The sequence below is a fragment of the Fusibacter ferrireducens genome, from assembly GCF_015352425.1.
In the GTDB taxonomy this organism is placed as follows: Bacteria; Bacillota; Clostridia; order Peptostreptococcales; family Acidaminobacteraceae; genus Fusibacter_A; species Fusibacter_A ferrireducens.
The window spans coordinates 1-57,671 of record NZ_JADKNH010000013.1 but is presented as its reverse complement, the minus strand read 5'-3'; the positions used below and the strand labels follow the sequence as shown (position 1 = coordinate 57,671).

39 protein-coding genes and 1 pseudogene (1 of these 40 running past the window's edge) are annotated in these 57,671 nt (G+C 35.1%); 33 read left to right on the top strand and 7 right to left on the bottom strand.

All coding sequences use genetic code 11. The features are described 5' to 3' along the window. The 25 genes from ISU02_RS18750 to ISU02_RS18630 all read left to right on the top strand — a co-directional run. On the top strand, positions 1-723 hold the 3' portion of the coding sequence (locus ISU02_RS18750) for a capsular polysaccharide biosynthesis protein CapF (protein ID WP_194703384.1). 402 nt of this gene lie to the left of the window's left edge; only the last 723 of its 1,125 coding nucleotides appear in the window; the start codon falls outside the window, past its left edge; its stop codon occupies positions 721-723. Between the two features lie 72 nt (positions 724-795). Continuing rightward, the gene (locus tag ISU02_RS18745) at positions 796-1,986 is read left to right on the top strand and encodes a hypothetical protein (RefSeq protein ID WP_194703383.1); all 1,191 of its coding nucleotides are present in this window, start codon (positions 796-798) and stop codon (positions 1,984-1,986) included. Positions 1,987-3,170: 1,184 nt separating this feature from the next. Beyond that, positions 3,171-4,475, top strand: coding sequence for a hypothetical protein (locus ISU02_RS18740; protein ID WP_194703382.1), 1,305 nt, complete (start codon positions 3,171-3,173; stop codon positions 4,473-4,475). A 456-nt stretch (positions 4,476-4,931) separates the two neighbouring features. Beyond that, entirely contained in the window at positions 4,932-5,912 is a 981-nt protein-coding gene (locus ISU02_RS18735) for an NAD-dependent 4,6-dehydratase LegB (protein ID WP_194703381.1), read from the top strand. Positions 5,913-5,927: 15 nt separating this feature from the next. Beyond that, positions 5,928-7,100 carry a LegC family aminotransferase gene (locus ISU02_RS18730; protein ID WP_194703380.1) on the top strand — a complete coding sequence of 391 codons (1,173 nt, stop codon included), beginning with the start codon at positions 5,928-5,930 and terminating at the stop codon, positions 7,098-7,100. 24 nt (positions 7,101-7,124) lie between these two features. After that, positions 7,125-8,171, top strand: a complete 1,047-nt coding sequence (locus tag ISU02_RS18725) for a sugar phosphate nucleotidyltransferase (protein WP_194703379.1) — start codon at positions 7,125-7,127, stop codon at positions 8,169-8,171. Next, positions 8,164-8,808, top strand: a complete 645-nt coding sequence (locus ISU02_RS18720; RefSeq protein ID WP_194703378.1) for an acetyltransferase — start codon at positions 8,164-8,166, stop codon at positions 8,806-8,808. The genes ISU02_RS18725 and ISU02_RS18720 overlap by 8 nt, the downstream gene beginning before the upstream one ends. Further along, on the top strand, positions 8,805-9,800 hold the full coding sequence (neuB, locus tag ISU02_RS18715) for an N-acetylneuraminate synthase (RefSeq protein WP_194703377.1): 996 nt from the start codon (positions 8,805-8,807) through the stop codon (positions 9,798-9,800). The genes ISU02_RS18720 and neuB overlap by 4 nt, the downstream gene beginning before the upstream one ends. Continuing rightward, positions 9,797-10,966 carry a UDP-N-acetylglucosamine 2-epimerase gene (neuC, locus tag ISU02_RS18710; RefSeq protein WP_194703376.1) on the top strand — a complete coding sequence of 390 codons (1,170 nt, stop codon included), beginning with the start codon at positions 9,797-9,799 and terminating at the stop codon, positions 10,964-10,966. The genes neuB and neuC overlap by 4 nt, the downstream gene beginning before the upstream one ends. After that, a complete protein-coding gene (locus tag ISU02_RS18705) occupies positions 10,967-11,944 on the top strand; it encodes a Gfo/Idh/MocA family protein (protein WP_194703375.1) in 978 nt (325 codons plus the stop codon). A 2-nt stretch (positions 11,945-11,946) separates the two neighbouring features. Continuing rightward, complete coding sequence (locus ISU02_RS18700; protein WP_194703374.1) at positions 11,947-12,897, top strand: Gfo/Idh/MocA family protein; 951 nt, start codon at positions 11,947-11,949, stop codon at positions 12,895-12,897. Further along, positions 12,897-13,664, top strand: a complete 768-nt coding sequence (locus tag ISU02_RS18695) for an acylneuraminate cytidylyltransferase family protein (protein WP_194703373.1) — start codon at positions 12,897-12,899, stop codon at positions 13,662-13,664. The genes ISU02_RS18700 and ISU02_RS18695 overlap by 1 nt, the downstream gene beginning before the upstream one ends. 65 nt (positions 13,665-13,729) lie before the next feature. Continuing rightward, positions 13,730-15,253 carry a murein biosynthesis integral membrane protein MurJ gene (gene murJ, locus ISU02_RS18690; protein ID WP_194703372.1) on the top strand — a complete coding sequence of 508 codons (1,524 nt, stop codon included), beginning with the start codon at positions 13,730-13,732 and terminating at the stop codon, positions 15,251-15,253. A gap of 244 nt (positions 15,254-15,497) precedes the next feature. Next, the gene (locus ISU02_RS18685) at positions 15,498-17,381 is read left to right on the top strand and encodes a polysaccharide biosynthesis protein (RefSeq protein WP_194703371.1); all 1,884 of its coding nucleotides are present in this window, start codon (positions 15,498-15,500) and stop codon (positions 17,379-17,381) included. A 93-nt stretch (positions 17,382-17,474) separates the two neighbouring features. Further along, positions 17,475-18,809 (top strand): GumC domain-containing protein, encoded by a 1,335-nt coding sequence (locus ISU02_RS18680; protein ID WP_194703370.1) that lies wholly within the window; start codon positions 17,475-17,477, stop codon positions 18,807-18,809. A gap of 5 nt (positions 18,810-18,814) precedes the next feature. After that, positions 18,815-20,143, top strand: a complete 1,329-nt coding sequence (locus tag ISU02_RS18675) for a hypothetical protein (RefSeq protein ID WP_194703369.1) — start codon at positions 18,815-18,817, stop codon at positions 20,141-20,143. Positions 20,144-20,263: 120 nt separating this feature from the next. Beyond that, entirely contained in the window at positions 20,264-21,031 is a 768-nt protein-coding gene (locus ISU02_RS18670) for a hypothetical protein (protein WP_194703368.1), read from the top strand. Between the two features lie 137 nt (positions 21,032-21,168). After that, entirely contained in the window at positions 21,169-24,003 is a 2,835-nt protein-coding gene (locus ISU02_RS18665; RefSeq protein WP_194703367.1) for an S-layer homology domain-containing protein, read from the top strand. A gap of 88 nt (positions 24,004-24,091) precedes the next feature. Beyond that, complete coding sequence (locus ISU02_RS18660) at positions 24,092-25,675, top strand: S-layer homology domain-containing protein (protein WP_194703366.1); 1,584 nt, start codon at positions 24,092-24,094, stop codon at positions 25,673-25,675. 116 nt (positions 25,676-25,791) lie between these two features. Next, positions 25,792-26,304 carry a VanZ family protein gene (locus tag ISU02_RS18655; protein WP_194703365.1) on the top strand — a complete coding sequence of 171 codons (513 nt, stop codon included), beginning with the start codon at positions 25,792-25,794 and terminating at the stop codon, positions 26,302-26,304. Then, positions 26,294-27,448, top strand: a complete 1,155-nt coding sequence (locus ISU02_RS18650) for a glycosyltransferase family 4 protein (RefSeq protein WP_194703364.1) — start codon at positions 26,294-26,296, stop codon at positions 27,446-27,448. Before ISU02_RS18655 ends, ISU02_RS18650 begins: the two co-directional genes overlap by 11 nt. Before the next feature lie 95 nt (positions 27,449-27,543). Further along, positions 27,544-29,319, top strand: coding sequence for an O-antigen ligase family protein (locus ISU02_RS18645; RefSeq protein ID WP_194703363.1), 1,776 nt, complete (start codon positions 27,544-27,546; stop codon positions 29,317-29,319). 87 nt (positions 29,320-29,406) lie between these two features. Next, positions 29,407-32,247: an S-layer homology domain-containing protein gene (locus ISU02_RS18640; RefSeq protein ID WP_194703362.1), complete on the top strand. Its 2,841-nt coding sequence runs from the start codon at positions 29,407-29,409 to the stop codon at positions 32,245-32,247. Positions 32,248-32,447: 200 nt separating this feature from the next. After that, a complete protein-coding gene (locus tag ISU02_RS18635) occupies positions 32,448-33,605 on the top strand; it encodes a TolC family protein (protein WP_194703361.1) in 1,158 nt (385 codons plus the stop codon). A gap of 10 nt (positions 33,606-33,615) precedes the next feature. Further along, positions 33,616-34,731, top strand: coding sequence for a TolC family protein (locus ISU02_RS18630; protein WP_194703360.1), 1,116 nt, complete (start codon positions 33,616-33,618; stop codon positions 34,729-34,731). Between the two features lie 83 nt (positions 34,732-34,814). Here ISU02_RS18630 and ISU02_RS18625 read toward each other — a convergent pair whose 3' ends face one another. The 7 genes from ISU02_RS18625 to ISU02_RS18595 all read right to left on the bottom strand — a co-directional run bounded on the left by ISU02_RS18625 (position 34,815) and on the right by ISU02_RS18595 (position 44,582). Further along, entirely contained in the window at positions 34,815-36,368 is a 1,554-nt protein-coding gene (locus ISU02_RS18625; protein WP_194703359.1) for an S-layer homology domain-containing protein, read from the bottom strand. A gap of 101 nt (positions 36,369-36,469) precedes the next feature. Next, positions 36,470-37,609: an ABC transporter permease gene (locus tag ISU02_RS18620; protein ID WP_194703358.1), complete on the bottom strand. Its 1,140-nt coding sequence runs from the start codon at positions 37,607-37,609 to the stop codon at positions 36,470-36,472. Continuing rightward, positions 37,563-38,759 carry an ABC transporter permease gene (locus ISU02_RS18615; RefSeq protein ID WP_194703357.1) on the bottom strand — a complete coding sequence of 399 codons (1,197 nt, stop codon included), beginning with the start codon at positions 38,757-38,759 and terminating at the stop codon, positions 37,563-37,565. Before ISU02_RS18615 ends, ISU02_RS18620 begins: the two co-directional genes overlap by 47 nt. Then, on the bottom strand, positions 38,759-40,165 hold the full coding sequence (locus ISU02_RS18610; RefSeq protein ID WP_194703356.1) for an HlyD family secretion protein: 1,407 nt from the start codon (positions 40,163-40,165) through the stop codon (positions 38,759-38,761). Before ISU02_RS18610 ends, ISU02_RS18615 begins: the two co-directional genes overlap by 1 nt. A 54-nt stretch (positions 40,166-40,219) precedes the next feature. Beyond that, positions 40,220-41,917 (bottom strand): TolC family protein, encoded by a 1,698-nt coding sequence (locus ISU02_RS18605; protein WP_194703355.1) that lies wholly within the window; start codon positions 41,915-41,917, stop codon positions 40,220-40,222. Positions 41,918-42,132: 215 nt separating this feature from the next. After that, a complete protein-coding gene (locus ISU02_RS18600; RefSeq protein WP_194703354.1) occupies positions 42,133-43,890 on the bottom strand; it encodes a sensor histidine kinase in 1,758 nt (585 codons plus the stop codon). Continuing rightward, positions 43,887-44,582 (bottom strand): response regulator transcription factor, encoded by a 696-nt coding sequence (locus tag ISU02_RS18595; protein WP_194703353.1) that lies wholly within the window; start codon positions 44,580-44,582, stop codon positions 43,887-43,889. The genes ISU02_RS18600 and ISU02_RS18595 overlap by 4 nt, the downstream gene beginning before the upstream one ends. Positions 44,583-44,774: 192 nt before the next feature. On the opposite strand from ISU02_RS18595, the gene ISU02_RS18590 reads away from it, so the two are divergent. The 8 genes and pseudogenes from ISU02_RS18590 to ISU02_RS18555 all read left to right on the top strand — a co-directional run. Further along, on the top strand, positions 44,775-46,262 hold the full coding sequence (locus ISU02_RS18590) for an oligosaccharide flippase family protein (RefSeq protein ID WP_194703352.1): 1,488 nt from the start codon (positions 44,775-44,777) through the stop codon (positions 46,260-46,262). 18 nt (positions 46,263-46,280) lie between these two features. Beyond that, the gene (locus ISU02_RS18585; RefSeq protein ID WP_194703351.1) at positions 46,281-46,760 is read left to right on the top strand and encodes a COG2426 family protein; all 480 of its coding nucleotides are present in this window, start codon (positions 46,281-46,283) and stop codon (positions 46,758-46,760) included. An 88-nt stretch (positions 46,761-46,848) separates the two neighbouring features. Beyond that, a complete protein-coding gene (locus tag ISU02_RS18580; RefSeq protein WP_194703350.1) occupies positions 46,849-48,666 on the top strand; it encodes an O-antigen ligase family protein in 1,818 nt (605 codons plus the stop codon). A gap of 301 nt (positions 48,667-48,967) precedes the next feature. Beyond that, complete coding sequence (locus tag ISU02_RS18575) at positions 48,968-50,338, top strand: MATE family efflux transporter (RefSeq protein ID WP_194703349.1); 1,371 nt, start codon at positions 48,968-48,970, stop codon at positions 50,336-50,338. Between the two features lie 348 nt (positions 50,339-50,686). After that, a complete protein-coding gene (locus ISU02_RS18570; protein WP_194702166.1) occupies positions 50,687-50,833 on the top strand; it encodes a hypothetical protein in 147 nt (48 codons plus the stop codon). A 338-nt stretch (positions 50,834-51,171) separates the two neighbouring features. Continuing rightward, positions 51,172-51,318 carry a hypothetical protein gene (locus ISU02_RS18565; protein ID WP_194703348.1) on the top strand — a complete coding sequence of 49 codons (147 nt, stop codon included), beginning with the start codon at positions 51,172-51,174 and terminating at the stop codon, positions 51,316-51,318. A gap of 114 nt (positions 51,319-51,432) precedes the next feature. Beyond that, a complete protein-coding gene (locus ISU02_RS18560; protein WP_194703347.1) occupies positions 51,433-52,884 on the top strand; it encodes an S-layer homology domain-containing protein in 1,452 nt (483 codons plus the stop codon). A gap of 14 nt (positions 52,885-52,898) precedes the next feature. Beyond that, positions 52,899-57,671 (top strand): annotated as a pseudogene (locus tag ISU02_RS18555) (hypothetical protein); the annotation flags it as partial.

The following is a 57,671-nucleotide window of genomic DNA, read 5'->3' as shown; positions in this document are numbered from 1 at the left end:
GGTAAATGGTGTAGACCTAACTACAATAGTGTTGTAGCTACATTTTGTCATAATATAGCTCACAATTTGCCTATTAAAGTGAATGATTCAAGTGTAATAATGAGTCTTGTTTATATAGATGATGTAGTAGATGAACTTATTTGTGCTTTAGAAGGAAAAGAAAATAGAGTTGGAGATTTTTGCGAAGTACCTATTAGGTACACAGTTACTCTGGGTGAGATAACAGATCTAATTTACTCATTTAAGAAAAGTAGAGAAGATAGAACAGTGCCTAATATGTCAGACGCTTTTACAAAAAATCTTTACAGCACATATCTTAGCTATTTACCTGAAGATAAATTTAATTATGAGTTAAAAATGAATATAGATCAAAGAGGATCTTTTACAGAGTTTCTCAAAACACCAGATAGAGGACAAGTGTCAGTTAATGTTTCAAAACCAGGAATTACAAAGGGAAATCACTGGCATCATACAAAAAATGAAAAATTTTTAGTTGTAAGCGGCAAAGGTGTCATTCGGTTTAAGAAAGTTCATACTAAAAAAATTATAGAATACTATGTGGATTGTAATAAGCTGGAGGTTGTAGATATTCCTGCAGGCTACATACACAATATTGAAAATTTAGGAAATTCAGATATGGTGACTATAATGTGGGCAAATGAGTGTTTCGATCCCGAACGTACAGACACATATTATTCAGAAGTTAATTCTAAAGAGGCTTAAAACTTGTTGAATTCAGAAAAAATTAGAATAGTAATATTATCAATTGTCTGTTATCTGGAGAGAGGAAAGTATATGAAAAATGCTGATGCTATTAATGACGCTATTAAGATTTATTATTTAGGAATTGAAAATGAATTTAAATTAGACAATCATGCAATGATAAAAGATGATGTTGATATGAATGGGTATGTTATAGCAAGGTATCTAAAAGCAAGAAATTATATTAAAAATAATAGAATGGTTCCTCATATACTAAAGGTAATAATAAAATTGTGGTGGGCTATTCATTTGATAGTGACAATGATTAATTTTACTAAAACCTTTGTAAGAAGTGTTCTGAATCAAAATAAGAAGGTACTAAAACATGAGGAAATTTTTGTTTTAGGGAATAATAGAGCATATAGTATCTTTGAAAGATTAAAAGGCGATCATTCAGTACTTTATCTTTCTGTTCCGTGGGTAAAAATTCCCCATGGTAATAACATAGCAAAAACTATCTCTATATTTGATATTTTAGAAAATAACGATATAATTTGGGCATTGCGAAGATCCTTGAATATTAGAAAGACGCACAAAAAAAAGTTTGCAAGTATCAATCAATCAATTACATTGCAAACATATGATTCTTTTAATTGGTTTTTACTTTATAGAGTTCTTGAAAAGATAGAACCAAGTTGTATTTGGTTTATTAATCATTATGATAGATGGGCTATAATGTATGATAGTATCCATGGTAAAAGTAGTAAAAAACAAATTCAACATGGTATAATTGATAAAGAAATATTAATACCAAACAAACTAAAAAATGTTGAAGAATGTTATTGTTTAGATGCAGAATCTATAGAGATATTCAAAACAAATTATCATGATAACACGAATAAAAAAACTATTTATAAAATAGTAAACAACTGCTTGAAATTATTGGATACAGGGATATCGAAGTCTATTCTATTTATAGGGGGGCCGTTTGATTCTGAACACGAAAAATCAATTATCAATAAAATATCAAAAGAATTAAAAGAATATACAATATTCATAAAACCGCATCCGTCGTATCCTATAAAATTTTATTCAAATCTAGAAAAGGATAATATTGTAATAATAAAAGAAAAAGATTTCTATCCAATTGTAAAATTTGCAGTTTCATACAGATCAACACTAGCATATGATTATGAGAAGCATAGAATACCTGTCGTTTATCATGAAGGAAAAACACAAGAAGCAATTATTATAGAGATTAACGGAATTGATAAGAATCAATAGTGATGTTTTTTCTACAATTTATCTGTCTAAAAGTGTATTATTAAAGATAATGGATCTAACTGATACTTACAATATGCTATTGAGTATGAATGACTTATTGTAAGTTGAGTACATCAATACAAATTTATAGTGGGGGAATTTATCTTCTTGAAATATATTTCTACAAGATTGAATAAACTGATTTGCAAAGCATTTCAAAATTAGAAGCGAGAAAATTGAGAGTTGGAAGAAACAAACTAAAAAAAAATCAATTTAGGTGTTTTTCTTTCCAATGTATCCGTAAAAAAAGAGATGCAAATAAATCTTTCTAATAAACTTTAAGAAAACTTAATGGAGATCGATCTTCTAGAAATTTGAATCTTCAATTCGGTAGGATAATCAAGTATCGATATGTTGGTGCATCATAATAGAATAAGTATGATGTACTATATCTTAGTAGAATATCTACATTAGAATTTTTTTTTTACAAGAATTTTTAATTCTAGAAGCATGAGAATAGTGCTATTTAGAACAGTTTTGAGAATTATTAAATCTAATTTTTCTATAGTGAGACCAATAGGATAAACATGTTGTAAGAAAACTAAATATTGCTTTTAGAATGAAGTTTTCTCAGTACATACTTTCATATTGAAAAAGGGTTCAATATAGTAATGATCTAAAAGCTTATAAATAGCCACAGCATCAAGTCATATTTTATCAATCGTGTTCGAGGAGAATCCTTAGGAAAATTCAATCAAACTTATAACTAAGTTAATGGAGCGTCCTATTCGTCTTTTTATAAGTTCTATTCCTACTATTTTAAAAAACAAATACACTAAAAAAAATTAGATGTGGCAATATATAAATATCAAAAGTTATGATTATTAGATTAAGAAAAAGAAGAAGGCTGGCTTCTATGATTTCAGCTGTTATGAATCAACTGAAACTGGTTAAAAGCGGATAATTTTCAAAGGGAAATTTAAACCATGCTTGATAGGAGGCTAATCTTTCTTTAAAATAAGCAGAATTTAGATTAAATAGTGTGAATTTAGTTGAACCAATAAAAATCTTGGTGAGTCTAAACTGGAATAAGGTTTAGTTCGAAACGATTATTTTAATTGGAAACACTCAGGTTAATTTTCTTATGCTATACCGTCAATATTGTGGTGAATTTGAAAAGTCAAGAGACATTTTTTATAAGGAGTGTGATTAATATTAGTAATTTTCTCAAAACATCGCTAGTTTATTTAATATTGCAAAGTTTTATAGTAATTCTATATTTTATGAGTTATATTCCACCATGGATATTTGTTATATTTATAACTATTCTATTTATAAGTTCAAAACCCAAATTATTATTTTCACCCAAAAATATTGTCTTTGCATATTATTTAATATGGTATGGCATTGCTCCTCAATTTGCTACAAGATTCAGTGGTTATCTTTTTAATACGAAAGAAGAAAATCTTGCATATTTAATGTTTTTTGGGACTTATGGGATTTTAATTGTTTTATTAACATTGTTCGAGACTTTATTTTCAAAAAAAACAATAAACCATTATTTAAATAGTAATGAGTCAAGTAATAATGCCAACAAAAGAATGAGTATTATAGCAAAATTTAGTTTTGTATCTACATTTATATTTCTTATTGCTTTTATTGAAAAAACTGGAGGTATACAATATTGGTTAGTAGATTCTACAATGGCGTATATAGGACGTAGAGGCGCGGGGATATATTATTTGCTATTCACCCATTCATTTATGATATATTGTGTTGCAATAGGATATTTTATTTATATAAAAAAAAATGTAAAACTATTTTTTTTTCAAATGTTAACAATTTTAATTTTATTTCCCTTTATAGGATCTAAGGCAAAGGTTATTCTTATGGTTTTAATAACAATTAGTTATTTTATTATTAATAATAGAACCTTTAGTAAATTAACGATTGGAATTGGATTAGCATCATTTATAATATTTGGATTAGGAATTTATCAAAGAAATATTACCTGGATGAAACTAAATGATTTTATTCCATATACATTAAATTACTTTAATACATTGGAAATGTTTATGATTACACTCAGAGATTTTGAACCTAGTTTTATGGTAACATTTTTATTGCCTTTCAATAAAATTTTACTGCATTTTGGTGAATATATAAGTGTTCCATTTTCTGATATTAGTGTTTGGTTAAGTTCTATATATTACCCAAAAGCACATGCTCTTGGAGCGACTGAACAATGGCCTATTGAAGCAGATATGTATATGAGTTTCTATTATATATTTGCGCTACCTGTATTAGCTGTTTATTCATATTGGCTAGGATTTGCGTTTAATAAGGCTCAAGAGGGATATGTATCTTGGTTATTGATATATTCTCTAGAATTTGTTTTAATATTGTCGCATTTAAGAGGAGGTTTGTTAAGCTGGGGCTACATTTATTTTATATTTTTTTATATATTTGCATTAATTATTTTTGGTAATATTAGAGTAAATAGAAGATAAATATTATGGTAGACTTTTATAGGAATAGAGTGTAAATTTTTCATTTTTTTAGGATCAACAAAAATTGAAGTAGCTTTTTATGTCATAAAAGCTTTTTGATGCCTTGACGGTCTTTGTTCTATTTGATTAGAGGCACGCTATTAAAAATCAATGTAGAATAAATATCAGCCTATGAAATTTGAGTTGCTACTTTCTCTTGTGAGATTTCTGAGTTTTTTGTATAGGCTTATTTTGAAACGTTTCTAGCAAAAAAAATATTTTTAGAACTGATTAATTTGCAAGACTCATAAGAGTCTCCCGATGGATACTTCATTTGAGAATACTTATATTTTGATTGAGTATGAGTATTTTCGTCCATTAATATTTGTTTTTATTACATCACACGTACTTTATCAAGTGATTATTATTAAAACAAACAAATCAGATTAAATTTGATATTAAAAAGGAGGAGAAAGAATGAAAAAAATCTTAGTAACTGGAGCAGATGGATTCATTGGAAGTCATTTAATAGAAGAATTAGTTAAACAAGGACATAAAGTAAAAGCATTTGCATATTATAATTCATTTAATTCTTGGGGTTGGTTAGATTCACTTCCTAAAGATATATTGAAAGAAGTGGAAGTATTTACTGGTGACATTAGAGATCCTAATGGTGTAAGAGAAGCTATGAAAGGCATAGATGAGGTTTTTCACCTTGCAGCTTTGATCGCTATTCCTTTCAGTTATCATTCGCCAGATACTTATGTGGACACAAATATAAAAGGTACACTCAATGTGCTTCAAGCAGCTAGGGACCTAGATACATCTAGATTGCTCATTACATCTACCTCTGAAGTATATGGAACGGCTCAATATGTGCCAATAGATGAAAAACATCCATTTCAAGGACAATCTCCTTATTCAGCGACTAAGATAGGTGCGGATCGATTAGCAGAATCATTTTATAGAAGTTTTAATATGCCTATAACGATTGTTCGTCCGTTCAACACTTATGGTCCTAGACAGTCGGCAAGAGCTGTTATTCCAACAATTATTACTCAGCTGCTTGCAGGAAAAACAGAGATTAAACTGGGCTCGTTAACACCAACAAGAGATTTCAACTATGTTAAAGATACAGCAAATGGGTTTGTTGAAATTGCTAAATCCGACAAGACTATCGGTGAAGAAATCAATATTGCCACACAACAAGAGATTTCAATTGGTCAATTAGCTGAAGAATTAATTAAACAGATTAACCCTAATGCAAAGATTGTATGTGACGATCAAAGATTAAGACCTGAAAAGAGTGAAGTAAATAGGCTTTTAGGTTCCAATGAAAAGATCATGAGACTAACAAATTGGAAACCAAATTATACTTTTGAGCAAGGTTTGGCAGAGACTATTGAATTTTTCAAAAAGAATTTAGATCAATATAAGACTGATATTTACAACATTTAATTCGGAGGTGATCAAATGAGTCAAAAATTCATACCTTTATCAGTACCTAATTTAAAAGGAAAAGAACTTGAATATGTGACACATGCAGTGGAAACAGAATGGGTATCAACAGGTGGACCTTATGTAAGTGAATTTGAAGAAAAGATAGCGGCATATGCTAAATGTAAAGGTGCAGTTTCATGTCAGAATGGTACAGCTGGACTTCACATTGCTCTTGAAGTGTGTGGCGTTACAAGAGATGATGAAGTCATTGTGCCAACACTTACTTTTATTGCTGCGGTAAATCCAGTGAAGTACATCGGTGCAGAACCTATTTTTATGGATTGTGATGATTCGCTTACGATGAGCGTTGAGAAACTAAAGGCTTTCTGTGAAATGAACTGTAGTTTCACAGACGGTAAACTTATCCATAATTTAACTAATAAACATATTAAAGCATTGCTTGTGGTCCATGTCTTTGGTAATATGGCTGATATGGAAGGTATTATAGAGGTTGCGAATCAATATAATCTTAAAGTGATTGAGGATGCAACGGAAGCCATCGGCACATATTATCTTGAAGGAAAATATAAAGGAAAACATGCAGGAACTATTGGGAATATTGGTGTATATTCATTTAATGGAAACAAGATTATAACTACCGGAGGCGGTGGCATGATTGTTTCAAATGATGAGGCATTACTTGAGAAAGCGAAACATCTTACCACTCAAGCCAAAAGCAATGAACTCTACTATACTCATGATGAAATTGGCTATAACTATCGAATGACAAATCTTCAGGCTGCATTAGGTTTAGCACAGTTAGAGCAATTAGAAGATTTTATTAATATTAAAAAAGTCAATTATGATTTCTATAAAAATGAAATTAAAGAAATAGCTGGGCTAAAAATTTTAGATTTCAAAGAGAATATTCGACCGAATTACTGGTTTTATGCTTTGTATGTCGAATCTGAATATGCACTAAACAGGGATCAAATCATTAAATTTCTAGCTACAAAAAAAGTTCAAGCAAGACCAATATGGGGACTCATAAGTGATCAAAAACCATATGAAGGAAGCCAATCATATAAGATTGAAAAAGCGAGATGGTACTTACAAAAAATTGTAAACATTCCATGCAGTTCTAATCTTGCGAGGGAAGATGCTGCATATGTTATAGAGTGTTTAAAAAGACCAGAAGTGATGTAAATCACTTTTGAAAGAGGTGTCGGCATGGAAGTTATAGAATTTCTAATAGATGAAGAAGAAGCAATGATTGAAGCGATGCAGCAATTAGACAGAGTTGCAAAGAAAGTGCTCTTTGTTGTGAGAGAAGGACGGTTTGTTGCTGCGATTACCGATGGTGATATCAGGCGATGGATTCTTAAGAAAGGGAATCTGGATGCTAAAATTAAAGATATTGCTAACTACAGCCCAAAATCTCTTTTAGAAGAAGATAAATCCAAGGCAAAAGATGTTATGAAGAAACATTCTATTGAAGCTCTTCCTATACTTGATAAAGAGAGTAATATTGTCTCAGTTGTATTATGGAATGATGAAGCCGTTGAACCAAAGAAAAATTTAGATGTTTCTGTTGTTATTATGGCTGGTGGACTTGGTACTAGATTATATCCTTACACCAAAATACTGCCTAAACCATTGATTCCAATAGGAGAAATCCCCATTGTAGAACATATAATGAATCGTTTTAGTCGATACGGTAGCGATCAATTTTATCTTGTTGTGAACCATAAAAAAAATATGATCAAAGCGTACTTTAATGAAATTGAAAAAGCGTATAAGGTCGATTATGTAGATGAGGATAAGCCGTTAGGGACAGGTGGTGGATTGAGTCTCCTAAAGGGGAGGATCAAATCAACCTTTATTTTGTCTAACTGTGATATTTTAATCGAAGAAGATTACGAAAAAATATATAATTATCATAAGAAGGAAAATAATTTGATCACAATGGTATGTTCTTTAAAGAAAATAAAGATTCCTTATGGTGTTATAGAAATTAGTGAAACCGGCGAAATAGAAAGCATGAAAGAAAAACCAGAATTATCATTTTTCTCAAATACAGGTATGTATATAGTAGAACCAAAAGTAATAGAAGAACTTGAAGAGGATAAGGCTATTGGTTTTCCTGATATAATCGAACAGTACAAGGCTCAGGGTGAGAAAATTGGCATCTATCCGATAAGCGAAAATAGCTGGATGGATATGGGACAGTTAGATGAACTGGAAGAAATGCGAAGAAGGTTAGAGAGAGATGAATAGAAAGATACTTTTAATTGGTGGCGGTGGTCACTGTAAATCAGTACTAGATAGTCTTCTTGAACTGAATGAATTTGCTGAGATAGGGATTGTTGATAAAAAAGAGTATATAGGTAGCATCGTTATGGGAATTCCTGTAATAGGTTGTGATGAAGACCTTTTGACTTTATTCAATAGTGGATATAAGTATGCCTTTGTTACAGTTGGCAGTATAGGGAATCCCTTTCTTCGGATAAAACTTTTTAATTTGCTTATTGAAGTGGGATATGAGATACCATTCATCATTGATTCTTCAGCTAAAGTTAGTAATGATACCCAAATTGAACAAGGTGTGTTTATTGGCAAACAGAGCATAGTCAATGCAGGTGCTTTGATTCAAAAGGGTGCTATTATTAATTCTGGCTCTATAATCGAGCATGATTGTCAGATTGGTGCATTTTCTCATATAGCTCCAGGAGCTGTTTTAGGTGGAGGCGTATTTATTGGAGAAAATGCTCACATTGGATCAAATGCTACGGTTAAGCAACAAGTGCACATTGGCTCTAATTCAGTAATTGGTATGGGAAGCGTAGTTCTAAAAGATATTCAAGATAGTATGTTGGCCTATGGTAATCCCTGTAAGGAGGTGAGAAAATTTTGAGTGTATTTATAATTGCAGAAGCGGGTGTCAATCATAATGGCAGTTTAGACTTAGCTAAAAAATTAGTAGATAAAGCTAAAGAAGCGGGTGCAGACTGTGTCAAGTTTCAGACTTTTATCTCAAAAAACATTGTATCAAAGAATGCAGTAAAAGCTGAATATCAAAAAAAGCAGACAGAAGCTGAAGAATCTCAACATGATATGCTTAAAAAGCTCGAACTTTCTTTTGATGAATTTGTGGCACTGAATGCATATTGTAAAAGTAAAGAGATTGAATTTATGTCTACTGCTTTTGATTTTGATAGTGTCGATTTTTTAGATAGCTTAGGGATGGACACCTGGAAGATCCCTTCAGGAGATATTACAAATTTGCCTTATCTGATGAAAATAGCTAAATTAAATAAGCCTGTGATACTTTCCACTGGGATGAGCACAATGGCTGATATAAGAAATGCCATTAGAGTATTAAAAGATAACGGCGTTGGGGAATTGATTGTACTTCATTGCACAACTGAGTACCCGACACCATTTAATGATGTAAACTTAAAAGCAATGCTTACAATAAAAGATGAGTTTAGAGTAAAGGTGGGCTATTCTGATCATACAAATGGAATTGAAGTCCCCATTGCGGCTGTTGCTTTAGGTGCGACGGTTATAGAAAAACACTTTACATTGGATCAAAATATGGAAGGGCCCGATCATAAAGCAAGTTTAGAGCCTAAAGAGCTCAAGGCTATGGTTAATGCCATCAGAAACATTGAATTAGCATTAGGGGATGGTATGAAAAAGCCCGCTGAATCTGAAAAAAAGAATATGGCTGTTGCACGAAAGAGCATTATAGCGAAGAAAGATATTAAACTTGGTGAAGCTTTCACCGAGGAGAATCTTACAGTAAAGAGACCTGGTGATGGGATAAGCCCTATGAAATGGTTTGATGTTATCGGAACAATTGCATCAAGAGATTTCGAAGAAGATGAGTTGATAGAATTATGAAAAAGATAATCAGTATACTAACAGCTACAAGAGCAGAATATGGTTTATTAAAGCCAATTATAAATAAATTAAATTCAGTTGAAGAATTTGATGTGAGAATTGTGGCGACGGGTGCACATTTATCACCAGAGTTTGGTTTGACATATCAAGAAATTGAAAAGGATGGGTTTAACATTGATGAGAAAATTGAGATCTTATTGAGCTCAGATACACCATCCTCTATTTCTAAATCAATGGGACTTGCAATGATTAGCTTTGCAGATTATTTTGAGAAACTACATCCAGATTTATTAATTGTTCTTGGAGATCGTTATGAAACCCTTGCAGTGGCAACTACTGCGATGAATCAAAGAGTTCCTATTGCACATCTATATGGCGGAGAAACTACAGAGGGCGCCATAGACGAGTCAATTCGGCATGCAATAACTAAATTAAGTTATCTTCATTTTACAAGTACTGAAGAATATCGTAAAAGAGTAATACAATTAGGTGAACATCCGGATCGGGTATACAATGTGGGTGCAATAGGAATTGAAAATATATTAAATGAAAAGCTTTATTCAAAAGAAAAATTAGAAGAATCATTAAAAATTAACTTGTCAAAACCATATGCTATGGTCACGTTTCATCCAGTAACACTTGAAAACAATAGCTCTCAGGAGCAAATTAAATCCCTACTTGAAGTCTGCAGAGAAAATGAAAATTTAAGTTTTATTTTCACTAAGGCTAATGCCGATGCTGAGGGTCGAATTATTAATCAGTTTATTGATCAATATGCTCAAGAAAATGATAATATTAATGCATTTACTTCACTGGGTATGGTGGGGTATTTGAGTGCGCTTAAATATGCAGCGATTGTTATTGGAAATTCATCAAGTGGACTTTTAGAAGCGCCTAGTTTTGGAATTCCGACAATAAACATTGGAGATCGACAAAAAGGAAGGTTACAAGCAAGTAGTGTTATAAATTGTGAGCCATTGAAGCAAACTATAAGACAAGCAATAGAACAAGCAATGACTGTTTCTTTTATTGAGAAAGCAAAAGAAACTACGAATCCTTATGGAACTGGAAATACTTCTGAAAAAGTAGTTGAGGTCATAAAAGAACAGGTTCTGTATAAGAAAATCAATCTTAAGAAAAAGTTTTATGATTGTGGGGTGAAATAGATGAAAATTGTTGTTATCGGATTAGGTTCAATGGGAAGAAGACGAGTAAGATTAATTAAGAAATATAATGATTCTTATAAGATTATCGGAGTTGATTTAAGTGAAGAGCGAAGAACTTTATCAGAGAATGAATTTGGAATTGAAACAAATGAAAGTTTAGAAAGTGTTATCAAAAATAATGAAATTAATTGTGCAATGATTTGTACATCACCATTATCTCACAGCAAACTTATTAGTTTATGTTTGAAGAATGATATGCATGTTTTTACAGAGTTAAACCTAGTAACTGATGGATATGATGAGAACATACAATTGGCAAAAGAAAAAAACAAAATTTTATTTTTGTCATCTACCTTCTTGCATAGAGCGGAGATTAAAAAAATCAATTCTCTGGTAAAAGAACAAGACAAAATGTTAAACTATACGTATCATATTGGACAATATTTACCAGATTGGCATCCATGGGAGAATTATAAGGATTTTTTTGTTGGAGATAAGAGAACAAATGGATGTAGAGAAATTTTTGCAATTGAATTACCGTGGCTTATTGAAGTGTTTGGAGATATAAAGGATTTCATTGTGAGAAAAAGTAAGATCAGTTCATTAAACATTGATTATGACGATAATTATATGGTCATTTTTGAACATGAATCGGGTCACAAAGGAATGGTTTCGATTGATGTAGTGTCTAGAAAATCAGTAAGAAACCTTGAAATTTACGGTGAAAATCTATATTTGTCTTGGGATGGCTCTGCTAAAGGGCTTAAAATGATGGATATAAAGAATAAGAGGGAAGATCATATTCTTTTGTATGAGAAGGTAGATCAACTGAATCAATATAGTAGCTTTGTAGTAGAAAATGCCTACTATGATGAAATTGAATCTTTCTTTGATGTGATAGAGAAAGATATTGTGCTTATCTATAATTTTGAAAAAGATAAAAAAATACTTAAGTTGATCGACAGAATTGAGGCCTAGTTATGCAGAAAAAATATAAGATTGCAATGATTGGTTTAGGTTCAATAGGGAAAAGGCATCTTAGAAATATTAGTATGGTGCTTGGTAGCAGGGGCATAAAATATTCTATTGATTTAATTAGAAGAAAAAATAGTGTTGATTTAGAGGAAGATTTAAAACAATCGGTTTCTAATATTTATATAGAATGTGAAAATATTCCCAATGATTACGATGTTATCTTTATTACCAATCCAACGCATTTGCATTATGATACTATCAGGAAATATAGTGATAAAGCGAAGAATATGTTTATTGAAAAACCAGTTTTTGATAAGATTTCTGTAAGCATATCGAAATTATCGCTAAATACTGATAGTATTTATTATGTTGCATGTCCATTAAGATACACCCGTGTTATTCAGTATGTAAAAAACGAGATTGATTTAGACAGCGTATATAGTTCAAGGGCGATTTGTTCAAGTTATTTACCAGATTGGAGACCAGGGTTAGATTATCGAAAAACTTATAGTGCACACTTGAACCAAGGTGGTGGCGCTTCAATAGATCTTATACATGAGTGGGATTACATGATGTATTTATTTGGAAATCCTAAGAAAGTGATGAATTATCGAGGGAAATTCTCAAAATTAGAAATAGATAGTGATGACTTGTCAATTTACATTGCTGAATATGAGAATATGTTATCAGAAATGCATCTGGATTATTTTGGAAGAAAAATTGTGAGAGAACTACAGCTTTTTACGGAAGAAGAAACTATAATAGCCGATATTGCAAATAGTGAAATCCGATTTTTGAAGGAAGGTAGAGTTATTAAGTTTGATGAGGACAGAAATTCATACCAACTTAAGGAGATAGAAAATTTTTTTGATATTATTGAGGGTAAAAAGAATAATGAAAATAATATTATAATTGCTTTAAATACGCTTAAAATTGCAAAAGAGGGGATTCTATAATGAAAATTCTATTTACAATATGTGGAAGATCAGGCTCGAAAGGAATAAAGAATAAGAACTTAAAAGAGTTTTTAGGATTTCCGTTACCGTTTTATACCGTTTCAATAATAGATCTGTTTATGAAAAGTAATGAGCAACATGGATGTGATATTGTTTTAAATACAGATAGTGATGAATTGATTGCTCTTTTCAAAAAAAAATTGAGAATACCCATTGAAATCGTAGAAAGAGCCCCTGAACTAGGCAAAGACAATACACCTAAAGTTCATGTAATTCAAAACAGCTATTTGGTTATCAAAGAACGCTTAAAGAAAAAATATGATTTAATTATTGATTTAGATATTACATCTCCTTTAAGAACGTTAAAGGATCTTGAGACTTTGGTAGAAAAAAAATTTGATTCAGATGCTGACGTTGTTTTTTCTGTTACAGACTCACGCAGGAACCCCTATTTTAATATGGTAATGAAAACAGATAGAGGATATGTTCGTGTTATTAAGTCTAATTTTAATGCACGGCAAGAAGCACCAGAAATATACGATATGAATGCTTCAATGTACGCTTATTCTCCTGAATTTCTTCTAAGTGGCAAAGGAATTTTTGAAGGAAAATGCGATATTATTAAAATGATGGATACGGCGGTACTGGACATAGATCATGAGAACGATTTTGAACTTATGGAAGTAATTGCAAAGTATTTATTTGATAAAGATCAAAATATGAGTATTATTAAAAATAACATTGATGGATTAATAAGAAATAATTGATTATAAATAGGGTGAAGGATTAATGGATACAAGCATTTCTCTTTCGGAAGAGGAGAATTGATCAAATGAAAAAAACAGCATTACTTATTATGATTATAACTCTTTTTTCAAAAATTATTGGGTTTGGAAGGGATATTGTCCTGTCATATTATTTTGGTGCGTCCAGTATTAGTGATGCATACTTAATTTCTTTAACTGTGCCAAGTGTAATTTTTGGATTAATTGGTGTCGGGATTGTTACAGCATATATTCCGATGCAAAGTAGAGTTATTGACGAATCAGGTGAAACAGCCGGATCACAATTCACAAGTAATTTTATTAATATAATCTTAATTATGACTACAATAATTCTGATTATAGGCATGATTTTTACTGAACCTATTGTTAAAATGTTTGCTATTGGATTTACAGATGAAACACTAAGTCTAACAATTGGGTTTACAAAAATCAGCTTATTTGGAATGTACTTCACGGCACTTATTTCAATATTTGGTGGATTCCTTCAAATAAAGAAAAATTATATTGTTCCTGCATTGGTAGGGATACCTTTTAATACAATAGTAATTTTCTCTACTTTAATGGCATCGAAAGGGAATAGTAATATACTTGCACTGGGGACATTGATTGCTACAGCTTCTCAGCTATTATTGATGTTACCGTTCATAAAAAAAACTAAGTTCAAGTATTTTCTATTTGTTAATATTAAAGATAGTAGGATTATTAAGACTATATATATAGCAGCCCCTGTAATAATAGGAACTTCAGTAAATCAGATTAACATTTTAGTTGACAGAACTATAGCTTCTTCACTAGCAATAGGTGGAATTTCTGCACTAAACTATGCTAGTAGGTTAAATAATTTTATACAAGGTCTATTTGTCACATCTATTATAACCGCAATGTATCCTATGATTTCATCATATGCTAGTAAGCAAAATTTTGATGGAATAAAAAGGGTGCTGGGTGAATCAATTAATATAATTACATTTTTTGTATTACCAATAACAATAGGAGCCATGAATTTCAATAATCAGGTTATCAATTTTCTGTTTGGTCGTGGAGCTTTTGACGAGAGGGCCATTCAAATGACATCAATAGCATTATTTTACTATGCAATTGGAATGATTGGTTTTGGATTGAGAGAAGTTTTATCAAGAGGATTCTATTCGTTGCAAGATACAAAAACACCCATGATAAATTCAGCTATTGGAATGCTATTAAATATTGTACTAAATATTATTCTATCACAATTATTAGGAATCGGTGGACTTGCATTAGCAACATCTATATCAGCAATTTTTACAACAATGTTATTATTCATCAGTCTCAGAAAGAAAATAGGTCCATTCGGCATGAAGCAAATTAGCATTTCGTTTTTAAAAATTCTTTTTGCATCATTGGTTATGGGCGGATTATCTAAGTTGAGTTTTAACTACTTAACAGCTTCTCTGTCGCAGAACCTTTCGTTTTTACTTGCAATCTGTGTAGGAGTAATATCATATTTTGTAATTATTTACTTTATGAAAATTGAAGATATTGACATAATAGTTAAGGCTATAAAAAAGAAATTTGAAATAGGAACTATTTAAGGGTGAAATATTACGGAAAATCATTTAGATAAGAAGTTATTTGAGTTGATTTTAACATAAACAGGTTTTTATTTTAAGGTGTATTAGGATTTATGCTTATGAATTAGCATTAAATAACTTAAAAATTTCACTCGTCTTGGGAAATCAATACAATAGTGAATTTCAAAAACATCATCTCAACAAAGTTTCCCATTTATGTTATAATAGATTTGCTATTCAAAAGATATAAATGAGTGAGGAAAAAATGAATAAACGTGTGTACAAAATTTTTATTTTAATGATCTTGGATTTGATAGGACTATATGTATCCTTTATGATAGCTTACATATTAAAATTTGATGCGCTTAAGAGTATACCAAAGGAATTGACTGTTCATCTTTATAAGACTATTTTGGTCATGGTTGCGATCAAATTTATTTGCTTAATCATCATGAATCTCTACCGAAAACTATGGCGGTTTGCCGGCATAACAGAGATGATTGATATACTGATTGCATGTGGAGTGGGTTCTGCTGCTGTAATGGGCGTGCTTTTTGCAATTAGTAGACAGCCTGAATTTCAAGACATTTTAATTCCCAGAAGTATCCTCTTAATGGCCTTTATACTAGACGTGATTTTCATTGGGGGGACGCGTTTTTCTTACCGTCTCTTTTTTCACGTAAGTCCAAAGGAAATTATAAGAAATCAACATCAGAAACGCGTGTTGATTTATGGAGCAGGTCAAGCGGGTGTGATGGTGTTAAAAGAGTTACATGCAAAAGCGAACAATGAATATGCCGTGATTGGCTTTGCGGATGATGATTTGTCTAAAAAAAATCAAAAGATGCATGGATTACCTGTGTTCGGTGGTGAGGAGGACCTCATCAAGACGATTGCAAAAGAAGAAATAGACATGCTTGTGATTGCCATGCCTTCTGTTGCCGAAAACAGACAAAAAGAAATCATACAAATTGTCAAAGATTTGGGTATAAAGATCAACATACTTCCCAAAGTGTATGATTTGATCAACGGTTCTTTGAGCTACTCAAGTATTCGCCCTGTACAGATAGAAGACCTGTTGGGCAGAGAGCAAGTAGAACTGAACAATGAGCAAATTTCAGCCTATATTAAAGACAAAGTGGTTCTTGTGACAGGGGGCGGAGGGTCTATAGGTTCCGAATTATGTCGACAAATCGTAAAATACAAACCTCGACAATTAATAATCGTTGATATCTATGAAAACAATGCCTATGATATACAGATAGAGCTTAAGCGGTCACATCCTGATCAAGCTCTTTTTGTTGCCATTGCCTCAGTGAGGGACGAAGAACGAATCAAACAAATCTTTGAGACTTTTAGCCCAGAAGTTGTTTTTCATGCGGCAGCACATAAGCATGTGCCACTTATGGAGGACAGCCCTGAAGAGGCTATCAAGAACAATGTCTTTGGGACTTATAATATTGCAAATGCAGCCAATATTTATAAAGCAAAGAAAATGGTGCTGATCTCCACAGATAAAGCTGTTAATCCAACCAATGTCATGGGTGCAAGTAAACGCCTTTGTGAGATGGTGATACAAGCATTTGCCAACAGTGAATCCAAGACAGAGTTTGCTGCGGTGCGCTTTGGAAATGTGCTTGGCAGTAATGGCAGTGTGATCCCTCTTTTTAAAAAGCAAATCCATGAAGGTGGACCTATAACAGTAACGCATCCAGAGATCATACGCTACTTTATGACGATACCTGAAGCAGCTCAATTGGTTATTCAAGCAGGTGGACTGGCCAAGGGGGGCGAGATTTTTGTGCTGGATATGGGCGATCCTGTAAAGATCGATATGTTAGCACGAGATTTAATTCGTTTGTCTGGTCTGAAGCCAGAGGTGGATATCAAAATAGAATATACAGGGCTCAGACCGGGAGAAAAGCTCTTTGAAGAGCTCCTAATGTCTGAGGAAGGCCTTACATCGACAGAGAATCAAAAGATTTTTATTGCAAGACCAATGGACTGGACGCTTGAAGCGTTATGTGATGGTCTTACGGTTTTGAAAGAGGCACTTAAAAATCGAGAGGCAATTGTTCCGGTTATTAAAGCACTCGTACCCACTTTTAAAACACCTGAAGAAATCAACAAACCCTTCTTAAAGAAATAGGCATAAAGCACTACCAATGTGTAAGACTGTTCTTGTTCTCTGTCAAAAAAAGAGATATAATAGTGAAGTGAAAAATTTAATGGAGGCTGATTCATGCCAGAAGAACAATATGACGAAATATCCCTTAAAGAGCTGATCCAGAATATAATCGATAACAGAAAACTCATTTTGTTAGTAACATGCATCGCCTTGTTGTTTAGTATAGTGTTTTCGTGGTATCAAATGGGAGAGGGCAAAAGTGCAAAGGTAATCATGGCTTTTCATTATTCGGGAATTGAGAAGCACTTGAATCCGGATGGCTCAAAATTTGATCCTTATCAAGTAGTATCCCCTTATATTTTAAATGATGTCATTCAGATTTTAAAATTAGAAGGCAAGGTTTCTGCCAATAAAATCAGAGCTTTAGTGACAATGGAACCTATTATTCCAAGTGAAGTGGTCTCTAAGCAAGAATATGCACTGGAAAAAGAAGGCGATTCTTATGTTTATTTCCCAAATGAGTATATTTTGAGCCTAAAAGTAAGCCAAAAAAGTAATCTTGATGCTGAGACTGCAAAGCGAATTGTCAATCAAATTATAGCATCTTACCAAGCCTATTTTTCAGAGACTTATTTGACTCAGAAACCGGTTATCAATAAAATTTCTGGTGTTGATTTTGGAAAATATGATTATTCAGATGTCGCAACGGTACTACATAGTCAAGTTACGGAAATCAAACAATTTAGCAGCGCATTAAGTACAGTTGATTCGGGGTTTAGGTCTAAGCAGACTGGGCAATCTTTTTCTGACTTGGTTGAAATGGCGGATTTGATAGATGATATTAATTTGAATCGATTAGATGCCAATATAAGTGCCTACAAGCTAACTAAGGATAAAGATAAACTTATTATGTTTTATGAATATGTGATTGAGGAACTAGAGTTTCAAAAGGCAAAGTATAATGCTGAAACTGTTGTAACAAAAGAGATGTTATCTTCTATTGAGGATTCAAGCAACAAAGTTTTATCTGGCATAACAGGTGACAGTACAGACCAAAGTAGTTATTTTAACAACTTGATTTTGAAAACAGTATCGACAAGTGTAAATGCAAGTAGTATTCAAGAGCAGATTGATTATTATCAAAGAGAAGTACAGGAGTTGAAATCGGAGACTGCTATTTTAAGTGGGAGTAAGGCTGAAATGCTAACTACGGTTGAAAATTCAATTTCAAATATTTCAAATGAGCTCAAAGCGTTGTTGGTATTGACTAAAGAGACAACAGATGAATTTTACGATCAATATATAACAAAATCATTCTATGCATTATCTCCGGCGGAAGTGTACTCAAAGGTTAAAATGACATTAAATATAGCCATCGGCGGAATTTTAGGGTTAATGGCGGGTGTTTTTATAGCCTTTTTCAGGGCATATTGGGAAAAGGAGGACTAATGCGTATGACTGCAATGAAAAAAAGAATGAAACCCAATATGAATTTGCTTTTATTGACATTAATGCTTTCGCTTCTGATGGTACTCGCATATGCTTATTGGGGACAAGTGACTATGAGTACGAGTTTTTCACTTCAATTTGAAGGGATTGAAAAAGGATTGAATCCAGATAACACGAGATTTGATTATAGTGAAATTATCAGCGAAAATGCTTTAAGATCAGTATTTGAACTGAGTCAAATTGAATATAAAGATCAATACAGACAAGCGATTGAAGTATCGCCTATTTTACCTGTTGGCATCGTAGAGACTATTGAGCAAAAACACATTGATGGGGAAGATTATACTTATTTTCCAAGTGAGTTTGTGGTGCGGATTAAACCCTCTGCTGAAATTGGCTTATCCAAACAAATGAGCTATAAATTAGCTGAAAATTATAAACAGGGGTTTGAAAATTATTTTATCAAAAAAAATACCTATCCCTATGTGGATATTCAAAGAGAGATGGTGCAGTATAACCTCTCCGATTATGACTATCCAGAGTATAGTCGCTTATTTGAAAGTGATTACAATCGATTGTTAAATCATTTGAAAGTATTAGAAGCAGAGGCTCCAGAATATATTGGAGCAGATCAGTTATCCTTTAGAGATTTGATGGAAGGTATAAGACTTTCTCAAAAATTAGATCTTCAAAAAATGAACTCTATAATCAGTACCTATAAGCTCTCTAAGGATAAAGATCAGCTTAAAATCAAATATGCATATATGATTAGAAGATATGAGCTTGAAAAGAATAAGAGCTTTGGTCAATATAGTGTGAATCAAGAACTCTTGAACATTGTAAAATCAAATACGTCAACGGTAATGTTGCCCAGTGTTACAGGGGAAAATTTGGCGTTTTCAGTGGTAAATGATACTTATGATATTTTGGCTAAAAAGGCCACAGAATCTCAAGTAGATGCGGTTACACTGGATGAAGAAATCTTGGATATTCAAAAAAAAATAACAGAACTGGATAGCCCAGAAGTATCGTTAGTAAAGCTTTCTCAAGCGCGTAAAGAAGTGGATGCCATGGCACTGGATTTAAAAACGGTGATTCAAGACTGGGGATTGAAAGTAAATTCAAAAACACAAGCCTACTTTACAGATAAATATAGCAATTTGATGACAAGTGTCTATGGGGTTCAGGTTAATCGAAACATAAGTCCGCTAAAGGTAATCGGATCTATATTTGTCATTTGGTTTGTGACAACGGCTGTCTTTAGCCAGATTTTGCTTTTTAGGAAAAGGAAGACAGCACAAAAGAAAGTGAATTACCGTCATGTGAGTGATTAGTGTTTTATGTTAAATTATGATTACGAGCTAGGCATTTTTGCTTGAATTTGGTAAAATGGTAGTGATACATTATTATGTCTGTGAGGTGGTAACATCAAAAAGATCAAGTGGATTTTGCTTGTGCTTATACTTCTGAGTGCGGTATATGTTTTTGTTATTAAACCCTATCTTTTTCCAGGTGATTTGTCAGAAGCGATTCGAACAGAGGCTGAAACGGAGTTTAATTCAATATTGGAATCTGTAGATGAAAAAGATATCGTTGAAGCTGATGAATTACCTGTTACAGATTCTGAAGTGCCTGTTAAGTCAGGCAATGACTCAGAACCAGATAAAGACGTTGTTCATGAGAACAATGGCAGTGAAGAAAGTGGCGAAGTCTCATCTCTGCCAAACCTGCCGCCTAAAGAACAGGAAGTGCCACCCGTAGCAGAGCAACAAGAAAACAGTGTAGCCGAAAATAATCCTCAAAGTAAAGAAGATGTTTCGAAAAATGAAAGTGTTCCTGAGAAACCTGTTAAAACAGTTTCAAAGGAAGATGCCATTATAGAGAAGTATACGGCAGCTATGGGGAAGATTGAGGTAAAGGCAGAATCGCTTTTGCAGACCCTTATAGGCGAAGCAAAGTACGAATATAACAATCTATCAGCTGCTCAAAAAAATGATATTACAGTGACAGGAAAACTGGGCAGTAATTATCTTTCCCGAGCAGATGTACTTGAGAATATTGTCGATCAAGCTGTAGAGGAACTTCTGGGTAAGATGAAAGCAGAGCTAAAAAGTGAAGGTTTAGGCACAGACTCAGTAAAAAAACTGAGAGCTGCCTATGAGACACAAAAACAAAATAGGCGCGATGAACTTATGAATAAAGCGCTGGGGTATCAACCTTGATGAAATGAGCATACATAACTCATTGAGGTTTATGTGCAAATCGCACAATACATTATGAAGATTAACGTCTTTTGGGAAGACGCCAATCTTGCCAAAAGATGTTAATTTACGAAATGAAAATTGGGAGGAATGACAATATGAAAAGATTACTTAGTTTAACGCTAATACTTTGTATGATGTTTTCCATTATGATTCCAGGCGCAGCTTTTGCAGCTGGTACTGAGTCTGATGTTACAACAAAGGCATTAGAAATTTATGCAAAGTTAACGCCAACAGAGATTGCTGATCGTACGGCAGCATATAATGCGATTGTAGGTGGCACTGCAAATTTGGATGATGCCGCATGGGATTTGACAACGATGGAAATTGAAAATCCTTATTATGATGCAAATTACTTGGATTTATTTAAGGATATTTTCCCTAATGTAAAAGAATTTGTAACAGCTGTAGCGAGAATACAGTACAGCTATGATCAAACGACTTTAGATGCAAGTATTGCTAACTTTAAAACAGTGGCTGCTAAGCCGAGTTCAGTGATGAAGATTGTTTATGGCGGTGCACAATACAGCATTACAAATGATCAATTAATTGATCTTTTCCTTGGTACTTATCAAAATATGTCATCGTATGTGACTTTACAAGATGCAAATGCACTGTCAAGTGCAGGTGATGTGGATGCTTTTATTAAAGCAGCTGAAGGCATTAAAGTTAAGGTTTATGATGGTGTTACTGGAGCAACAGGCATTAGAGATAGCTTAGTTCATTTTGGATGGAATGCAGAAACTGTTAAATTAGCAGACCAAGACATGAGAAAAGCATTAAATACGGTTCAATCTGGATTGGGGAATAATGCTGATATAGCACTTGCAAATGCAGCGATTCGTGTAAATACTGTTTTGAAAGGTTCAACATCGTTAACAGTTGGTTCAACACAATCTTATGTGGTTTCTATTTTTGGACAAGACACGAATTTATTTCAAATCACAGTGGAAAATCCAGCAATAGTAGGCGTTAATGGAGCGACTTTAACGGCTAAAGCAGTAGGTACTTCAAAAGTCTATTTACACAGAGCAGGTGTGGATTCACCTGTGGCAGATAAAGATTATTTCCACACGTTTACGGTGACAGTATCAGCTAAAGCTGATGACAATGACAATGACGGACCAAGCGGTGGCGGGCCAAGTGGTGGCGGCACTACAACACCACCTACAACACCACCAGTCACTGATCCGACAGAGACTAATACCCAAACTGAAAATATTGCAAAAGAGTCTGAAAATGTTGCAACTGAAGAACAAGCAGGTAAAGTTTTAGAGGACGTTACAAAAAATGTGACGGATATATCCAAAGCGATTACCACGGAGTCCACAACGGCTACTAAACAAGTTGTCGTAGATTCAGTATCTAACTTGTCAAAAGCTATTGTAAATTCGACTAAAGCGGTTACAACTCAAGAAGGTGCAACGAAAGTTGTGAATGCGACAACCACATTATTAACTGAGACTGCAAAAGTTGCTGGCAATATCACCGATGCAGCTCAATTAAAATCAGTAGTGGACAGTACGACTAAACTTGTAAGCAATGCAAATGCTGTTATGAGCAAGGTAACGGACAGTGCAGTTGCAACGAGCTTGGCAAATGATATCATAAAATCGGCAGCTACTGTCGTAAAAGCAGCAAATGCTTCTACAACTGGGGCGACTAAAGCGGCTGTTCTACAAAATGTTAAAAAAGTTGAAGCGCAGATCAGTGCAATGGCAAAAACCGCAATTGCAGTTGCTGGAACTACAAATATGACTGCATCAGATGTAAAAGTAAATTCGGCAACTGGTGTTGGCAGTGTTTCTGTAAAAGCAGGAGATTTAGCAGCTAAAGCTCAAGCGGCTGTACAAACTCAAAAAACTATGATGGATTCAATCAAAGCAGCAGGCTTACAAACTACTAAGAACATTAAACCACAAGTGGTCATCAATGTGCCAGTGGTTGAAGGGGTAAAAACAGTAGAAGCGAGCCTTGATGGTTTAAGTGATGTATTTGCTGTGGTAGATGAAGTGAAAATTTCTACACCAACTGCAAGTTTTGAAATCGATAAAAATTCATTTGCACAAGATCTAACAAATACAGTTAAGGTTTCTGCTGAAAATGTATCAGTTACTGATTTAACAGCAGCTCAAAGAGCGCAAGTGCCTTCAAATGCAAAAGTGGTAGACTTAAATGCATCTGTAGGTACAGAAAAAGTAAGCACCTTTAAGACACCTGTAACGGTTTCATTGCCATATGAACTCAGTGCTAATGAAAATCCAGAAAAATTATCAGTTTATTTATTGAAAGATGACGGTACAGTGGAAGCTGTTCCTGCGAAATACGTGGATGGAAAAGTTGTGTTTAAACGTAAAGGGTTCTCGTTCTACGTCGTTAAAGAGTCCTCTGTAACTTTTGCAGACCTAAATCAAGCGGCATGGTCAAAAGATACTGTTGAATACTTGGCTTCAAAAGGAATCGCAATTGCAAAATCAGGTAATAACTTTGAACCTAATGCGAAAATTACTAGAGCTGAGTTCTTGGATATGCTTATGAGAATCGCTCAATTAAACGGTGATGTTCAAAAAATGCCATTTACAGACGTTTCTGCTGATGCGTGGTATGCAGGCAGTGTTGCAGCAGCTTATGAAAACGGTATTGTTTCAGGCACAACAGCTACGACTTTCAGTCCTGATGCACCGATCACACGTCAAGATATGGCGGTTATGATTTCTAAAGTGTTGATGGCAGATGGTTATACAAGTGCTGATTTAACAGAATTGGCAAGATTTAACGATGGTAATGCTGTGGAAACTTATGCAAAAGCGGCAGTTGCAATGGTTTCAAGAGAAACAATTGTCAATGGGACTCCAGAAGGCAACTTCAACCCAGCGAACAATACAACTAGAGCAGAAGCAGCGGCAATGATCTATAACATGTTCACAAAATAATATTGGATGGATAACCTAAAATATTTTGAATAAATAAAAAAGAAGAATCCAACTCAGATGTGTTGGATTCTTTTTATAGGAGAAGGGCATGAGATATTTTAAAATATGGATTAGTTTTATGGGACTTATACTATTGATGAGTGGTTTGGGCTTTTCGGCATCCTATGTGTCCATTTACGAGGAACTCAAAACAGAGCACCCTGTAATTGTTGAAAATTTAATGAGCAAAGGGGCCACAGAAGACGATATTAAAATGTTTTTAGACGAATTATCTGCAAAAATAAGTAGTTCAGGTGAATTAACTGAAGCAAATTTTGATGATTTAATGTTTCATGCGATGAAGGAAGTACTGTTTGTAAATGGCGATATTCGAATGGCTCGAGATAAGTACCAAGAGTTGGACCTTGCTCTCGGTACAAAATATGGAAGTGTTTTATCAGATGGGGTGCTTAGCGGAGAACTTCAGGCTCTGAGGAATATCGTTAAAAACAAATTGATTCCAACAACACCAACAACACCAGGAGGCAGCATCGGTGGAGGCAGCATCGGTGGAGGCAGCAGCGTTGGAGGAGGTGGTGCTGTGACTGGAACAGTGGTGCCGCCTGTAACGGATACGCCAGCAGATACGATTGTTTTCACCAAGAATGAGAATTCTAAAGCAATTCAATTTAATGCAAAGTATTTAGAAAAAGCACTCGAAACCTTAAACGGTAAATCCCTGTCGCTCAAACTTGAAGATCTCGATCTCAGTGCAGGCGAAGAAATTGCTGTGGACTCTTTGATGAGCATCGCAGGTAAAAATATAAAAGTCAGTATGACCATGAATGATGTCAGCTTGAGTTTGAAGTCGACAAATCTTTCTGAACTCAAAAACAATGGTCTTAAAGTACAATACAAGGATCAAAAATTAACTCTAGGATTTGGAGAAAATAAAATGGATTTGTCCATGCCAATCGTTGCGACATTACCGGTACCGGCGGAGCTTAAGTCGAGTTTAACGGTTGTGCGCTATAATGCGGATGGTACTTCTACACCTGTGGGGGGAGCGTTTAAAAATGGACAAGCTACTTTTTTAACAGATAAGCCAGGAATTTATGGTATTGAATCCAATCCTGTAAGCTTTAGTGATTTCCAATTGGATGATTACTGGGCAACGGACAAAGTGGAAACACTTGCGACATTAGGCATCATTTCAGGCAAGGGTGAAGATCATTTTGATCCAAATGCTTCAATTACACGTGCAGAATTTGCAACCCTAGTTACTAAAATGCTTCAGTATGATGGTGTTAGCTCTACCTCTAAATTCACTGATGTAGAGGGTTCAGTATGGTATGCACCTTATGTGGCAATTGCTAACGCATATGGCTTAATGGACGGGAAATCACAAGATTCTTTTGATCCAAATGGTCCTATTACGCAACAGGAAATATTAACGGTATTGAGTAAAGTGTTAAAGGCAGCAGATGTAGAAAAGGGTACGGAAGAAAGTGAATCTAGCTACACACTTAAAACGGATACAGCAGCAACTTGGGCGAAACCCCTTATTGAAAATGCCATTTCAAATGGTGCTTTGCGTGGCATGCCACTTGAAAACGTAGATATGTCTAAGCAAGCAACCCGACTTGAAACGGCAAATATGTTATATGAGCTTTTACCTTTAATTTATCAATAAGACAGTATTTGAGGATAAACTCTGTGGAGGGTTTATCCTTTTTTTTAATTTAATTGTAATCCTAAATGGAGTGGGATAAGGTATAATAGAAGTATTGAATTGTAGGTGAGCATAAGATGATCAAAATATTAAAAATGAAAAAAGTGAGATGGCTATTAGTGGTATTTTGGATGTTATTCATTTTCGCCATGTCGCATCTCAACGCTGCGAAATCTTGGATTTTAACTGGGAGAGTTATGGTGGCAATTGAAAAGACAGCCGTTGGAAATGATGTTGACGCCGAAGAAATGTCAGAATCAGATGAAATTCGGTATTATAGTGAAAGCGAAAACATCATGATAATACTGAGAAAAACAGCTCATGTTATAGAGTTTTGGGGCTTGTCCTTAAGTGTTGTCTACGCTTTGTCTGCTTATTATTCTCAGTTTAAAAGCATGGGCATAGGGTTTATATGGAGTTTTTTATATGCCTGTTTTGATGAGGCGCATCAACTTTTGATTCCTGGAAGAACGGCAAATGTTAAAGATGTAGGGATAGATACAATCGGGATATTGCTAGGCATTTTACTCATAAAAATACTATGGAAAACGCTCCATGATCGTAGAGGCAAATTAATTTATGAAGACTAAAATTGTGATTATTTCAGAAACGATCATGGATGGTGTTGGCAAGCATATTGTGGATGTTATCAGTCGTTTGGATTATGAAAAAATTGATTTGCATGTGATACACAGTAGGGACCGTTTAGACTATCGTTTTTTTAAATTAAAAGAGGACAAGGCAGATGTTGTTCAATTTTATGAAGTGCCTGAAATGATCCGAGAGATTCATCCTAAAAAGGACTTGGAGTCATATTTAAAAGTGTATGCACTTCTAAAAAAAATTCGACCTGATATTGTGCACTGTCATAGTTCCAAAGCAGGTGTTGTGGGCCGATTAGCGGCGAGAATATTGAATGTTGAGAGCATTTATTATACCCCTCATGCGTATGCGATACAAAATAGAACATTATCTAAGTCTAAATATGTGCTCTTCGTTCTGATAGAGCGGTTTTTGGCGAGATTCGCAACGACTTTAACCCTCAACGTTTCAGAGGGAGAGCGACAATTTGCTCTAAATCATAGAATTGGGAATGAAGCATCCCTTAAGGTGCTTTATAATTGTGTTGAAAGTATATGGGATCAAGATCAATCAAAAAATGTAGAAGCTATAGGGGCGATCAAATTGAAGTATGATATCCCTGAAGATGACTTAATCGTTGGTACCGTCGCGCGCCTTTATACACAAAAGAACCCTGAAGAATACATTAAAATAGCTTTTAATATATGTAATGCTACGGAACACGTTACGTTTCTTTGGATTGGGGAAGGTGAATTCCTAGAAGATATGAAACAAAAGGTTAAGACCGCTCAGTTGGAAGATCGTATTTTGTTTTTAGGGCATCAAACTGAGATTGAAGTGTTCTATCTTTTGTTTGACGTCTATTTGACGACGGCTTTGTACGAAGGATTGCCTTATACATTGATTGAAGCAATGAGTTCTAAAACGCCTATAGTGGCATCAAATGTCACTGGCAACAACGAACTGGTTTTACCTGAAGAAACAGGTTACCTATATGAATTAGGCGATATTGAAGAGGCAACTCAAAAATTGAAGCACCTCATTGAACAGTCTGAATTAAGAGATCAAATGAGAGAGGCGGCTTATCATTTTTATAAAGCGCATTTCACAATCCAAGAGATGATGAAGGCTTATTCTGAATTGTATCTATGATATAATATAGGCGGTGAATCTCTAATAAAACTTTAATTTACCTAGATTAAATTAGGTAATAGAATATAGATTATGTAATTGGGAGTGGAGGATGTATGAAGACGAAAAAAAGTATACTTGAGCAAGGGGCTCTATTAATTGCATTGATTGCCGTGGGCATAATTCCTATTTTGGTCAGGGTTACGCAAGTGAATTATCCCATGTCAAAATATTCTTGGTATCCAAATGTAGATGTTTTTTTTGACATTTATACTTATTTTAAATCGAATTGTGTAATTGCGCTTGGCGTTATGGCTTTAATATATCTCTCGATTACAATACTAAAAAAAAGAGATTGGTCAAAGATTAAAAAGGATGTCGTTCTTGCTTTAATAGCCTTTCTTTTCATCTGGGTTATTGTATCCACTTTTTTCTCAACGGATTTATACATGTCCCTTCACGGTTATATTGATCGCTATGAAAGTATATGGGTTTGGTTTTCTTATTTTCTAATTTTTATGGTAATTTATAGTCATAGTTGGAATGAGAAAGAAGCAATATTGGTCAATAGAGCGTTTATACTTCTGAACTTGATTTTATCTATTATTGGACTGGGTCAGTATTTTCATGTGGATGTATTATTTAATCCTATTGTGAAGCCATTTTTGACCTCTTTTTCACTGATAAATAGTGAATTTAATATTGGGTCTGCATACCAATATAATAGAATATCACAAACATTATTTAATAGTAATCAGGTGGGATATTTCTGTAGTTTTAGCATTCCATACTTCTTGAATTTGCTTTTAAATGAAAGAGAGCCCAAAAAACGTTATTTTTATTTTGCCTTTACGGGTTTGCTCCTATTTAATCTTTTCGGGTCCATCGCAAGAAACGGTTTGATTGCTGTTGCATTTACGGTGCCATTAATTCTTTATTTAAATCGAGAAAAGTTTTTAAAATACTTTAAGTCATTGAAATGGATAGTTTTGGGCGTTGTTGCTGTAATACTTGTGGGCAGCCTTGTGATGAATAGTTTTATAATTGAGAGATTTGGAGAGCTTTTTAACCCCTATGCTTCTGAACAAAGTATTGAGTCAATCATGGTAGAGGGCAATGATATAAAGATAAATTACATGGCTTCAGAGCTTAAAATTGCTATTACTGCTCACTCAGCTCAGGGATGGGTTATGAATTATTACTTAGATGATCAGTTAATAGAACCATCAGGAATAGATGAACTCGGTCGATACGTTTTTGATCAACAAGTGCTTAATGGGGTCAGTGTTTTCCTGCAACAAGTGGATTCAAATGTTTATTTTGTAGTCAATATGGATCAGCGAAATTGGTATTTTGGATATAATGGCGATCAACTTTCTTATGTGAATATTTACCAAAAGTTTGATAAAATTGAGAAACCTCAATCTATAGGATTTAAAGGCATTGAATCTATGGGGACAGGTAGATTTTACATTTGGTCAAGAACGTTACCGTTAATACTAAACCATCCAGTAGTGGGTAATGGTGTAGATACGTTTGCATCACAATTTCCTCAAGAAGATTATGTGGGGAAACACTATATTTATCACACCACGGATATGGTGGTAGATAAAGTCCATAATTTATACCTCCAAATTGCATATGATTTTGGATTGCCTGCAATAATTGCTTTCTTAGCATTACTCTTAATCTATTACAAGCGATTTATTAGAAGAAATATAAAAGATGATGGGTTTCTTAAAAGCTTTAATATCTCAATATGCATTGGCATAACGGGTTATTTGGTCGCTTCTATGTTCAATGATTCCAGTGTTCATACGGCACCTATATTCTGGGCATTTTTAGCTTTAAGTTTTTCGTTGGTAAAACCGATTGCTTATGAGAAAAAATAAGTTGTCTTTGAAATATAACCTTAACATGCGACTAGAATATAGTTTGATATAATAAAGATGGTGTAATACTTGGTTAAGGAGGTTCAAATGAAACGTAAAATAATAATTTTATTAATGATAACAGTTTTGACGACTTCTGCGCTTATGAGTTTTGCAGAAGAATCATCAGCGGACTTACTCTTCAAATATGGTTTTATTGCTGGTGATAATGGTGATCTAATGGTGGATCAAAACTTGACGAGAGCTCAAGCTTGTGTGCTTTTATCTGAGATGTATGGCAAGAAAAAAGCAGCTTCAAGCTTTGTGTACATTAAGAATTTCAGCGATGTAGATTCAAAAGATTGGTATGCGCCATATGTGACGTACGCTAAAACATCGGGATGGGTTAGTGGCTATCCTGATGGGACTTTTAAACCAAATGCGTCCGTCTCACGACAAGAGTGGAGTGCAATGCTGATGAATGCGCTTGGCTATACTTATGAATGGTCCAATGTGATCTTGGATATGAATACACTTGGTATCAATTTTACTGCAGCGAATTCGGCTGCATTGAAGCGCGGTGAGGCATTTAACGGCATGTGGCAAGCATTGTTGACACCAGCAAAAAACGATGTTTTGGCTTTGGGTTTAAAATTGAATAAAATTCCCGAGGACGTTATAGCGAGTTTAGGTGGCAATACAAGTACAGATTCAACAACAGCGAATTCAGGTGATTTTGAAATAAAGAGTTATAAGGCCATTGGGTTAACTGAACTTGAGTTTACTTTCAGTAAAGCTTTGGACAATAAGATGAATATGGATTTATCACATGTGGAACTGAAACAGGATTCAAATTTCTTCTTAAAACCTTTAAAAATTGTATTATCTCAAGATATGATGAGCCTCAATATTGTTACCAATATTCCTATTATTCAAAATAGAGCTTTGGAGATTACCTTTAAAGATATTGATGCAAAAGATGGTAGCAAAATGACAGAAAAGAAACTTAGCAATATCCAGTTTGCAGATACGACATTGCCACAGCTCAGGTCAGCTGAAATCATAGGGGATTACTATATCAAGGTGACTTTTAATGAACCCGTTCAAAGTGATGAAGATCAGTATCCTAATATAGACACGGATTCAGAGCCAGAGCTTTATTCAACTGACTTTGTCGTAAATGGAGGACAAATAAGTGTATATGATGCAAAGTTATCAAACAATAATAAAACAGCAATTATTCAATGTGGTTCCAAGTTAACCGAACCAGTTAAAATTAAAGCACAAAATACGATTAAAGATTACGCGGGTTTTAATCTGTACGTGACTGAATTAACAGCGGAGCTAAATAAGGATACAGTTGGCCCTAAAGTGGTTTCGTACAGGGTGAACAGTCCAACGCAGGTCGTGTTGGTGTGGGATGAAGATTTAAAGCTCATTAATGGTCTATATGCAGCATATTATCATACAAATGCGACTTCTTCTATTGATCAAAATTTGACCAAAGATCAGCTTAATGGTAATGAGATGACTTTGAATTTTTCAAAGAAACCTCTAAATGCAGGAAGTAACAATGTGATTGTCCTCAGCGGTGCAGTTTCAGATTATGCTGGCAATAAGAACGTAACAGAAACGGTCACAGTTATGTTACCACCAGATAATACAAAGCCCACTGTTGTAGGAGAACCGGATATAATAGATGATCATACAGTTGTGGTATATTTTTCAGAGGCTTTAAAAAATACCACAGGAGAGCTGAATTTGTTTTCTAACTATGTCTTTAAGGATCAAGATGGAAATGAGGTCAGATTATCCTCGGCAGTATATGATGCTAAGGCCTACACGATCACTATACGAACGATAGATAAGTTAATGGGAAATTATACGTTAGCTTTTAAAAATTTTAAAGATTATTCAGATAATGTGTTGGAAGATTCGGGACATAAATTTTCAGTACAAGATATGACTGTTCCAAGCCCTGCAAAATGGTTTGCAAAAGTATTTTTTACATCGTCTTCAGAACAAGATGTTTTACTTTTCTTTGATGAAGCGATGAATATGAGCGGCAAATATTCTGTGCTGGATCGAAATAATTACAGTATAAATGGTATTAAGTTAAGTAGTTTGCCTGCAAATAGTGTCTCAATTAAAAAGATAGATGATATGACGGTACAATTTACAATTGCACGATCCAATTATGGTGGAATAAACATTGCAGTGGACGGCAATACCAGTGCTGACGCAGTTGATATGACGATTAATCGAGTAGCAGACATTTCCGGAAATATAACAGAGTCAAATGAAAACTATGTGGATCTTAGAGAAAAGGCAAATATCACAGTGGAAGAATTTAGATATATTGGCAATAATCAATGTGAAATTGTATTGTCAGATAAAGTAGATGTGGTGGATGTCGCCGATTTTGAGATCACTAAGAATAACGGCTATTATGCAATAACAAGTCATACTCTAAGTACAGATGAAAAAAACAGAACGGTTATAACGGCAATTTTAAGTTATCCAATTGATAATATCTATGGTTTCTTATTAAAAACAGTGGGTCAAAATACAAAGACGTCTTTTGGTGAAACTTTTAGTAGTATTAGTTCTTACAAGCAAATGACAGAATATATCGTTTCAGGCATTAAGAAAGTGTTTATAAATGGCCAGTCGGTGGATGATGCTTATTATACCAAAGGTACAGGAATTGTCACGATAGAGTTTACAAAGCCTCTAAATGGGAATACAATTTCTAGTCTAACTTTTGATATTCCTGGGGTTACAATCGACAAAATAGTTACTAATTACAGTGCATTACAGCTTTATATAAACGTTTTAGATCAAGACAAAATATCACAATACATGAGCATCATTCAGAAATATCCTCTTGTGGATAACGAAGGCTTAAAGATTGAGAATATTTCAACTCGAATTGAGTATATCAATTAATTTCATGAGTGCTATTATCAACCGCATGACGGTGCATAGTAGCACTTTTTTGAATTAAGCGGATTTTACTATTGAATTCTTAATTGTTTCTTAAAATATAGAAAAAAAAAGGTTAATTATTCGGTTCATCTAGTGATTATTTATATAAAAGAGTTATAATACTAGATATGACTTAATTGTATAAGGAGGTAATCGTGCGTATGAAAAATATGTTAATAGGGAAAAAATTGAGTACACTCATTTTGTCAGTACTTCTAATACTAATGGGAACAATGCCAATATTTGCAGAAACACAGGAAGAAATTGTTGAGTTAAGCTTGAGTGAATACCGCGATTTGGTTGTGAAGAAGGATATCACGTTGAGAAATCTTAAAGATTCACGTGAGGATCTAGCGGACACTATAACAATGCTAGATAAAAATTCGGGTTACATGTTGTATGGTGGTGACAGAACTACTGGCTATAAGGAACAAAAAAAAGGCAGCTATTATGAGTATGCTTATCCTAATTTTGTTAGAACGATGAATTTAGAAGCACAGCTTGCTACGATGGATGCACAAATCAATTTGATGGAAGTTGGATATGTAACTGCGGCAGACACTGTGCTGTTTAAGAGGGATACGCTTGAAAAACAATTGGAATTATCGGATCAAAACCTTGCTAATGTAAAACGTTCGTATGATGAAATCCTTGAGAAGGCAGAACTAGGTCTTGTGAGTAAAGTAGACCTTGAGACGGCAAAAATCAACCTTGAAAATACTCAATTCTCACGAGATCAGTTATACTATGCATTAAAAGGTTTCGAATATACAGTGAAATCCACTGCGAGTTTAGAGCCAGATAAAACGTATAGATTTGTATTGCCTGAGTTTACCGACTCAAAGTATGATTCGAATGCATTTTTAGAATATTATGAAATGGCTAAGGAGACAAATCAAGTTTTAGCGGCTGCAAAAGTGAATATGGAAGCACTTGAAAATGAAAAAAAGTTTATAACAATGTATAAAAACTTTGTGATTGCCTCTGATTTGGCTGATTTCGATAGACGCTATGAGGATGGACAGTATGAAATCAAGAGACTTGAGAAAGAAATTTATAAGAATTTGTATTCTGCTTTGAGTGAATATTATAAATTAGAAGATGAAATTGATGTTGCCCAATCTCAAATTGAATATGACAGCAACATGTTGAAAAAACTAGCTCAGATGGAAGAGCAAGGACAGGTTACTGCAACTCAAAGACTTCAATACGAAACAGCCGTCTCCAAGTCAAAAATAGATAAATTGAGTTTGATACAGGACAAAATTTTGCTTTCGCAAAAGATTGATTTGCTCGTTTCATTTGGCATTAGTTTATAGGAGGATTAATATGAGAAAAATAGGAAGCTTATTGTTGATTTTTACGTTACTCTTTCAAGTGGCAGTATTTGCTGAAAGTAATGAAGTTGCTAAAGTTGCTCCAAAATTGATTCAATATGAAGAGGCAGTAAAAATATTGATTGAGAATAGTGAAGCGCTTAAAACAATAGAGAAGAAAATTGAAATTCAAAAGAAAGTTGTCGAAGAAGTTGAACAAGAATCAAGAAGGTTAAAAGCATATATTAATCAGGCAGATGAAGTATTAGATAGAGCAACTAAGGTTTTCTTAGATCCAATAGATGCTCGAATGACATTGACAAGTTTAGAAAGATCACTTGAAGATAAAAAATTTGAGCTCAAACAATCCGTATTAGACTATTATGTAAATTGGGCAACAATTCAGAATAAATTTGAATTATATAATGAGGTCGCAAAAACGGCACAAAAGGAATATGATCAAAAGGCATTAGAACTTCAACTTGGCAAAATCACAAGTAATGATTTGCTCGCATATGAGATTGCACTTGATTCGGCGAAAAAAGATATTGAATCTGCTCAGAGAGAATACGATCTTGCACTTGTAAACTTTAACTATCTTGTGATGGACTCTTTAGATGTGGTATATGGTATGGATATTAGTAACCTTGAAACGTTATTGATCGGCGATTACTTTGATATCTCTAAAGTCGATTTAGACAAACTCGGTGAAAAAAATATTGCCCATGATTCTACTTTAGTAGGGTTGAAAGAAACTGTTGAGAGGATAGAAGAGAAGAAGACTGTAGATCAATTGTATTCAAATAGTGTTACAGTATTAGAAGATTATAATAAGAGTATTGAGGACAATAAGCATGATACAGACGCACAGATAAAGGCAATTAAGTATAAGGTATATACAGATTTTTATAATCTTAAAAGTTTAAGTTTAAGTATAAAAGTTGCTAAGAATAATGTGACTTTAGCAACTTCAAAATTAAATGTTGAAAAAGTAAAATTCGATCTTGGCATGACTACTGCACTTGAACTCATAAAACTTGAAAAAGATGTCTTATCTGCAGAAATTGGACTAACGAATGCTTTGAACAGTTATTATAAGGCATATCATGACTTTTTAAGATACTATTGATAAGCGTTTGGATTGAAAAATAGAAAGAGGTTGCCCATACAAGTTTTTCTTGTGTAAGGGAACCTCTTTTTAAGTGTTTGAAATTATTCTTTGATAAGTTTTGTTGTAAATGTAGAAGTCGATGTTGATCCAATGGCCTCAGGTACCTGAGCTAAAAAAGTAACCATTGTAGTTGCATTTGGCGTAGATTTAAAGGTAATCTTATAAGCCACTTCACCAGATTTGGTAGGGTGAACGGTTTTAGTCACTTCACAGAAAGGATCGCTTGCGATTATGAGTAAAAGTTCTTGACCAGCCATGCTAAGTTGATCAAAGGCATCTTTATTGACGACCTGCCTACCATTCGAATCCCATATCCTAAGGTCTAGGTAATAATCCTTTGTAGGTGAATAGATCAGCTCAGTATTATTGCCATTTTGATCAATAATCCCTTTGATTTCTACCTGATGAATACCAGTTGGAAGTAATGAAGGGGTTAATTCGAAGCTGGTAGAAAATCCAGATGCAGTATCTATAATGCCAAGCGCTATGTTCTGAGCGAATCTCAATGTATTTGATGACTGAGGGCGTGCCCCTTTTTGTATGATAATGGTTCCATGTTCAAAGTTTACTATAGGTTTGGGGTGATCGGTTCCCACAACAAAATTGAGATTTCTGCCTAAAGTTGAATTCGTAATATCCACACCATATTGATCATACACGGTATAACCGATAGTGCCTATATAGTCATTAAATCTTTCAATTGTATTGGAATCTAGCTCAACTCGAGATACTTTTTGAGGTTCTATTTTGACAGTTTTAACAATACTTGTATCAGAGCTTATATCACTTATTGTAATGATATAATCACCACTATTTAAATCCCATGGAGAAGATAATGTTACAGTTGTTTTAGTGGCATCCCAACTTGTTTTGAAATTTAGGGTGCTTGCTTGATATAATGCCGAAAAATTGATTTGACTTGTGTCTTTTATAGGATTTTCAAATTGAATTTGAATGCTTTTAGCAGTGTTTACATTTATGTCAAAAATCTGAAAAGCCTCTTTTACTGGAGTCGGCACAGAAGTTGCAGGAAGTTTTCCCATTTTCACACCAATTGGAACAGTTGAACCTTTTGCTGGCTGATTTACAGCAGACCATAAAGCATCAAAGGCATCACCTCTTACAAATTTTACACCCTTAACATCAACCCAAACATTTTTGGAAGCTGAAAATGAAGTAACATTGTCAAATTCATAATCACCTTTATATCCCATCGCATTCATTAGAAAAGCTGCAAATTCTCTTGATGTCACCTCAGCTTCAGGTTTAAAGGTACCATCGGGATACCCACCGAGAAGATCATTTGCTTTGCCATAGGCAACATAAGGTGTATACCACTTGCCTTCTGCAACATCTGAAAAACCGGATGCACCTTTGTATTGTGCTGCAGTATCTTTAACGCCGTTCATTTCGGCTATTATAACGGCAACTTCAGCTCGTGTCAGTGCCTTTTCAACCATAGGGTCACCATTGTCACCTGCTATAAATTTATACTTTAGGAGCAAATCAGCAGCTGTTTCAGTATCTGTGGCGTATGTAGGGCATGTCATTAGAACAAGAGCTAGAATTAATAAAATCTGGATGATTTTTTTCATGAATTGACCTCCGTATTATTAAAATAGATAAGTAAAGAAAATGTGTACACATGTCATTATATCTTTTTAATTTATGGACTTCAATGCATCTTATAGGATGTTTATATATTATTTTGTGGAGAAATAGTGTCTCTCTTATAAACCTGCCATCCAATCAGCGTCCACACAATTGTAAAGACAACTAATGATAAAACTTGGGGGCGTACTGTCTCAAAGGCTCGGCCCTTGATTAATACTTCTTGTAAAGGTTTGGCAAACTGAATCAGAGGCCAAAATAATTGGACCACGATTTTGAGCATATTTGGCATTTCTTCAAGTGGCCAAACACATCCACTGGTTACAAGCGTTGGCACAGAGAGCATAAATGATATCTGCGCAAATTTGACACGATCTCTCGTAAGGCCCGAGAGCACTGAGGCAGGGCCGGTGAGTGAAAACATGAAAATTAAGGTCATGAGTGAAGCTGTCCAGAGGTTCCCGATGATTGGAATATGAAACAAATTTTTAAGTAAAACCATGCTTATTATAAGCGCAGGTGTCATACCAACAATACATGCACTCGTTGTGGCAATCAGATTGATCAGGACATTGCCCTTTAAAAGAGTTTCACGTTCTCTATTGAAAATGCCGCCCATAGCAGACATCATCAGTTGTTGTATAAAGACTGCGAAGAAACAAATCATCAGGTAGTTCATATAAGTCATTTTGGGATCAAATAGGATGCGCTCGCTTACGTTGTATACCAAAGCCGTATTTTTAGCCATTGCATTGCTCATGCCTTTGGCAGCAATAAGTTTCATCTCAACACCTGCTGAAATGGTTTGTATGATCGCAGTGGCTTGAGCATATGCATTGCCAGCAACCACATTATTGGAACCGTCAATGATGGCAATGATTTCTGCAGATTGAAAGGCCGTGACGCTTCTTTCAAAGTCTTTTGGAATCCAGATGCCCATGGCAATAGTGCCGTCATCCATCAACTTTTGCATCTCAGCACGTGAATTTGGATAATAAGCGATTTCAAACCGATCACTTACGCTAAAAGTGTTTGCAACATATTGACTCAAATTGGAAGCATCTTCATCGAGAATGGCAATGGGCATATCGTTTACATAGTCATTAGAATAAACGCCACCAAAGAGCAAAGTTAAGAAAATAGGTCCAATAAAAAGTATAATGAGCAGACCTTTATATTTAAATATGCATTGAAATGCCGCTTTGAAGCTCTGGATAAATGCCATCACTGGCCTCCTTTCCTTGATCTTTGTCAATTTCGACGTCGGCAATGAATAAGACACTTTCAGTAATTATGATAACGATGCAGGAAAAAAGTGCTAAATAGATCAAATCACCTTTTAGGGTTGCCAAGGAAATACCTTTAAGATAAATATCTCTGAGATTAATAATGTAGTGCATAAAGGGAACGTATTTTGCAAAGCATTGATACCCTATTGGCATAGCATAAAGAGGCCAAGTTGTTCCCGCCATAATGGAGTTTGGAATAAAGATGACGCCGCCACCAATTAAGGAGATCATACGGTTGCTAATGATTGCAGATATAAGCACACAAAAGCTTGAAACTGCAAAAGTATATGCTAACGTGAGAATAAGTGCATCTGCTATGTTACCTATGAAAGCAACATGAAAAACCTTGGCTTGAATGATTATACAAAAAATCATGGAAAGTGTACCTGCAAGCGCATAAAATAGAGTTTTCCCCAAGGCATACCCTCTTCTTTGTCGACGGTTCTTTTGATAAATTTTGTGATCAATAGAGACCGTGGCTGTTAAGACGATTGACGCTTGAACCACACCGGCCATTAATGGTGGGGTGAGAAAGTCCTTGAAACTCTTGTTTGGATTATAGAACATTCTGTTTGAAAAATGAAATGCTTGAGTGATGTTAAACGCCTCATCATAGGAAAGATTTAATCTGGACTGAAGATGATTAATCGTAGCACCAGCTTTATAAGTTAGAAGAATTTCCATCGATTTGGACTTTGAAACACTTGTCATGGACATATGCGAGCCATCGTAGGCCATGAGGACAGTGGGCGATTTAAGTTGTTGAACATCATTATAAAAATTATGTGGGATGACCATCGACACGCGCACCTTACTGTCTCGCATTAACGCTTCAAGTTCACGATCATTTTCAGGATAATAAATGACATCAAAGGCATCATTATCTGAAAACGCATTTATCAATTTGCGGCTGAAATCGGTGTGGTCATAGTCAACGACTGCCATTGGAATATGATCAATGACTTCAGAAGAAAAGGCAATTCCAAGAATAAAGGTACTGAGTATTGGTATGATGAACAATACAATGAACAATATTTTTTCCTTTTCAAATCTATTCAATTCTTCTAAAAAGCTTTTTTGTACCATTATTCCACATCCAATGTCTCAGAATCTGCTGTTGCTTCAGAATTTGCCGGTGTCACGGAGTCTACTGATGTCTCAGAATTTGCCGGTGCCTCAGAGTCTACTGATGTCTCAGAGCTTGCTGGTGCCTCAGAATCTGTTGTTACCTCTGTAATGACTGGCGTCTCGAAATCTACGGTTGCAGTCATTCCTGGTCTTAAAAGGGCGTCATTGTTATCCAGTTCTATCTTTACAGCATATGAGACAAGATCTAAATTGCCATTTTCGTTGGTCGCTTTTTTGACTGCAAAATCAGGTTGTTTATTGATGGTGACAACAGTGCCTTGTAACAATTGATCTGGATAAGCAGGTAGGTTGACTGAGACGGTTTGGCCTTCACTTAAGCCATTGAGTTTGCTTTCGTCAAGATCAACACTGACCCAGCAAGTCTCAAGATTGCTCACAGTGCCAATAGAAGTTCCCGTTGAAACCAGTTCGCCAACATCTGAATTCAATGTGGTTACAGTACCGTCTATAGGTGCTTTTATAATAGATTCGGACAAATAAACTTCTATCTCTGCAAGACCTGCCTTGGCTTGTTCAAGTTTGCCTTCAGATGCGATGAGACCGGCATTCGCTTGATTGACTTGTGCCATTGCAATGTTAACAGCTTCAGAAGCTTGACTCAAGACGGCATTACTTGCGGCAATACCTGCTTGCGCCATGGAGAGTTGTGCGGCTACAGCCATTTTATCTTCCGATCTCGCGCCTTCTTGTGCCATCAGTAAAGTTTGCTCATAGATATCTCTTTGGGTTTTAATCTCATCTAATTTCTGTTGTGAGATGGCACCGCCATCAAATAAGATCAATGCGCGTTGATAGGTAGTATCCATTAATAAGAAAGCACTTTCCGCCTGAGCAACCTCTTGTGTTCTGGCGCCATTTGTAGCTTTATCATTGGTGGCACTCGCCATATCCTTTTGACTTGTACTCGCTTTGACACCAGCTTGTGCTTGAGCGACGCGGTCTTTGGCGAGTTCATAATTTGCATTTGCCATTTCCACAGAAGCTTTTGATGCCTCCACGCCGGCTTCAGCTTGATTGATCTGAGCGAGAAGCTGTGCTTTTTTGGCTTCGAGTTCATCACTTGTAATTTCAACAAGGGGATCCCCTGATTTAACGGATTGACCTTCTGTCACATATAATTTAGCAATTCGACCTGGAATTTTAGAGTTTATACTGATATCCTGTGCAGAAATTGTACCATACAGTAACTTAGGAGATTCTTCTTTATTTGCAATGGCAAGTGAGTTGAAAAGAACAGCCAAGAAGGTAATGCCTACAACGGATGTGACTGCAATGGCTTTTATGTGCTTTTTGATCCAATCTTTTATTAGAGTTTTCTTTTTGAATAATGTTATCGTTTTCATACTTTCACCTTTCCCAATAATAATTTGATATATGAATTTGATATAGGATCAAATTTAGTCTTCAAGTACATTAAGTAGAGCGGCATCATTATAGTATTTGATTTTAGCCATAATGTAGTTGTAACGAATTTTAGCGACATTTTCTTCAATTTCAGATAGTTTTTCTTCTGCAGCAATGAGTTCTATAATAGTACCAGAGCTTGCTTCTAAATTTAAACTTTGCAAAAGCGCATTGTCTGCACCAAAACCTTGTTCATATTTCAATTTTGAAATTTCAACCACTTCTTTAGCCTCTGCTACGAGTTCATCTGTGTAAAGCATAGCCTCTTGCATGGACATTAAATTTTCGTAGGATTGACGTATTTCAGAAGCAACAGTGTTTTTTGTAATATCAAGGTTCAGCTCAGCTTCCTCCATTTGAAAGTGTGCTTCTGTTTCGGCATTGGTATCTTTGATGCTGGCAGGCCTCTTCTCTAAAAGTGCATAATTAAGTTTCATAATTTGTAATTGTCCTAAGCATTTTTGAATTTCTATTCGATTTGTCGTTCCAGAAATAAGGGCTTCTTCAAGGCTAATTGGATTAGATAAAGATACGGTAGGTTCTACAAGAGTAAGAGCACAGTCCAAATTGAGATTCATATCTTTTTTCAAGGTTGTTAGGCAATTTGTATAATCTGCTTCAGCAACTCTGGTGGCAATGCGTGTGCTGTCATAATACATTTTACTAAGTAATAAGTCTTGTTTACTTTTCATGCCATTTTGATATGAAAGTTCTATGAGGTCATACTGCGTTTTACCGCGTTCTTCAGCAGTTTTCTTAAGATCCAGTGTTTTAGAAGCTAGGAGTGCATCATGATAATCTTTTTGAATGAGCATAGCAATTTGGTTCTTATAAATGCGTTTGGCATAGCGTGTGACATCTAAATTTACACCAGCCATGGTAAGCATTAGATCGCTTGCTTCATCTGCTGTAAATTGAACATTACTTGAGTTTTGAAGTTTCATGCCCAGACTGTCCGATACATTCGATAAAACGGACTTAAACTCTTTTTCTTTTAAATCTAATGTTGTTGATGCAGATACTAAGGCAGTTGTGTTAGCATCGATTTGAGCTTGTTTAGTATCAAGTGAGGATTGAATTTTAGTGATGATACCCGCTGCAAGAGCATCTGCCATTGCAGGTGCTAATGCGGGTGATGGTAGTGTGCCGAGTGATGTTCTGATATGACTTCCTGGGGTGAGTACAATAGGATTTCCCTGCGCATCTACTAGTGGTGTGCCGTTACCATCTACAAGTGGGAGCGTTACAGGTGTGACGCCAGCATCAAGAGCAGCTTGTGCCTGATTCAACTCTGACTGTGCCTGAGCCAACTTGACGTTATTTTCATGAATAATTTCTTTCGCATCATCAATTGTATTCTGTGCTTCCTTAATCTCAGTTCGATTGTCGCTGGTCATGATTAAGGTAATCGTTGCAAGCGATATTTTTTTGTCTAATGTTTCAAGTACTTTACTATGTTCTAAACCATATGAGACCGCTTCAGTACTTGTAACAGTTAGTTCAGCTATTTTTTCTTCTGCTTTTTCAGGGATATCGTATCCTTTATGTGAGCGTATTTCTTCATCTGCGGTCATTGTAGGCAACTCATAGGGGGCTTCAACATCGGATTCTGCAAAGATGGGAATACCAGAAAAAATCAATACTACGATAAAACCACAAAGTGTTATTTTGCGAAATACTTCAAATTTCATTTTAAGTCTCCTTCATATTAAAACTCATAATGAGGTTTTAGTTAAAAATTCTCTATTATTATGCTAAAGAATTATGACTTCAATATGGTATGAATATGAACAAATGTGAACTCTAAATGAGATTCATTGGACATAAAAAAACATTATTACAAATCTAGTAATCTAGAAGTGCAATAATGCTTTGAACGACTCTATTTGACTTGTGGCGAGTATCTTTATTTTAGATGAAGTGTAAAAGAAAATTCAGTGCCTTCATTGAGGATACTGTTGACCGAAATAGATTCCCCCATAATGAACAAAATTTCTTTTGCAATGGAGAGGCCGAGCCCCGTACCCTTTTTGGTTCTTGATTTGTCACTTTTATAAAATCTTTGAAACACAAAAGGCAAGTCCTCTTTTGAAATGCCAATGCCATTATCAATGACTTTAACAATAACATGATCTTCTTTTAATTCTGTTTTTAAAGCAATTTCACCGTTCTCTGGGGTAAATTTAAAGGCATTGTCCAGTAAAATAACTAGAATCTGTTCGATTCGATCATAATTAGAGTAAACAAGTGGTAATTCTTGAGGTGTATATTTAAATTGAATGGATTCATCAAATAATTTATAGCGCTCATAGACCATTTCAAAAACCAAATTGAGATCAACAAAATTTTTACGGATGACGGATTCGTGAGATTGTAGCCTAGAGAGCTCCATAATGTCATCAACCAGTCGAGATAGTCTTAAGCTCTCTTGATAAATAATCTGATAATATCTCTGAATATCTGATTCATCTTTGACAACACAGTCCATGAGAGGTTCTATAAGGCCTCTTATTGCCGTCAACGGAGAACGGAGTTCGTGCGAAACATTGGCCACATAATCTTTCCTAAGATTTTCGAGTTTCTCCATCTCTGTGATATCTTTAAATAAGATCACAGCACCAACACTGTGATTTTTTTCATCTTCTATGGGGACCATAATGATCTCCAATATGCGTTCGCCTAAAAGGGCTGTTTTTATAATTTGTCGATTCTCAGTGATGCTGAGCTCAAGTTCGCTGAGCTCAATTTGGAAATAGCCGATATCTCGGATATCCATGCCTAAAAGCCGTGTTTCATCGATAGAAAATTTTTCAAGGAGCACGCTGTTAAAATGTGTGATTTTTAAATTTTCATCTACAGAAATCATACCTTCAACCAGTGTATTTAGAACTTGGTTCAATCGATTTTTTTCAATATACAATTGAGATAGGCTTTTATAAAGATTTGCAGACAGAATATTCATAGTTTTTCCTAAAAATCCAAATTCACCTTCAACGCTTTCATCCGCCTTTATTGAAAAGTCACCATCTAAAATTGAGAGTGCCACTTGGGTAATATTTCGAATTGGTCTGACGATACGCTGTAAAATAAAGTATGAAAAGACAACGACAAGCGGCAGTACGATTAATGTTGACATAATCAGCGAAGAAAAATATTGATTTCTTATGAGTTCAATATCTACCATCTCCGATATGACAACCACAGCACCTGATGGGACGTCTTCTATGAGTATTGGAACGCCCACAATTTCAATAGGTTTATTTGCAAACATATGTACTTTGTAAGCAACTTTTTCTCCTGAAAATATTTTTGTCAATGCAAGGGTCAATTTGCTATTGAAATCTTTGTTTTCAATTGAGTTAAAATTGGAGTCATCAGAGCTATAGGTAAGGTTTCGATCTGAATCAAAAACAAAATAGCGTGTTGATGAGCTTTCAGAAGATTTTGAAATGATTTTGATAAGCGTTTCTTTGGACATTTTACCAAGTTGAAACTGTTTTACATTTTCAGCAATTAAAGATAAATCAGGTACAAATTTATTATCCCTTACATCCCCTATGAAGTCCTCTGAAAGAAAGACCCCTAGTACACCTATGATGATGGAAGAAAGGACAATGACAGATGTCATTAACAAAATAATTCTTCTCACAATAAAACTTTTCATAAATTGAAGACCTCCAATTTATATCCCACACCATATATGGTTTGAAGATCTATACCGCTTCCTTCTTGAGGCAGCTTTGCGCGAATTCTCTTTATGTGTGTATCAACGGTGCGTGTGTCACCATAATATTCATATCCCCAAACACGGTTTAGAATCTGATCTCTTGAAAAAACTTGTCCCCTATTGGATGCAAGTAAGAATAGGATTTCAACTTCTTTTGGAGTAGAAATGATGATTTGACCGTCGAAAGTAACTTGGTATTTTTTTAGGCTGATTTCAAGACGATTAAAAGTCAGTGTTAAAGATTTGCCTTCAACAACATTTTCACTGGTTCGTCTCCTAATGGCTTTGATTCTTGCCACGACTTCACGTGGACTAAAAGGTTTAACGATGTAGTCATCTGCTCCGAGCTCAAGTCCTATGATGCGATCAATTTCCTCACCTTTTGCTGTGAGCATAATAATGGGGATATCATTTGTCTTACGAACTTCGCGGCAAACATCAAGACCGTTTAAATTGGGCATCATAATATCTAAAACCATAAGACAGGGCTCGAATTCATTTAACATTTTTAGCCCCTGGACACCGTCATAAGCAGAAATACATTCAAAATTTTCACTTTCAAGATATATTTTAAGAGATTCATGAACCACAGGATCATCATCACAAACTAAAACTTTATATTTTTGCATAAGAACTCCTTTTGGGTAGGATTATAAAATTTAGAGTACAATCACTTAAATAGTATCTAAATGCAGTGCGATTATCAATAGATTTTGAGTAGAAATGATGATCTCTAATAAAACTTTAATTTACCTAAGTCTTATTAGATGATAAAATATAGATGTGTGTATGGGTACCTTTTTTTACGAGTTGGAGATTATATGAGCCAAGTAAAATCAATTACAACGCGATCGGGGATTCTCTTTATAGGGAAGATTATCGATGCGTTTTTTATGTTTATGTTTAATTTTTTAGCGGCAAAGTACATTGGTGCAGAAGGCTATGGGACCTATGTCTATATAAGTACATTGGTGATGTTTTTGTCGATTGCCATCAAGATGGGGATGGATCATGGATTAACGGCTCTTATTCCCGGGATGAAAGATATAAACCAAGAAAAAGAGTTGGTTTCATTTTCGGTCTATTTTTTATTGGGGATTAGTGTTGTACTTGGATTGATTTTTTTTGTGAGTTCTGAATTTGTATCGAGGACACTTCTCAATAACGTACACTTGGAATCAGCATTGAGATTGTTTCTCCCTTTAATTTTTCCAATTGCTTTTGTTCAGATGAGTGAAGGCATATTTAGGACGATTGGCGGGATAAAACATTTTTTTTTCAGCAAGAATATACTGATGCCAATAAGCCTAGTTGCTTTTTTTCTCGTTAGAGTGATTATGTTTGATGAAAATACACTTGAAACACTTATCTATTCGAATTATTTTGCTTGGTCTTTAAATGTAGCTTATTTGTTGGGTATTTTAATTCATAGAAAAATTTTGGTCTTTTTAAAATATGAAAATAAGGTTTTATATAAAAGATTGTTGGTCATTTCAATTCCATTAATACTCGTAGGTCTTATTGAATTTTTAATGGGACGGATTGATGCGTACGTTATTGGATATCAATTGACGGAATCAGATGTGGGTGTTTATAGCATCGTCGATAAATTGGCGTATATTGGAAATTTTATGTTTATAGCAGGTGGGTCCATGATGGCACCTGTGCTTGCGCGATATTATTCTGAGAAAGATTTTAAAAATTTGAAACAAACCTATTTTGATGTGAATAGGTGGATTCTAATGATCAATACAGCTGTATTTGGAGGGTTAATACTCCTTGGTCATGAAGTGCTCGCACTGTTTGGGCCTGAATTTATTATAGGTGATCGTGTTCTGTATGCCTTGGCCTTCGCTCAGTTGATCAATGCCTTTTTTGGACCTTTGACTTTCCTCAATGCCATGGTGGGACTTGAAAAAATTGAATGGCGAATTGGTTTTTCTATGCTCCTTGTAAATGGTATTTTAGATATTTTAGTGGTGAAGACATACGGCATTATTGGCATTGCGTATGTGAGTGTCCTTATTTATCTCATTGGAAACTTGATTAGGATGCAGTGGTTTAAACGTGCCTTTGGGGTAAGTTTAATTGCTCTTAATGGACTTAAAGTTATTGCAGTGGGTATTCTGGCGTATTTGCCCATGAAGTGGTTACTTGAGCACAATCCTTTTACAGGTTTTTTAAGTACTTTTATTCTATTTGGCATGGGATTCATGGTGTTATATCTTATTTTGGTGTGGATTATTGTGTTAAGTCGTGAAGACAAAGTAACGATTTGCAAAGCAATCACAAAGAAACAAATTCAATAATATGTTGAGGAGTACAATATGCTAGAGTTTTTAAAAACGGTATTGACCAATGAATTTAAGGTTATATTCACGGCAGCGTTGCCTGTTATTGAGATCAAAGGGGCAATACCCTTAGGACTTTCACTGGGCATGAATCCATGGCATACTTTACTCATAAGTTTATTGGGGAGCATCATGCCGGTTCCCTTTATTTTGTTCGGCATTAGACCTGTATTTAATTGGCTCAAACATGCTGCTTTTTTTCGAAAAATAACCGATCGCATTGAAAGTAAGACATTGAATAAAAGTCACCGGATTCAAAAATATGGTGTATGGGGATTGTTTCTGTTCGTGGCAATTCCGCTCCCAGGCACAGGGGTTTGGACGGGTTCTCTAGCTGCAGTTCTGTTAGATATTAGATTTAAATGGGCGTTTCCAGCCATATTGATTGGCAATTTAGTTGCCGGGATTATTATCTTTTCATTGAGTAATGGTGTAATTAGTCTTTTTAGATTTTAATAAGATTGGAATATAGAAAATACTGTAACTCCCCAAAAAAGTGAAAATATGATAAACTGAATTTGATAATATTTTTTAAGGAGCTATTATGTCGTCAAAGTCTAAGAAGCTGGAGCTTCATAAGAAAACTAAAAATTTCAATATATTCGTATTACTGTTGACTATTTTCTCCGTGGCGATTATTCCGTTGCTTGTCAGAATCACTCCGATAGAATACCCAATGAATCAATTTTCTTGGTATATTGATCAGACTCAGTTTTTCGATGTTTTTTCAATGGTAAAGGCAAATGCAATTGTATTTTCTGGGATAGTGGCATTCATGTTGCTATTTTATTATCACAAGTTTATTGGTAAGGAACAGAAATTTTTTAATTTACAGAATTCACTTGCTTCAGTATATGGACTTATTATTATCTTATCGACTTTGTTTTCCATATCCACCTATGTCTCTATGCATGGTTTTTTGGAGCGTTATGAAAGTGTTTTTGTATTACTGTCTTATTTGATGATTTTTATGCTCTCTGCATCCCTAAAATGGGACGATAATATGTTGAAAAAATTAATGAATGCCTTTTTTATTTCCAACGTGGTATTGTCTGTGATTGGAATTTTTCAGTATTTTGGTATTGATCTCGTTTTTAATGATGCGATGAAACCGTTTATAGCATCACAGGCCCTAAAGGGAACAACTTTTGATTTGTCCAAATCATTTGATTATACAGCCATATTTCAAACCCTTTATCACAGCAATTACGTGGGTTTGTATACAACACTGAGTTTTCCCATTTTTATGACATTGTTTTTATATGAACGCAAGAAAGTGTGGAAAGGGCTCTACTTGGTACTCTCTATTATGATCCTATTCAATTCAATTGGTTCGATATCACGTGGTGGGATTATAGGAATTGCCTTGGGTATACCGCTCTTTATCATATTAAATCATAAGATTATTTTTAAAAACAAGGTGACGATCATAGTTATTTTGCTTATTGTAAGCGTGACCACCGTTGGATTTGAGTTTTTTACACATGGGTTTATGACGTCACGATTTAAGCAAATTTTTTCTAATACAAAGCAGGCCTATGCACTTAAAGGGATTGTCGTTAAAGACGATCACATTAGCATTGATTATAAGGACGTACGTTTCGATATTGAGATCACAACTCATGTGGGAGATGTTTGGAGGCTTAAGTATACTTTAAATGGCGAGACGATTGATTCCTCAGGCATTAATGAGAACGGTCATGCTTATTTTGATGGTGATCTCAAAAATATTGAAGTATTCTTATATAAAAACCAAAATGCTTTAGAATTAGCAGTTGAGATTGACAAAACGCCATGGACATTTGCTTATGATCAAGGCAAACTTGAATACAAGAATATTTATGGTAAATTTACGTCACTTGAAACACCAGAGACGCTTGGATTTAGTGGCATGGAAAAATTGGGGTCAGGTAGAGGTTATATTTGGTCTCGTACATTACCTAAGATCATGAAAAGACCTATTTTGGGGTATGGTCCCGAAACATTCCCACTTGCATTTCCTCAAAATGATTATGTTGGCAAATATATAGCCTATGGTACCACAAATATGCTTGTGGATAAGCCACATAATCTGTATCTCCAGATTGCAGTTTCCACAGGATTACTGTCCTTGATTGTGTTTATCATAATGGTAGGTGCAAATTTTAAAAATGTATTCGGAATCTTTAGACATTGTAAAAATCAATTGGATTTTGAAAACGATTTTACGCGGATAGTATTATATGGTTTCACCGTGTCGATTTTTTCATACCTAGTAGCTTCATCTTTCTGTGATTCGAATGTACATGTTTCAGTTGTTTTTTGGGTTATTTTGGGAATATCATTTTCTTTAAAAAATCAAGTGAGTGCTGGAAGAGAATAGTAAGTAGAGGAATAGTAAATATAAAGTGTAGTAAATAGGGATATAAGCAGAAAAAAATATAAGCAGATAAGACTGTTGATTAAGTCTGTTTTTAGATCATTTTAGAGGTCGTCTCAAATACCATTTTGGGAGGGCCCTTTTTATCTTTTCAGGCAAGAAAATCTTGTTTTAAATAGGGTTTAGCTTTCCTAAATCATAGGGAGCATGCTATAATATCTTGAATCTATAAGGCGTATAAATTTTTGAGGGCACATACACTTATGGAATGAAAAATAAAATAATAAAATACTGAGGATAATACATGAGTGAAGTCAATAAACGCATAAACTTAACGGAAGGGTCTATAATCCATAATTTATTAAAGATGTCCATTCCAATTATGGGTACGAGTTTTATGCAAATGGCATATAATATGATTGATATGATCTGGATTGGCATCTTGGGTTCAAAAGCTGTAGCAGCGGTTGGGATAGCAGGTTTTTATGTCTGGTTCTCTTTTGCCTTTGTTTTGCTTTCAAAAACGGGAACAGAGATTAAAGTGGCGCAGGCAACGGGTGCTGGAAAGGATGGAGATGCAGAGCGTTATGCCAGATCGGGTTTTCAAGTGATTTTTATGATTGGCATTGTATATACATTGGTGCTCATTTGGTTTAATAATGGTCTCATTGGTTTCTTTAATACAAAAGATTTTGAAGTGGAAACAATGAGTAAGCTGTATTTGGTCATCATAGCATTTGGCATGGTTTTTTCTTTTTCCAATCAGGTCTTCACGGGAATTTTCAATGGACGTGGAGACAGTAAATCACCATTTAAGATAAATGCAACTGGGCTGATGGTCAACATCATTCTGGACCCCATTCTCATTCTAGGATTTGGCCCCATACCAGCTTTTGGCGTGGCAGGTGCTGCGGTGGCCACTGTTTTTGCTCAATGTGTGGTGTTCCTGCAATTCATCTGTTCTATCAAATTTAAGCATCGCCTATTTCAACAGTTCACATTTATTAAAAAGCCAGATTTTAAAAGCATTGAAAGCATCGTAATGATGGGTGTGCCGCCGGGACTTCAAAGTGGACTATTTACTTTTATATCTATGTTCATTGCGAGGATGATCGCGGTTTATGGTGCCACGCCGATAGCGGTTCAAAAAGTTGGCTCCCAGATTGAAGCAATTACGTGGATGACGGCGGGTGGTTTGGCTGTTGCCTTAGGCGCATTTGTTGGACAAAATTATGGCGCTGGACAGTTTAGGCGCGTTTTGGAAGGTTATCGAAAGGCAATGGGTGTTGCGATTTGTTTGGGAATTCTCAATAGTATACTGCTTTTTTTCGGTGCAAAATGGCTTTTTATGATTTTCATAAGGGAGCCTGTTGCTATTTCTCAAGGCATTGATTATTTGAGAATACTAGCAGTATCTCAGCTCTTTATGTGCGTTGAAATTACAGCATCTGGTGCGTTTAATGGTATTGGAAACACGAAACCAGCGGCAATTACAAGCATCATCTTTAACCTGATGCGAATCCCTTTTGCCTACTATTTAAGTACTCAAACACCATTAGGACTTAATGGGATTTGGTGGGCGATTAGTATTAGCAGTATCTTTAAGGGAATCATCATTTTTACTTGGTTTAGAATGATGATTAGAAAATCTCCAGAATTTGCAAATGCAATATAAAAAGCATCTCAATAAAAAGGACTCTTGTTGTGATTATTCATGGCAAGATTTTTTTATTGCAAGTTTTTTGCCTTAGTGCATATGGCATAGAATAAAACTTGAAGTCATTTAGTGCTCAATTCGTGTATTCAAGAGCAATCAAAAGAGTATAAGAGGAATCGGGTTGAAAAAATTTCTCAAAGTAAAAAGATCTTAAAAAACGAAATGTAAAAAAATGTTAAAAAATTGTTGATTTATTGTAACAACTTGTGATATACTTAAAAAAACATAATTGTTATTAATCGACAATGGTGATAATGAGATTATGTAAAGGTTATAAAAAAGATGAGATCAAAAGGAGGCGTAAAGATGGCAAGAGCATATATGGAAGAAAAATTTAAGATACTGATCATGGAAAATATATGTTATAAAGGAGAAGAACGGATTGAGGATGAAGGGACAAATCTGTTTATGGGCATAAAGCCAGATATCTGTAGACATATTCATAAAAAATAGAATCTTATAGGGATGCTTATGCGAAATTATTTTTAAGTGTGTCTAAAATTAAAGATCAAAGGTAGATGTAAAAGATTTTTATAATCTAAATTGCGATGAAAAAAGCGTAAGACCTTCAGAATATTATTTTAAATAGCCAAAATAAAACACTAAGTTGTGGGGATAAACATTGGAAAATATTTTAGGGAAAATGATTGTAAAAAATTGTTAAACAATTATTGATTTATTGTAACATTTTGAGATATACTTTAAAAAGCACACTGATTACTAAATGACAATGGTAATAATACAACCATATGGCGAATGTGATAAAAAATGTGATTAAAAAGGGAGTAGAGATGGCAAGGGCGTATATGGAAGAAAAATTTAAAATATTGATCATGGAAAATATATGTTACAAAAGAGAGAAATGGATCGAAAATGAAGGTAAAACGCCATTTGTAGACATAAATTCAGACATACATAAACACATTCACAAGGAATAGTATCTTATAGAGATGTTTGTATGACATCTCTTTTTTTGGCGTGTCCAAAAAGAGCATTCAAGAGAAGATAAAAAGACGATTAGAATCTAAAATGTGATGAAAATGGAGTGGAAAATGAAAAAAAAGATAAGAGAAATAGGCAAGATAAGAATGACAAAAATGACAATGAAAGCTGATTTGCAAATGTCTGAAGCGCCAAAAAAACGTGTTTTTTATAGAGAGCACTTGATTTTACCAGTGCTCAGCATTGTATTATTCATATCAAGTGTTATAGTTGTGGCGCCACAAAGTTATGCAGATGCACTACCAACAGATATAGCAGGTCACTGGTCAGAACCCTTTGTGACATCACTCGTGAACCAAGGCGTAATATCGGGATATCCTGATGGCACATTCAAACCCGACAAAACCATCAGCAATGTTGAGTTTTTATCCCTAACTCTTAAAGCCATGAATGAAAATGTACAAGGCGCATGCATGGGCGAAACTTGGGATATGCCGATCATGAAAAGAGCATTTGAACTTGGTCTTGTGAAAACGGGTGAGCCAATGACAGAGTCCATGAATGAGATCACAAGAGAACAAGCCGCAACGATCCTTTATAGAGCATTACAAATCAAAGAGGGCATTCAGTATGACCAGTGCTATACGTCAACTCTCAATCAAGTCATTTTCGACCATGACCAAATTGAAAGCGCATACAGAGACGGTGTATACAGTATGCTTCAAAAGGGCATATTTACTGGTAATGCGAACTACTTTGATGCTAAAAATATTATGACTCGAGGCGCATCATGCGTGGTGATTGAGAGAGTTCTTGATAAGAGTAAAAGGGCTAATCATTCTGATGTATTAAACGGTGTCCGTGTTAGAAAAAATTTTGTTGAACCTATTGAAAGTCAAGTTGCTGTTCAAATACCATTTTCAAATGGCAAACCAGTTATTGATACTGAAAATGTAATAAATGAATTGAAAAAACATGAAAATAATGTTTTTACAGGTTTCTTAGATGATTTTTATTATTATGAAGATTTTATTAACAAGACATGGTACGCCCCAGGATATGATAATTATGAAGCCAAAAAAGAATACACGGACTCAATGATCAATATTGGTATTGAAGGCATGAAAGTTTTTTATAATTTTGATTATAGAGATGATTTGAAGGTTTACAAAAAATCACTCGAATGGGTTTCTGCTCCAAACAATGCGTGTAAGGATTCTATTGAAAATTTAATCAGTTCTATTCAAAGCAATACTTTAGTTATGGAGAGTCAATTTGTTACAGATAAATCCCTTTTTTATAATAGTTCTGAAGGAAAAAAAAGATTAAGAGGACGCTTGTATTTTATTTATAAGTCCCCTAGCCAAAAGGCAGAGATGTTTCAAACACATTTTGAAGATATTATTGTGAATCTTAAAGTTGACCAGTGGTATTATATTGATCTTGAAGCATTGGTAGGTGACTTTGGCATAAGTAATGGTGTTGAATGGGAGCACAGTAATCCCAACTATGCTACTAATTATTATTTAACAGACTTTATTCCTGTTAATTCTTCTAATTAAGGAGTAGATATAAAATGAAAAGGAAATTGAGTATTTTTTTAATATCAGTGGTTCTCATAAATTTGATAATTCCACTTGATTTTTTGGAAGATAAAGATGTTAATCCATATAATAAAGATACCAACGCATTTGACTTTGTAACAGATACACCCTTATCTAGTCAAGGCGTAGCTTTTAGAACTGTTGGCTTTAAAGCCTATTTCACACAAAATGGGAAGAACTATGAGGCTTATTTTTTATCCAGTAATCATGCCTCAGAAGAATACCCTAAAAATAATACAACATGGGTAACAAACTATTTTCATGTCCCCATGTGCCCCGACAATACCATCCAAAATGAAGGTATCCCCTCCATCTACGAAGCTTTTGAGAAAACTTATAAAACCTCAGCAGATCGGGTAAATATTGCTGAATTTTTCGCAAAAAAAAATGTTCTTAAGCTAGATGCTGTTTTTGCAAAAGTAGTGAATACTGTGCCACAAGGCTCAATCTCCATTGGCGCAAATGGTGAATTGATCCCCCAAGGTACAATATGGAAAACAAAGTCTGAATTTTTAAGTTCAGATGTAAATTGGAGCTTAGACACTCGTGAAGCTGTGGAAGAGTATTACGGGATACCGTTAGGTTTTCCAGCACAACCTGTAGGCATCCCCGAACCAATAATTAACGGGACTGTGGATGGTATAAGGGCTATTAGATCAGAGCATATCTTCAATGAAGGCCAAAATATCGCTCTTGATGCAATTGACAGTACCTTTCCCAATAAGAGTCTCCCTCTTATTTACAAATGGAAATACAGAAAAGTTGGCACATCCACGTGGACAACGGTGATTAAGTCAAGTTCGGGAACGCCATTTAAAAACAGTCTTGAAGTCGGGACATATGAAGTGGAATTGTCAACTGCGGCAGTCTGTTTTAGAGCGTGGTGGAATACTTCTGTTGAAGTGCCATCTAAAGCACCTGCAACTACTCGAATCACCATTGTAAAGACCTTAGAACCTTTAACAGAGGCCACTCTAACGTCACCACCAGAAATCAAGCTCGAGGACAATCAAAAGTTAGTGAGTGTTCCAGTCACATTAAATAACAAAATATCTAACCTAGAGCAAAGTGATATTCTATCTGTGGAACTTCAAATCTCCACCTATGAAAAAGATCAAAAGAGATCCCAATTTTTTTACCCAAGCCTTAATCAAACCATGACACATAATTTTTCAATTCCCTACATAGATGACTCAAAAACGCAGTTGTTTGAAGGCAAGGCCATTGTCACTTTAAAAGGTGGCGGGATCATTGAATCCCCCCTAGCAATCAGCTTTACCTATCTTTACAAAACTAATAACAATCTGCCCCCAGTGGCGATTATAAGAGCACCAAGCGAAACCATGACGGGCAATGTCTATATCTCTGGTGAAAATTCATATGACCTCGATGGTCATATCGTCTCATATGACTTTAGTATACCTAAGATTGGATTCTATCAAGAGGATACTCGATCTTTTTGTATGCCTAATCTAAAGTGGACAGGCCTTTATCAAGTGATACTAGGGGTTACAGATGATGATGGCGCAAGAAGTGAAACCGGTGCATTTATAAAAGTGATTCCAACGCCCCCTAATGTAGAAATCTCCAGTAAGGATTTTTATAAAGAAAATCGGAAAATCACCCTTAAAGCCACGAACTTGACAGAGTTCGTGAGTCCAGTGCGGGAAAACTATCACTGGACGATTGTGCCAATGGATGTGACCAATCCTCAAAGCAATGTCAAGATGGTATCATCTTATGGCAGTCAAATAGACGTTTTAATGAAAGTAAAAGGCAAGTACCTTGTCACCTGTACAGGGACAAACAGTTATGGTGTATCCGACACAGAGACGAAGATCATCAACGTGCAAGCAGATGAAGCCCCAGTCATGCTTTTGAGCAGTGAAGAACCTCATCATAGAGATGGAACCCGAATGGCCAAGATCATGGTCTACGACCACTCCGACTCAATGGACGGCGACTTTATAAAGCGCAGAGTGTGGTCTTATCGTTTTGACTCTGATAATGATGGTCTCTTTACAGATGAATCCAGCGTCGCTTTAAAGACAACAGAGGATTATACAGATAACCAAGTCGAATTCAATGTGGGTTCAGTGGGCAAATACGAGATTTCACTAGCTGTTACAGAAACTTTTGGACAAGAGACGATCCCGCAGTTCATCACACAAGCGGATTACAGAACAGGTGCAATAAAGCAAGTGATCACAGTGGACAATTACAAGCCCTCAGTGAGCTTCATGGGGGTTAAGGAAAAGAAGATCGACCTCAAAATCATAACGGATTATGAGGGGACAGAACTGCTCAATCTTGAAGGTAAGCTCAACGCCCTTGTAAATGAAGGGTATGATCAATTTCTAAATATTCAATATGAAGTGATCTCAGACAAGAAATATGTTGGGAGATATCTTTTGGATGGCTATGAGGGATTTTGGCTTGTTCCCGATGAGGATACTCCAAAATATGCAGTGGCATGGTGGCCAGAGGGGCTTATAGAATACAGTGATAATAGCTACACTGTGTCTTATACAACGAGAGGGGCATGGCCTTCTGATCAAACTTATGTGACAGAAAGTACGTTCCCAGCCAGAATAAGAAAAGCAGCTTACTATGGTGATGCTGCCTTATATTTACTTGAAAATGGGGATCTATACTTTCTGGGAACAAATAGTTATGGGAATGGTGGAAATCATTCAATAAACTGTTATGCAACCTCTCCAGAACTTGTGGCAACCGATGTTGCAGACATACAATTCTCACGGGCCGATTTGGGGAGCTACAAATTTGATGATTATTGGAGTGATTGGCCAACTGAATGTGTATTTATATTAAAAGAGAATGGTGATCTCTATGTAACAGGCAGAAATATGAGCTATTATACAGCAGGGCAATATCTAAGTTCCAATAATAATTATTTAACGGTTCCTGTGGAGGATTCTCTTGTTCAAGATGGATATGGTGGTAATCTCATGGCTGGAGGCTATAAGGATATCACCAAAGTGAAAGGTATCTCCAATATAGATTATATGTATGTCAATGAACGCACCGTTGTCGTGCGCACCAAATCTGGAGAATGGTATGGTTATGGCGCCAAATTAAGCGGTTTTGGTTATCCAACGATGTTAGATGCGGATGTTTGGAAAATTCAAAAACCTCGTAATGATTATGATTTTGATGCAATTAATTATAACTGGACCCCTTTATTTGTAAGACTCAACAACTTAATTGAGCTCGATCGTGACATCGGTGGCATTGAGAAAGTTGACTTTGGCAAAGCGTATGGTAAGAACGGTAAAGTCTATCATTTTAATCTGCAACAGTTCACCATATTTGGTATGTACTCTCTCACAGATGAAAACAAGCATTTAGATCATTCTACAAACGGGGTGTGGCACGGTGCCTATTTTCCCCTTCAAGAAACATCACCCTCCGTTTTCACATACAGTGATAGCGGTACAACATGGGATAAAGACAATGATAAAAAGGTAAACTATTTTAACCTTTGGAAGTATGAACCGAATTTTGTACCGGTTTACACCTCAGATCCAGAAGAGATGGCCAAAGCCATAGCCTTTGGCGTTCCCAAAACAGCAAAGTGGGGTGAGAGTAATTTGGAATACCCATTTCCTCGTGGTGCAGTTAGAGAGGGTGAAATATATACAGCAACAGCGCTGAATGGCCCCATTGTAGATTTTAATGAAATTCAAGCCTATAAGGCTAAATACAGAGGCACTTGGTATGACTATAATATAAATAGCGATGAAGATGACACTTACTACTATCACTTTTTTAGTGGTGATTTGATCGCAGTGGCCCCAATACCGACGAGACGCGAGTATGTTGCGGGTTGGAAAACCTACGGTGTAGATGCATCCAAAATCAAAAATACAACTTACAGAGCAGGTTCTCACAAATACATGCTCTACTTTGGCGAGAACGATTCCTTTAAAAAAGTATCCAAAGACCTTGAAGCGATCATAAAAACTCATAACATAAATGTGAAGGTATCTGCCAAGCCAGAATATATAGACGATGCGAGTATTAATAAAAGCACTGAAACAAACCTCAGAGGGATACTGAATGCACTCCCAACAGGCAAGCAGTATCCAGCACATTCAGAAGAGACAATATTCAATGCAATCTTAGATGAAAACAAGATTCAAATAGCCCCTGATGGCGGCACATATGTGATCTTGGGAGAAGACACAATCTCTTATGAGAAATTTTACAGAGACTATGAAAATGACCCGAAACTCTCAGAAAACTCCAAAGTAATTCATGAAAAAGATTACTATAAAAACTCAATGGGGTTATCGGCATACCATAATCAAACGCTCTCTGTCCCACTGACCACCTTTGATAAGGTGGGCAAATATGAAATTGAATATAGAGCCACAGATAAGCCCAGTACCAATTACAGATTTGCACAGTATAATCGGACCTCAGACCCTGCAACACTAAAGGTATACGTTCATAGACGACCTATAGCAGACTTTGATATTGAATATAATTATCGAACTTCAAGCATTGGCATAAATATGAAGAACCAGTCTTACGATCCAGACCATCAAGGGGAATGGGGGAACGGCATTGTCAAATCCACATGGACTTATCGTAAAAAGGATGACATCAATTGGACTTCTGGGACGCCTTCTACACTTAATTACAAAGATGCCATTGAGATTGCACTCACTGTCACGGACCTAGAAGGAGCCACTTCAAGCAAGGTGAAAAGCTACACCATG

Bases quoted from the DNA above. Each gene is read 5' to 3' on its own strand.
- ISU02_RS18655 (WP_194703365.1), top strand. From the start codon at position 25,792: ATGATCAAAATATTAAAAATGAAAAAAGTGAGATGGCTATTAGTGGTA.
- ISU02_RS18635 (WP_194703361.1), top strand. From the start codon at position 32,448: ATGAAAAATATGTTAATAGGGAAAAAATTGAGTACACTCATTTTGTCA.
- ISU02_RS18620 (WP_194703358.1), bottom strand. From the start codon at position 37,609: ATGGCATTTATCCAGAGCTTCAAAGCGGCATTTCAATGCATATTTAAA.
- ISU02_RS18645 (WP_194703363.1), top strand. From the start codon at position 27,544: ATGAAGACGAAAAAAAGTATACTTGAGCAAGGGGCTCTATTAATTGCA.
- ISU02_RS18685 (WP_194703371.1), top strand. From the start codon at position 15,498: ATGAATAAACGTGTGTACAAAATTTTTATTTTAATGATCTTGGATTTG.
- ISU02_RS18585 (WP_194703351.1), top strand. From the start codon at position 46,281: ATGCTAGAGTTTTTAAAAACGGTATTGACCAATGAATTTAAGGTTATA.
- ISU02_RS18605 (WP_194703355.1), bottom strand. From the start codon at position 41,917: ATGAAATTTGAAGTATTTCGCAAAATAACACTTTGTGGTTTTATCGTA.
- ISU02_RS18725 (WP_194703379.1), top strand. From the start codon at position 7,125: ATGGAAGTTATAGAATTTCTAATAGATGAAGAAGAAGCAATGATTGAA.
- murJ (WP_194703372.1), top strand. From the start codon at position 13,730: ATGAAAAAAACAGCATTACTTATTATGATTATAACTCTTTTTTCAAAA.
- ISU02_RS18630 (WP_194703360.1), top strand. From the start codon at position 33,616: ATGAGAAAAATAGGAAGCTTATTGTTGATTTTTACGTTACTCTTTCAA.
- ISU02_RS18600 (WP_194703354.1), bottom strand. From the start codon at position 43,890: ATGAAAAGTTTTATTGTGAGAAGAATTATTTTGTTAATGACATCTGTC.
- ISU02_RS18730 (WP_194703380.1), top strand. From the start codon at position 5,928: ATGAGTCAAAAATTCATACCTTTATCAGTACCTAATTTAAAAGGAAAA.
- ISU02_RS18560 (WP_194703347.1), top strand. From the start codon at position 51,433: ATGAAAAAAAAGATAAGAGAAATAGGCAAGATAAGAATGACAAAAATG.
- ISU02_RS18650 (WP_194703364.1), top strand. From the start codon at position 26,294: ATGAAGACTAAAATTGTGATTATTTCAGAAACGATCATGGATGGTGTT.
- ISU02_RS18745 (WP_194703383.1), top strand. From the start codon at position 796: ATGAAAAATGCTGATGCTATTAATGACGCTATTAAGATTTATTATTTA.
- ISU02_RS18700 (WP_194703374.1), top strand. From the start codon at position 11,947: ATGCAGAAAAAATATAAGATTGCAATGATTGGTTTAGGTTCAATAGGG.
- ISU02_RS18660 (WP_194703366.1), top strand. From the start codon at position 24,092: ATGAGATATTTTAAAATATGGATTAGTTTTATGGGACTTATACTATTG.
- ISU02_RS18575 (WP_194703349.1), top strand. From the start codon at position 48,968: ATGAGTGAAGTCAATAAACGCATAAACTTAACGGAAGGGTCTATAATC.
- neuC (WP_194703376.1), top strand. From the start codon at position 9,797: ATGAAAAAGATAATCAGTATACTAACAGCTACAAGAGCAGAATATGGT.
- ISU02_RS18590 (WP_194703352.1), top strand. From the start codon at position 44,775: ATGAGCCAAGTAAAATCAATTACAACGCGATCGGGGATTCTCTTTATA.
- ISU02_RS18675 (WP_194703369.1), top strand. From the start codon at position 18,815: ATGACTGCAATGAAAAAAAGAATGAAACCCAATATGAATTTGCTTTTA.
- ISU02_RS18625 (WP_194703359.1), bottom strand. From the start codon at position 36,368: ATGAAAAAAATCATCCAGATTTTATTAATTCTAGCTCTTGTTCTAATG.
- ISU02_RS18720 (WP_194703378.1), top strand. From the start codon at position 8,164: ATGAATAGAAAGATACTTTTAATTGGTGGCGGTGGTCACTGTAAATCA.
- ISU02_RS18680 (WP_194703370.1), top strand. From the start codon at position 17,475: ATGCCAGAAGAACAATATGACGAAATATCCCTTAAAGAGCTGATCCAG.
- ISU02_RS18580 (WP_194703350.1), top strand. From the start codon at position 46,849: ATGTCGTCAAAGTCTAAGAAGCTGGAGCTTCATAAGAAAACTAAAAAT.
- ISU02_RS18565 (WP_194703348.1), top strand. From the start codon at position 51,172: ATGGCAAGGGCGTATATGGAAGAAAAATTTAAAATATTGATCATGGAA.
- ISU02_RS18570 (WP_194702166.1), top strand. From the start codon at position 50,687: ATGGCAAGAGCATATATGGAAGAAAAATTTAAGATACTGATCATGGAA.
- ISU02_RS18735 (WP_194703381.1), top strand. From the start codon at position 4,932: ATGAAAAAAATCTTAGTAACTGGAGCAGATGGATTCATTGGAAGTCAT.
- ISU02_RS18615 (WP_194703357.1), bottom strand. From the start codon at position 38,759: ATGGTACAAAAAAGCTTTTTAGAAGAATTGAATAGATTTGAAAAGGAA.
- ISU02_RS18705 (WP_194703375.1), top strand. From the start codon at position 10,967: ATGAAAATTGTTGTTATCGGATTAGGTTCAATGGGAAGAAGACGAGTA.
- ISU02_RS18595 (WP_194703353.1), bottom strand. From the start codon at position 44,582: ATGCAAAAATATAAAGTTTTAGTTTGTGATGATGATCCTGTGGTTCAT.
- ISU02_RS18695 (WP_194703373.1), top strand. From the start codon at position 12,897: ATGAAAATTCTATTTACAATATGTGGAAGATCAGGCTCGAAAGGAATA.
- ISU02_RS18665 (WP_194703367.1), top strand. From the start codon at position 21,169: ATGAAAAGATTACTTAGTTTAACGCTAATACTTTGTATGATGTTTTCC.
- ISU02_RS18610 (WP_194703356.1), bottom strand. From the start codon at position 40,165: ATGAAAACGATAACATTATTCAAAAAGAAAACTCTAATAAAAGATTGG.
- ISU02_RS18640 (WP_194703362.1), top strand. From the start codon at position 29,407: ATGAAACGTAAAATAATAATTTTATTAATGATAACAGTTTTGACGACT.